The 57,671-nt window shown below is 48.5% G+C and carries 51 protein-coding genes, 1 pseudogene and 1 other annotated feature (1 of these 53 running past the window's edge); of the genes and pseudogenes, 6 read left to right on the forward strand and 46 right to left on the reverse strand.

All coding sequences use genetic code 11. The features are described 5' to 3' along the window. A pseudogene (locus tag FHS16_RS32835) lies at positions 1-124 on the forward strand (IS30 family transposase); the annotation flags it as partial. 74 nt (positions 125-198) lie between these two features. Here FHS16_RS32835 and FHS16_RS14620 read toward each other — a convergent pair. The 11 genes from FHS16_RS14620 to lspA all read right to left on the reverse strand — a co-directional run bounded on the left by FHS16_RS14620 (position 199) and on the right by lspA (position 13,965). After that, positions 199-1,926 carry a methyl-accepting chemotaxis protein gene (locus tag FHS16_RS14620; protein WP_183563553.1) on the reverse strand — a complete coding sequence of 576 codons (1,728 nt, stop codon included), beginning with the start codon at positions 1,924-1,926 and terminating at the stop codon, positions 199-201. Between the two features lie 166 nt (positions 1,927-2,092). Continuing rightward, positions 2,093-2,740: an orotate phosphoribosyltransferase gene (gene pyrE / locus FHS16_RS14625; protein WP_281379115.1), complete on the reverse strand. Its 648-nt coding sequence runs from the start codon at positions 2,738-2,740 to the stop codon at positions 2,093-2,095. Further along, a complete protein-coding gene (gene pyrF, locus FHS16_RS14630) occupies positions 2,733-3,470 on the reverse strand; it encodes an orotidine-5'-phosphate decarboxylase (RefSeq protein WP_183563556.1) in 738 nt (245 codons plus the stop codon). The genes pyrE and pyrF overlap by 8 nt, the downstream gene beginning before the upstream one ends. 140 nt (positions 3,471-3,610) lie before the next feature. Then, positions 3,611-6,835 (reverse strand): carbamoyl-phosphate synthase large subunit, encoded by a 3,225-nt coding sequence (gene carB / locus FHS16_RS14635; protein ID WP_183563559.1) that lies wholly within the window; start codon positions 6,833-6,835, stop codon positions 3,611-3,613. Continuing rightward, the gene (carA, locus tag FHS16_RS14640) at positions 6,822-7,967 is read right to left on the reverse strand and encodes a glutamine-hydrolyzing carbamoyl-phosphate synthase small subunit (protein ID WP_183563562.1); all 1,146 of its coding nucleotides are present in this window, start codon (positions 7,965-7,967) and stop codon (positions 6,822-6,824) included. Before carA ends, carB begins: the two co-directional genes overlap by 14 nt. 63 nt (positions 7,968-8,030) lie before the next feature. Then, positions 8,031-9,317 carry a dihydroorotase gene (pyrC, locus tag FHS16_RS14645; protein ID WP_183563565.1) on the reverse strand — a complete coding sequence of 429 codons (1,287 nt, stop codon included), beginning with the start codon at positions 9,315-9,317 and terminating at the stop codon, positions 8,031-8,033. Between the two features lie 43 nt (positions 9,318-9,360). Beyond that, positions 9,361-10,260, reverse strand: a complete 900-nt coding sequence (locus FHS16_RS14650; RefSeq protein ID WP_183563568.1) for an aspartate carbamoyltransferase catalytic subunit — start codon at positions 10,258-10,260, stop codon at positions 9,361-9,363. Further along, on the reverse strand, positions 10,257-10,832 hold the full coding sequence (pyrR, locus tag FHS16_RS14655) for a bifunctional pyr operon transcriptional regulator/uracil phosphoribosyltransferase PyrR (protein WP_183563571.1): 576 nt from the start codon (positions 10,830-10,832) through the stop codon (positions 10,257-10,259). The genes FHS16_RS14650 and pyrR overlap by 4 nt, the downstream gene beginning before the upstream one ends. A 337-nt stretch (positions 10,833-11,169) precedes the next feature. Beyond that, positions 11,170-12,405, reverse strand: coding sequence for an LL-diaminopimelate aminotransferase (locus FHS16_RS14660; protein ID WP_183563574.1), 1,236 nt, complete (start codon positions 12,403-12,405; stop codon positions 11,170-11,172). 119 nt (positions 12,406-12,524) lie between these two features. Further along, a complete protein-coding gene (locus FHS16_RS14665; protein WP_183563577.1) occupies positions 12,525-13,463 on the reverse strand; it encodes an RluA family pseudouridine synthase in 939 nt (312 codons plus the stop codon). Continuing rightward, entirely contained in the window at positions 13,444-13,965 is a 522-nt protein-coding gene (lspA, locus tag FHS16_RS14670; protein WP_183564198.1) for a signal peptidase II, read from the reverse strand. The genes FHS16_RS14665 and lspA overlap by 20 nt, the downstream gene beginning before the upstream one ends. 224 nt (positions 13,966-14,189) lie before the next feature. On the opposite strand from lspA, the gene FHS16_RS14675 reads away from it, so the two are divergent. Continuing rightward, positions 14,190-14,918 (forward strand): TraR/DksA C4-type zinc finger protein, encoded by a 729-nt coding sequence (locus FHS16_RS14675; RefSeq protein ID WP_183563580.1) that lies wholly within the window; start codon positions 14,190-14,192, stop codon positions 14,916-14,918. A 3-nt stretch (positions 14,919-14,921) separates the two neighbouring features. Here FHS16_RS14675 and FHS16_RS14680 read toward each other — a convergent pair whose 3' ends face one another. The 9 genes from FHS16_RS14680 to FHS16_RS14720 form a co-directional block, all read right to left on the reverse strand. Further along, positions 14,922-15,260, reverse strand: coding sequence for a DUF5665 domain-containing protein (locus FHS16_RS14680; protein WP_246431760.1), 339 nt, complete (start codon positions 15,258-15,260; stop codon positions 14,922-14,924). A gap of 143 nt (positions 15,261-15,403) precedes the next feature. Beyond that, positions 15,404-18,502 carry an isoleucine--tRNA ligase gene (gene ileS / locus FHS16_RS14685; protein ID WP_183563586.1) on the reverse strand — a complete coding sequence of 1,033 codons (3,099 nt, stop codon included), beginning with the start codon at positions 18,500-18,502 and terminating at the stop codon, positions 15,404-15,406. A 46-nt stretch (positions 18,503-18,548) separates the two neighbouring features. After that, positions 18,549-18,851: a binding site (T-box leader), on the reverse strand. A gap of 79 nt (positions 18,852-18,930) precedes the next feature. After that, a complete protein-coding gene (locus FHS16_RS14690) occupies positions 18,931-19,428 on the reverse strand; it encodes a DivIVA domain-containing protein (protein WP_183563590.1) in 498 nt (165 codons plus the stop codon). A gap of 97 nt (positions 19,429-19,525) precedes the next feature. Further along, entirely contained in the window at positions 19,526-20,308 is a 783-nt protein-coding gene (locus tag FHS16_RS14695) for a YlmH family RNA-binding protein (RefSeq protein ID WP_183563593.1), read from the reverse strand. A 128-nt stretch (positions 20,309-20,436) separates the two neighbouring features. Further along, on the reverse strand, positions 20,437-20,709 hold the full coding sequence (locus tag FHS16_RS14700) for a YggT family protein (protein WP_281379116.1): 273 nt from the start codon (positions 20,707-20,709) through the stop codon (positions 20,437-20,439). Between the two features lie 7 nt (positions 20,710-20,716). Then, complete coding sequence (locus FHS16_RS14705) at positions 20,717-21,166, reverse strand: cell division protein SepF (RefSeq protein ID WP_183563596.1); 450 nt, start codon at positions 21,164-21,166, stop codon at positions 20,717-20,719. A gap of 3 nt (positions 21,167-21,169) precedes the next feature. Beyond that, positions 21,170-21,889 carry a YggS family pyridoxal phosphate-dependent enzyme gene (locus tag FHS16_RS14710; protein ID WP_183563599.1) on the reverse strand — a complete coding sequence of 240 codons (720 nt, stop codon included), beginning with the start codon at positions 21,887-21,889 and terminating at the stop codon, positions 21,170-21,172. Positions 21,890-21,892: 3 nt separating this feature from the next. Beyond that, positions 21,893-22,744, reverse strand: coding sequence for a peptidoglycan editing factor PgeF (gene pgeF, locus FHS16_RS14715; RefSeq protein WP_183563602.1), 852 nt, complete (start codon positions 22,742-22,744; stop codon positions 21,893-21,895). A 59-nt stretch (positions 22,745-22,803) separates the two neighbouring features. Further along, positions 22,804-23,085, reverse strand: a complete 282-nt coding sequence (locus FHS16_RS14720; RefSeq protein ID WP_183563605.1) for a YlmC/YmxH family sporulation protein — start codon at positions 23,083-23,085, stop codon at positions 22,804-22,806. A gap of 210 nt (positions 23,086-23,295) precedes the next feature. Here FHS16_RS14720 and FHS16_RS14725 point away from each other — a divergent pair, with 210 nt between their 5' ends. Then, positions 23,296-23,856, forward strand: a complete 561-nt coding sequence (locus FHS16_RS14725) for a TetR/AcrR family transcriptional regulator (protein WP_183563608.1) — start codon at positions 23,296-23,298, stop codon at positions 23,854-23,856. Positions 23,857-23,875: 19 nt separating this feature from the next. Then, entirely contained in the window at positions 23,876-24,166 is a 291-nt protein-coding gene (locus tag FHS16_RS14730) for a DUF3995 domain-containing protein (protein ID WP_183563611.1), read from the forward strand. Between the two features lie 45 nt (positions 24,167-24,211). Here the strand turns inward: FHS16_RS14730 and sigG are convergent, their stop codons facing one another. From sigG to FHS16_RS14850, 24 genes are all read right to left on the reverse strand, one after another. After that, a complete protein-coding gene (gene sigG / locus FHS16_RS14735) occupies positions 24,212-24,994 on the reverse strand; it encodes an RNA polymerase sporulation sigma factor SigG (RefSeq protein WP_183563614.1) in 783 nt (260 codons plus the stop codon). Positions 24,995-25,097: 103 nt separating this feature from the next. Beyond that, positions 25,098-25,820, reverse strand: a complete 723-nt coding sequence (gene sigE / locus FHS16_RS14740) for an RNA polymerase sporulation sigma factor SigE (protein WP_054027973.1) — start codon at positions 25,818-25,820, stop codon at positions 25,098-25,100. 38 nt (positions 25,821-25,858) lie between these two features. Further along, the gene (spoIIGA, locus tag FHS16_RS14745) at positions 25,859-26,776 is read right to left on the reverse strand and encodes a sigma-E processing peptidase SpoIIGA (protein ID WP_183563617.1); all 918 of its coding nucleotides are present in this window, start codon (positions 26,774-26,776) and stop codon (positions 25,859-25,861) included. 1,117 nt (positions 26,777-27,893) lie between these two features. Next, positions 27,894-29,009, reverse strand: a complete 1,116-nt coding sequence (gene ftsZ, locus FHS16_RS14750; RefSeq protein ID WP_183563619.1) for a cell division protein FtsZ — start codon at positions 29,007-29,009, stop codon at positions 27,894-27,896. Positions 29,010-29,222: 213 nt separating this feature from the next. Further along, positions 29,223-30,464, reverse strand: coding sequence for a cell division protein FtsA (ftsA, locus tag FHS16_RS14755; protein ID WP_183563621.1), 1,242 nt, complete (start codon positions 30,462-30,464; stop codon positions 29,223-29,225). Between the two features lie 219 nt (positions 30,465-30,683). Beyond that, on the reverse strand, positions 30,684-31,454 hold the full coding sequence (locus FHS16_RS14760; RefSeq protein WP_183563624.1) for a cell division protein FtsQ/DivIB: 771 nt from the start codon (positions 31,452-31,454) through the stop codon (positions 30,684-30,686). 112 nt (positions 31,455-31,566) lie between these two features. Continuing rightward, entirely contained in the window at positions 31,567-32,835 is a 1,269-nt protein-coding gene (murA, locus tag FHS16_RS14765; RefSeq protein ID WP_183563627.1) for a UDP-N-acetylglucosamine 1-carboxyvinyltransferase, read from the reverse strand. Between the two features lie 15 nt (positions 32,836-32,850). Further along, positions 32,851-33,756: a UDP-N-acetylmuramate dehydrogenase gene (gene murB, locus FHS16_RS14770; protein WP_183563630.1), complete on the reverse strand. Its 906-nt coding sequence runs from the start codon at positions 33,754-33,756 to the stop codon at positions 32,851-32,853. Positions 33,757-34,459: 703 nt separating this feature from the next. Continuing rightward, entirely contained in the window at positions 34,460-35,557 is a 1,098-nt protein-coding gene (gene spoVE / locus FHS16_RS14775; RefSeq protein WP_183563642.1) for a stage V sporulation protein E, read from the reverse strand. Between the two features lie 46 nt (positions 35,558-35,603). Beyond that, positions 35,604-37,043: a UDP-N-acetylmuramoyl-L-alanine--D-glutamate ligase gene (gene murD, locus FHS16_RS14780; RefSeq protein ID WP_183563644.1), complete on the reverse strand. Its 1,440-nt coding sequence runs from the start codon at positions 37,041-37,043 to the stop codon at positions 35,604-35,606. Between the two features lie 78 nt (positions 37,044-37,121). Continuing rightward, positions 37,122-38,078, reverse strand: coding sequence for a phospho-N-acetylmuramoyl-pentapeptide-transferase (mraY, locus tag FHS16_RS14785; RefSeq protein WP_183564204.1), 957 nt, complete (start codon positions 38,076-38,078; stop codon positions 37,122-37,124). A gap of 4 nt (positions 38,079-38,082) precedes the next feature. After that, complete coding sequence (locus tag FHS16_RS14790; protein WP_183563646.1) at positions 38,083-39,498, reverse strand: UDP-N-acetylmuramoyl-tripeptide--D-alanyl-D-alanine ligase; 1,416 nt, start codon at positions 39,496-39,498, stop codon at positions 38,083-38,085. Further along, the gene (locus FHS16_RS14795; RefSeq protein ID WP_183563648.1) at positions 39,495-40,982 is read right to left on the reverse strand and encodes a UDP-N-acetylmuramoyl-L-alanyl-D-glutamate--2,6-diaminopimelate ligase; all 1,488 of its coding nucleotides are present in this window, start codon (positions 40,980-40,982) and stop codon (positions 39,495-39,497) included. The genes FHS16_RS14790 and FHS16_RS14795 overlap by 4 nt, the downstream gene beginning before the upstream one ends. A 75-nt stretch (positions 40,983-41,057) precedes the next feature. After that, positions 41,058-42,998 (reverse strand): stage V sporulation protein D, encoded by a 1,941-nt coding sequence (locus FHS16_RS14800; RefSeq protein ID WP_183563650.1) that lies wholly within the window; start codon positions 42,996-42,998, stop codon positions 41,058-41,060. A 153-nt stretch (positions 42,999-43,151) separates the two neighbouring features. Beyond that, positions 43,152-45,443, reverse strand: a complete 2,292-nt coding sequence (locus FHS16_RS14805; RefSeq protein WP_183563652.1) for a penicillin-binding transpeptidase domain-containing protein — start codon at positions 45,441-45,443, stop codon at positions 43,152-43,154. A gap of 11 nt (positions 45,444-45,454) precedes the next feature. Then, positions 45,455-45,847: a cell division protein FtsL gene (gene ftsL, locus FHS16_RS14810; RefSeq protein WP_312890931.1), complete on the reverse strand. Its 393-nt coding sequence runs from the start codon at positions 45,845-45,847 to the stop codon at positions 45,455-45,457. 23 nt (positions 45,848-45,870) lie between these two features. After that, positions 45,871-46,821 carry a 16S rRNA (cytosine(1402)-N(4))-methyltransferase RsmH gene (gene rsmH, locus FHS16_RS14815; protein WP_183563656.1) on the reverse strand — a complete coding sequence of 317 codons (951 nt, stop codon included), beginning with the start codon at positions 46,819-46,821 and terminating at the stop codon, positions 45,871-45,873. A 30-nt stretch (positions 46,822-46,851) separates the two neighbouring features. Beyond that, entirely contained in the window at positions 46,852-47,289 is a 438-nt protein-coding gene (gene mraZ, locus FHS16_RS14820) for a division/cell wall cluster transcriptional repressor MraZ (RefSeq protein ID WP_183563659.1), read from the reverse strand. A gap of 176 nt (positions 47,290-47,465) precedes the next feature. After that, a complete protein-coding gene (locus FHS16_RS14825; protein WP_183563662.1) occupies positions 47,466-48,449 on the reverse strand; it encodes a DUF4349 domain-containing protein in 984 nt (327 codons plus the stop codon). A 116-nt stretch (positions 48,450-48,565) separates the two neighbouring features. Then, complete coding sequence (locus FHS16_RS14830) at positions 48,566-49,831, reverse strand: adenosylhomocysteinase (RefSeq protein WP_183563666.1); 1,266 nt, start codon at positions 49,829-49,831, stop codon at positions 48,566-48,568. 21 nt (positions 49,832-49,852) lie between these two features. Further along, positions 49,853-51,493 carry a bacillithiol biosynthesis cysteine-adding enzyme BshC gene (gene bshC, locus FHS16_RS14835; RefSeq protein ID WP_183563669.1) on the reverse strand — a complete coding sequence of 547 codons (1,641 nt, stop codon included), beginning with the start codon at positions 51,491-51,493 and terminating at the stop codon, positions 49,853-49,855. A 146-nt stretch (positions 51,494-51,639) separates the two neighbouring features. Next, positions 51,640-52,035: a DUF3397 domain-containing protein gene (locus tag FHS16_RS14840; RefSeq protein ID WP_183563672.1), complete on the reverse strand. Its 396-nt coding sequence runs from the start codon at positions 52,033-52,035 to the stop codon at positions 51,640-51,642. 6 nt (positions 52,036-52,041) lie between these two features. Further along, positions 52,042-53,040, reverse strand: a complete 999-nt coding sequence (locus tag FHS16_RS14845) for a ketopantoate reductase family protein (RefSeq protein WP_183563675.1) — start codon at positions 53,038-53,040, stop codon at positions 52,042-52,044. A 137-nt stretch (positions 53,041-53,177) separates the two neighbouring features. Beyond that, entirely contained in the window at positions 53,178-53,828 is a 651-nt protein-coding gene (locus tag FHS16_RS14850) for an RsfA family transcriptional regulator (RefSeq protein WP_183563678.1), read from the reverse strand. A gap of 276 nt (positions 53,829-54,104) precedes the next feature. Between FHS16_RS14850 and FHS16_RS14855 the strand changes: the two genes are divergently transcribed. Continuing rightward, positions 54,105-54,341, forward strand: coding sequence for a DUF2626 domain-containing protein (locus FHS16_RS14855; protein WP_053375484.1), 237 nt, complete (start codon positions 54,105-54,107; stop codon positions 54,339-54,341). Between the two features lie 254 nt (positions 54,342-54,595). Here the strand turns inward: FHS16_RS14855 and FHS16_RS14860 are convergent, their stop codons facing one another. Further along, a complete protein-coding gene (locus FHS16_RS14860) occupies positions 54,596-55,744 on the reverse strand; it encodes a class I SAM-dependent methyltransferase (protein WP_183563681.1) in 1,149 nt (382 codons plus the stop codon). A gap of 76 nt (positions 55,745-55,820) precedes the next feature. Here FHS16_RS14860 and FHS16_RS14865 point away from each other — a divergent pair, with 76 nt between their 5' ends. Further along, positions 55,821-56,927 carry a coiled-coil domain-containing protein gene (locus FHS16_RS14865; RefSeq protein ID WP_183563684.1) on the forward strand — a complete coding sequence of 369 codons (1,107 nt, stop codon included), beginning with the start codon at positions 55,821-55,823 and terminating at the stop codon, positions 56,925-56,927. A 65-nt stretch (positions 56,928-56,992) separates the two neighbouring features. Here the strand turns inward: FHS16_RS14865 and FHS16_RS14870 are convergent, their stop codons facing one another. After that, positions 56,993-57,671: the 3' portion of an extracellular solute-binding protein gene (locus FHS16_RS14870; RefSeq protein ID WP_183563687.1), read on the reverse strand. It continues 614 nt past the right edge of the window; 679 of the gene's 1,293 nt are visible here — the last part of the coding sequence; the start codon falls outside the window, past its right edge; it ends in the stop codon at positions 56,993-56,995.

Below are 57,671 nucleotides of genomic sequence, written 5' to 3' on the forward strand. Positions count from 1 at the left end.
CGCTTCCGTTACCGATGACCAACTCGCTGATGCCATTCGTTTGATTAACAACCGGCCCCGTAAATGTCTAGGGTGGAGGTCGGCTCACGAAGCTTTCATGGACGAGGTGTCGCACTTAGCTTGACAATTCGTCATTTGAAAAAAGCTGTCTTCGGAAGATGCTTTCGCAACCTCCATCGACAGCTTTCCATGACATGTCTACTTCACTTTAAAATGAGAGATCGCCTGATCCAGCTCAATTACAATTTCGTTCAAATGGCTGGCGGATGACGAAATATTATCCATCAAGGCGAGCTGTTCTTCCGTTGCGGCTGCTACACTTTCCGTCTTCTCCAGGTTCGCTGCCGCAGTTGACGCTGTTTGCTCCATCGACGCGCTTACTTGCTCCGAGCTCGCTGACATCTGCTGCGTAATGGCGGAGTTCTCATGGATCTGCTCGCTCATCTGTGTAATAGAAGCAATAATGATATCAAGATTCTGGCGAACGTCGCGCACTCGTTCGCTTCCCCTATCTACTTCCTCAACCGTTTGGGCCATATAAGCGGACGCGCCTGTGATTTCAGTCCTCGTCTCATCCACCAGCTGATGGATCCCTTCTGCTGAAGCAAGCGAACCCGCTGCCAGCTTCCGAATTTCACCCGCAACAACTGCAAAGCCCCGCCCATGCTCGCCTGCTCGTGCTGCTTCAATAGAAGCATTGAGCGACAGGATGTTCGTTTGATTAGCAAAGGTTGTAATGTTGTCAGCTATCGCGCCTATTTCTTTGGACCGATGCTCCAGCGTACCAATGGTTGCGGAAAGCTTATTGATGACCGTTGACACTTCATCCATCTGCGTAATTAATCGCAATAGCGCATCGTGACCTTGGCTGGCTTGCTCTGAGGTTGAGGTTGATTTGTCGGCAATCGAAGCGGTATTCTCGGCAATGCGCTGGATACCGATTGTCATCTCCTCTATGGCACGGGAGGTTTCCTCTGCCCCTCTTGCCTGTACTTCAGAGCCATTTGCAACTTCATTAATATTATGGGCTACATGCTCAGCAGCAGCAGCCGACTCTTTCGAAGTAGTCGTCAGCTCGTTTGTTGATTTGGTCACTTCAGCTGCATTATCAGCGATGCCTTTAATCAGCTGGCTCATGGCCTCAATCATATGGTCCACGGACCTTGAAATACTGCCAAGCTCATCCTTGCTATACTTAACATCAGGAATGACAGTTAAGTCACCTTCAGCTACACGCTGGGTTTTGAAAACAACGCTTTTGATCGTTTTCATAATATGGCGAATCGTAAAAAACACAAAAATTCCAAGGACGACTGTCACTAATAAAATCGAAATAAACAACGTAAGCTGCGATTCGTCCAGATCCTTTGTAATGCTGGAAATGGTTAGATCTGTATGCGCAGCTATGCTTTGACCGATTTCGTCAATGCCGGAGCGGCTTTTTTGAAAACTGCTATCAATTTGACTGTTTTGGAATTTGCTTACGCCATCTGCTGCAGCCTTTACAGCGGCCTCCGTCCAGAAATTATAATTTGCACGGAATTCAATCAGTATCTGATCGATGCTGCGCTTCGACTCCCCTTCAGCCAGCGTTTGCATACCTTTTTCGAATAATATGGCCTGTGCTTCAGTTACTCGATCATCCACTTGTTTAATGTTCTGTGCGAGCTCTTCGCGTGCCGCATCAGCACTTGCCTGATCAAGCGTGCCTGACTCTATTTGCAAATAAGCTTGGTAGGCTTGGTACATATCCCGATCCGCATTCAGAATCAGAGAATCAACTCTGCTTGAGGTCTCATATATACCCTCTGTCATTTGATCCAATAAGGAACGCTCCTCACCAAGCAAATAAAGTCCCGTATACGCATAAAACGCAAGTGGAATAATTGAAAGCATAGCCAATCTAAATCGTAAAGACAATTTCATGTTTCACTCCGCCCCTTCTCATTATCTCTATAGTATTTATCGGAGGTAAGCGCCCACGCTTATAGTCATTTATTAAAATGTTTACATTTGTTTGTCGAATGAGCAGCAAAAAAGGCATGTTCTCCTAAACAAGAGAACATGCCTTTTGATAGCTGCAGCAAAGCTGCTATTTACCGAAGGATTGCGGGTCTTGTCTCCAAGCTTGAAGCGTTGCTACATCCCCGGCAGCAACCTTTCCAAGTTGAACAGCGGAATCAATGAGCGCACTGTAATTAGACAGCGTAGCGAGCGGCACTTGCTCCGCTTCGAAAGCTTGTTTCGCGCTTTCGAATTCATAGGTGAATATGGCAAGCACAGCTAGCACTTCTGCACCTGCTTCTCTAACAGCTAAAGCTGCTTTAATAGAACTGCCTCCAGTAGAAATCAAATCCTCGATTACAACCACTTTTTGACCGGGCAGCACCTTGCCTTCAATCTGATTCTGCTTGCCATGACCCTTTGCTTTATCACGAATGTAGGCCATTGGCAGGTTAAGCTTTTGTGCAACCCAAGCAGCATGCGGTATGCCTGCTGTCGATGTACCCGCAATAACATCAGCATCGGGATATTGCTCGCGGATAATGGTTGCGAAACCTTCTGCAATGAGATCGCGAATGGCAGGATAAGTCATCGTAAGACGATTATCGCAATAGATTGGAGATTTAATACCCGAGGTCCACGTGAATGGATCATTTGGCTGCAGCGCCACAGCCTCGATTTCAAGCAGGCTTTTGGCAATTTGATCAGGCAATTCCGTTAACGTTAATTTACTCATAGGAAATCAGCTCCTCAATGATTGATTCTAATGCGATTTTTGGATTCGCAGCAGCGGTGATCGGACGCCCAATTACCATATAGTCTGTCCCTTGTCGCAAAGCCTCGCCAGGCGTCATAATTCGTGATTGGTCATGAACAGCTGAGCCAGCCGGGCGTATGCCGGGCGTAACGGTTTTGAAAGCTGAGCCGCATGCCGCTTTAATGGCCTCAACCTCCGACGGTGATGCAACTACGCCAGCTAGTCCTGCTTTCTTGGCAAGTTCTGCATACCGAATGACTGCTGCCTCGACAGAACCACTTATGCCGATCTGTTCATTCAGCGTAGCTTGGCTTGTGCTAGTCAGCTGGGTGACCGCGATTACGGCTGGCCTATTCAAGCTGCTGCCTGACAACGCCATATCAACGCCCTCCAGCGCCGCTTCCATCATAGCGCTGCCGCCTGCAGCATGGACATTGAACATATCTACGCCGAGCTTCGTAATGCTGTTTGCGCCGCCTTTTACCGTATTCGGAATATCATGCATTTTCACATCGAGAAACACGTAGTAGCCACGGTCCTTCAAGCTGCTTACAAACGAAGGGCCTGCCGCATAAAACAACTGCATGCCTACTTTCAAATAACAAGGAATACCTTGAAGCTCTGTTATGAGCCGTTCAGCAGCTTCAGCAGCTGGATAATCCAACGCTACCATAATCCGTCCTGCTGCTTGTTCTTTCGTTATCTTCATTGATGTTCTCCCCATTTCTATGCTCATTTGCATAATAAACGGCCATACGTTTGCTTTCAGCTAAGCACCTGTCGGGCTTGCGGCCCTTGGATGCTTAGCCAAGCAATAAACGCTGGCCGTACTTTTAAGCTGGTGAGAGCTTATTTCTTTTGAAGCAGCACCGGCATGGAGCGCGAAGAGAAATTCAACGTCTCGAGCATGATAAGCAAGGCGCGAACCGTATCAAGCGATGTCATACACACTACGCCATTCTCAACTGCCTCACGGCGAATCCGGAAGCCGTCGCGTTCAGGAGCTTTGCCTTTTGTCAATGTGTTGACGACAAACTGCGCTTGACCTTCGCGTACGAGATCCAGGATGTTCGGTGAGCCTTCACTCAATTTATTGACGGTCGTTACGATAAGTCCCGCGTCTTCCAACGTTTTGGCGGTACCGCCCGTAGCGATGATTTTGTAGCCAAGATTGAAAAATCCGCGCAGCAATTCTGTCGCTTCTTCTTTGTCTTTGTCCGCAACCGTAGCAATAATGGCGCCGGAAGTCGGAATCTTCATGCCAGCACCGATAAGACCTTTATACAGGGCTTTCGCATATTGTACGTCGCGCCCCATTACTTCGCCTGTCGACTTCATCTCCGGCGTAAGCGTTGGATCAACGCGACGAAGCTTAGCGAAGGAGAATACCGGAACTTTAACAGATACATACTCGTCCTCTGGCCACAAGCCTTCTACGTAACCGAGATCGGCAAGCTTCGTTCCTAGAATGGCCTTGGTAGCCAAGTTAGCCATCGGAATGTTCGTCACTTTGCTTAAGAATGGAACCGTACGCGATGAACGCGGATTAACTTCGATTACATACACTTTATCTTGATGGATGACGAACTGGATATTGACAAGTCCGATTACATTCAATGCTTTCGTGATGCTGATCGTGATATCGACGATCTGCTGTTTAATATCTTCCGATAGCGATTGCGGAGGGTAAACCGCAATGGAATCGCCGGAGTGAACCCCTGCGCGTTCAACATGCTCCATGATCCCTGGAATAACAACCGTTTCACCGTCGCAGATCGCGTCTACCTCTGCCTCTTTGCCAAGCATGTAGCGGTCAATCAGTACCGGATGCTCCGGATTGATTTTAACTGCAACTTCCATGTAGCTAAGCAGTTCTTCATCGGAGTATACGATCTCCATAGCGCGGCCGCCAAGTACATACGATGGACGAACGAGTACGGGGTAACCAAGCGATTGCGCCGTAACGACTGCGTCATCGACCGAAATAACCGTTTTGCCGTCTGGCTGTGCGATGTTAAGGCTGCGAAGCAAAGCTTCGAACTTCTTGCGGTCCTCAGCGGCATCGATGCTTTCCAGACTTGAGCCTAGAATGCGCACGCCAGCTTTGGATAGAGGTGCTGCAAGGTTAATCGCGGTTTGACCGCCGAATTGTACGATTACGCCGATCGGATTTTCTTGCTCGATAACATTCATGACATCCTCGAAGAACAATGGCTCGAAATAAAGTCTGTCTGACGTGCTGAAATCTGTCGATACTGTTTCCGGGTTGTTGTTAATGATTACAGCTTCATAGCCGGCATTTTGAATCGCCCAAACCGCATGTACGGTCGAGTAGTCGAACTCGATGCCTTGACCGATCCTAATCGGACCTGAACCGAGTACAAGCACTTTCTGCTTATCCGTAATCGTAACTTCGTTCTCTACTTCATAAGTCGAGTAGTAGTAAGGCGTCGAAGCTTCAAATTCAGCTGCGCAAGTGTCAACCATTTTGTATACTGGCTTAAGGTTAAGCTGTACGCGCAATGCACGGATGTCATCCTCATGCGTGTGGCTGCCGTTCGGGAAGCCTTCTTTGCGAATCTCGGCAATGGAGCGGTCAGAGAAGCCTTTGCGCTTCGCTTCATAAAGCGTTTGCTCCGTCAAAGTCGCTTCGCTGCGCATACGATCCTCGAAAGCAACGATTTGCTGGATTTTATCGAGGAACCACCAGTCGATATTGGTAATATCTTGAATGTCTTGCAGCTTGTAGCCGCGGCGGAACGCTTCCGCTACGAGGAACATGCGCTCGTCATCGGGCTTTTCCAAGCGCGAGCGAAGTACGGCATCTTCAAGCGATGATGCTTCCTTCAAATGAATGCGGTGCGCGCCGATCTCCAATGAGCGGACTGCTTTGTGAATAGATTCCTCGAAGGTGCGGCCGATTGCCATAACCTCGCCTGTCGCTTTCATCTGCGTACCCAGCTTGCGGTTTGCATTGACGAATTTGTCGAAAGGCCAGCGTGGAATTTTCGAAACGATGTAGTCAAGCGTAGGCTCGAAGCATGCGTACGTTTGGCCCGTAACCGGATTGACCAGCTCATCAAGCGTGTAGCCGATAGCGATTTTCGCTGCCATCTTGGCAATCGGATAGCCCGTTGCTTTGGAAGCAAGCGCTGACGATCGGCTAACCCGCGGATTCACTTCAATTACATAATATTGATAGCTTTGCGGATCAAGCGCGAACTGTACGTTGCAGCCGCCTTCGATATTCAAAGCGCGAATGATTTTTAGAGATGCCGAACGAAGCATTTGATACTCGCGGTCGGACAACGTTTGGCTAGGCGCTACAACGATGCTATCGCCAGTATGTACGCCAACCGGGTCAAAGTTCTCCATGTTGCAGACAACGATACAGTTGTCGTTCGCATCACGCATAACCTCGTACTCAACTTCCTTCATGCCTGCGATTGATTTCTCAATCAAGCATTGGCTGATCGGGCTGTACCGAATACCGGAAGCTACCGTTTCCCGAAGTTCTTCTTCGTTCGCGCAAATACCGCCGCCTGTTCCGCCTAGAGTGTAAGCAGGACGAACGATGATTGGAAATCCAATCGTATTCGCGAAATTCACGGCATCCTCTACCGTTGTAACGATATCACTATCTGGTACAGGCTGTTCAAGCTCACGCATAAGGTCGCGGAACAAGTCGCGATCCTCTGCTTTTTCAATCGCAGTAAGCTGAGTTCCGAGCAGCTTCACGTTCTCGCGCTCCAAGACGCCTGCTCGAGCGAGCTCAACTGCCATATTAAGGCCTGTCTGACCGCCTAGTGTAGGAAGAAGTCCATCAGGGCGCTCTTGGCGAATAATCTGAGAAACGAAATCCAGCGTAATAGGCTCGATGTATACTTTATCAGCCATATTCGTATCGGTCATTATGGTTGCAGGGTTACTGTTTATAAGAACAACCTCGTACCCTTCTTCCTTCAGTGCTTGGCAAGCTTGAGTACCGGCATAGTCGAATTCTGCCGCTTGTCCGATGACAATAGGACCAGAACCGATCACGAGAATTTTTTTGAGTTCATTATTTTTGGGCATACTGAAGCTCTCCTTTCAACGTCTCCGATAACACAGCTTGACGAGGTTTTTGTGGGTTATTTTTCTTATGCGTACGGATCATTTCTAGGAACTCATCAAATAGGTAGCTGGAATCGTAAGGCCCTGGAGCTGCTTCCGGGTGATATTGAACCGAGAAAGCCGGGAATGTATTATGCTTCAGACCTTCGATGGTACGGTCATTGTTATTGATGTGCGTTACGGATAGCGGCGTGTTCTTAACCGAATCCTCAAGCACGGTATAACCATGGTTCTGTGATGTAATGTAACAACGGTTAGTTGCGAGTTCTTTCACCGGATGATTGCCGCCGCGGTGGCCGAATTTCAATTTGGTTGTTTCAGCGCCGCATGCTAAGGCAAACAGCTGGTGGCCTAAGCAAATGCCGAAGATCGGAAATTCACCCAGCAGATCGGATATCATTTTGACCGCGTAAGGCACGTCCTGCGGGTCCCCAGGGCCATTGGACAACTGGATACCGTCTGGCGCTAGTCGGCGAATCTCATCTGCCGTTGTGTTATGCGGAACGACGACGACATCGCAGCCGCGTTTTGTAAGCTCACGCAGAATGCCGCTTTTGGCACCGAAATCTACGAGCACGATACGTTCGCCTTGGCCTGGGCTAGAGAAAACATGAGATGTAGATGTGCGTGCAACTTGATCCGTCATCAACTTGGAAATGTCCAGACGCTCTGCAAGCTCTTCGACACGCTCGTTGCCGGTCGTGATAAGGCCTTTCATCGTACCGTAATTGCGCAGCTTGCGCGTAAGCATTCTGGTGTCGATGTCGCTAATGCCTGGGATACCGTATTCTTTCAAAAGCTGACCAAGCGAATATTGTGCACGCCAGTTGCTCGGAACCTCTTCGTGACGTCGAACAACGAACCCGTGAATGAATGGTCGCATGGATTCGAAATCGTCGCGCGTAATGCCGTAGTTCCCTATTAGCGGGTATGTCATCGTCACGATTTGTCCGCAGTAGGACGGATCGGACAGTACCTCTTGATATCCTGTAATTCCAGTGTTAAAAACAACCTCGCCCATCATTTGCGCTTCTGCGCCGAATGAAAGACCCGTGAACAACGTTCCGTCTTCCAACAATAATCTTGCTTGCATCCGTATCACTCCTCAGGTGTTGATTTACCCCATATATTGTATTAACTAGGCTAATAAACGTGTCTATTCTGACCAGACGATTGCGCCGTCTACGATGGTTGTTACTGGCCAGCCGCTAAGCTTCCAGCCGCCGAAAGGCGTATTGTTGCTTTTGGAAGCAAATGTGCTTGGGTCCACTGCTCGCTCGTTTGCAAGGTCGACGATTGTGATGTCAGCCGGCGCTCCTTGCTCGAGGCGACCGGTCGGAAGCCGGAAAACGCGAGCTGGGTCCGCTGTCATACGCTGCAAGAGGAAGCCAAGCGTCCACTTGCCGGTTCGTACAAATTTGGTGTACAAAAGCGGGAATGCTGTTTCAAAGCCAACGATGCCGAACGGAGCCAGCTGTACGCCGCGTGCTTTCTCTTCAGCGCTATGTGGCGCATGATCAGTAACGACCATGTCAATCGTGCCATCTTCAAGCGCCTCTATAACAGCTTGAACGTCGCGCGGCGTACGCAGCGGCGGGTTCATTTTCCAATTTGCATCGTCCAGCCCAGGAATATCCTCGTCAGAGAGAAGCAGGTGATGAGGACATACCTCAGCAGTTACGCGTACTCCGATTTGCTTGGCAAGGCGAATCAATCTTACCGATTGCTCTGTGCTTACATGGCAGACATGGTAGTGTACGCCTGTTGCTTCTGCGAGCAGGACATCTCTACCTACATGAATCGCTTCCGACTCATTCGGAATGCCTTTCAAGCCATGCTTGCGGGAGAATGCACCCTCCGACGCCCAAGCGCCTTCTACGAGTGTGTCATCCTCGCAATGCGCGATGATTGGCATGTCCATTGATTGTGCAAGTGCCATTGCGTTTTTCATCATTTGGGCATTTTGCACGCCAACCCCATCATCCGTAAAGCCAATTGCGCCGGCTTCTTTCAAGGATGCGAAATCCGTCAATTCGCGGCCTAGCTCATTTTTGGTAATGGATGCATAAGGCAATACCTTTACGACCCCGACCTGCTCCGCCTTGCTTTTAATGTAGCGGACGGTCTCGGCCGTATCCGTAACAGGGCGTGTGTTAGGCATGCAGGCAATCGTCGTAAAACCGCCTTTAGCTGCTGAACGTGTGCCCGTCGCGATATCTTCTTTATATTCAAAACCCGGATCACGCAGATGGACGTGCATATCAATAAAGCCAGGTGATACTAGCTTGCCCTGCGCATCAATAACTTCTGCACTGCCCGTGTCAGCCGTTTGCGAACCGTCCAGGACAGCCTCGATTACGCCATTTTCAATGCGGATATGTTTGCTCTCTAGGTTGCCGGAAGTTTCGTTCCATACGTTACCGTTAATAATCCATAATGACATAGTTGCTTCACCCTCCGGAAATAGTCAGTTTGTGTTGCCGTATTTAGCTTAGAGCCCGCTCCACGACAGCCATGCGAATAGGTACTCCATTTTCCATTTGAGGAAAAATTCTTGATTGCGGATGCTCAACCAGCTCATCGTCTATTTCAACGTTTCGGTTAATGGGAGCAGGGTGCATAATAATCGCATGCTTGGCAAGTTTGCTTGCCCTTTCCACCGTCAAGCCATAATGCTCGCGGTAGCTTTCGGCCGAGCTTAGCATGCCGCTTTCATGGCGCTCTAGTTGGACGCGAAGCATCATGACGACATCCGATTTCAAAGCTTCATCCATGCTGACGTAGGATACGTCGAGCTCAGAAGCTTGCATATTAGGCGGTGAGCAAAAGTTTACTTTGACTCCGAATTTTTGCAGCGCCCACAAGTTCGACCGCGCAACGCGGCTGTGCAGCACGTCACCGACAATCGAAACCGTCAAACCCTTTAGTTGTCCAAAATGCTTGCGCATCGTATACATATCGAGCAGCGCCTGTGTGGGATGCTCGTTATTGCCGTCGCCGGCATTAATTAGCGGGACTTTAATTTTGGTTGCCAGTTCGGCCAGCACGCCGATTGGCTTCAAGCGAATGATGCCGACGTCGATTCCCATCGATTCAAGCGTACGAACCGTATCATAAACCGATTCGCCCTTCTGAACGCTGGATACTGCCGCAGAGAAATTCAGAACCTCTGCGCCTAGCCGCTTCTCCGCAACCTCGAAAGAAAAGCGCGTTCGTGTGCTGTTCTCAAAAAACATATTTGCTGCGAACTTGCCTTGCAGCGTATGATGAACTTTCGTTTCATGATTTTCCCAATATGCGGCACGATCAAGAATCGATTCGATTTCTTCTTGGCTAAGCTCTTTTAGTCCGAGCAAACTCCGTTGTTTAAGCTGCGTCAAAGTCATCCGGCTTGCCCCCTCTGGTTGATAATGGTTACTTGATCCATGTGATCGATTTCGGAAAGAGCTACTTCAATTTGCTCTTGCTTGGAGGTCGGAACATTCTTCCCGACGAAATCTGGCCGGATCGGCAGCTCCCTGTGGCCCCGATCAACGAGCACCGCAAGTTGAATGCTCTGCGGTCGACCGCAGTCCATAAGCGCATCCATTGCGGCCCTAATCGTCCTGCCCGTATACAAGACATCATCGAACAATATGATTCGTTTGTCCTGCACGTTGAAGGGTACGCCGTCTGTGTCACCGATTGCTGCTGCGACTTCAACATCTGCGCCGATCACCGTTTTCCGGTCATCGCGATATTGCGTAATATCAAGCTCGCTTACAAGCACCGGTTTTCCTTCTATTTCACCGATACGCTCGGCGATCCGGCGAGCCAGGTAGATGCCCCTCGTTCGAATACCTACGATCACACAATTGTCGATACCTTTGTTCTTCTCCACAATTTCGTGAGCGATTCGCGTTAACGCACGTCGAATCGCTGTTTCGTCCATAATCACCAAATGCTCTTCTTCCGTCATTTCCGCTGACTCCTTCCATTCTAGTCCAAATGCCAGGTTGCGACAAAAAGCTCCTTGCAGAAATCGCAAGGAGCTTGTGAGAAGTCATGAAGAGTTAGGGTATGAGCCTTCGCTGCTTTCGTCACAGAAAGCAGCAGCCTAGGCTGTCCAATTCTTCTCTTCGATTGACTTGTTATTCACGCTACCTTGCCAGCCTCTCGGGACTGAGTTAAAGGTACTGCTGTTTATCATAAGAATTATCCCACGTCAGTCGAAAAATGTCAAGTGAAAACGAAGATTTCCGCTTGTACATAGTGTGGATGAATCCCGATGGGCTATGCAGAGATAGCGCTGGATACTAAAGACTAAGCTTACGGATTCTTTCAACTGCTTTTTCTGTGTTCTCGCGGCTGCCGAACGCAGTTAGACGGAAGTAGCCTTGACCGCTTTGGCCAAAACCTACGCCTGGCGTGCCTACGATGTTCGCTTCTGTTAGCAGCTTGTCGAAGAATGACCAGGAATCCATGCCATTTGGCGTTTTGAGCCAGATGTAAGGAGCATTGACGCCGCCGAATACTTCCAAGCCCAGCGAAGCAAGACCATCACGAATGATTGCTGCATTCGTCATGTAGTAGTCAACCAAGGACTTGATTTGTGCTTTTCCTTCTGGCGAGTAGATTGCAGCGGCACCGCGCTGAGTCACGTAGGAAACGCCATTGAATTTCGTCGTGTGACGGCGATTCCACAAATCGTTGATCAACACTTCATTGCCTGTAGCATCCAAACCTTTAAGCTCGCGCGGAACGACTGTGTAAGCACAGCGAACGCCTGTGAAGCCAGCTGTTTTGGAGAAGCTGCGGAATTCGATGGCAACCTCGCGTGCGCCTTCGATTTCATAAATGCTGTGAGGAACATCTTCTTCTTGGATGAACGCTTCATAAGCAGAATCATAAAGAATGATGCAGTTGTTCGCTTTTGCGTAATCAACCCAAACTTTAAGCTCTTCCTTCGTAAGCGTCATGCCCGTCGGATTGTTCGGATAGCATAGGTAAATGATGTCAACCTTACGGTCAGGAAGGCTAGGCTTGAAGTCATTCTCAGCCGTGCATTCCAAGTAAGCGATGTTCTCGTAACGTTTCGTTTCTTGATTATATTTGCCTGAACGGCCAGCCATAACATTCGTATCCACGTATACCGGATAAACGGGATCTTGAACGGCTACGATGCTGTTTTCACTGAAAATCTCTTGGATGTTGCCGACATCGCATTTCGAACCATCGCTGACGAAAACTTCGTTTGTAGCAATATCGATGCCGCGAGCCTTGTAGTCATTTTCGATAATTGCGTTAATTAGGAAGTCGTAGCCTTGTTCTGGACCGTAACCGCGGAATGAGCCTGGAGCGGCAAGCTCGTCTACCGCACTGTGCATGGCATGAAGAACGGCATCGGGCAAGCCGCGAGTTACGTCGCCGATTCCTAAGCTGATAATTTCAGCATTCGGGTTGTCCTGAATAAATTTCGTACGTCTTTTGGCAATTTCGGAAAATAAATAGCTGCCTTGCAGCTCCAAGTAATTTTGATTAATGGATGTCATTTCTTGTCACCTATCCTTATTTTTCATTTGCATCTGTACATATCCATTAGAATAACGTACTTCTCCGCTCTAAATAATGAATAAAGTGGTGAAAAGTTTGCACTTTTGCACGTTTCGAATTATCTCGAACGCAGGTTGCTAAGCACAAATTCAAAGTCAGCAGGCAGCGGCATTTCAAATTCCAAACGTTCCCCGCTTCGCGGATGCGTAAAGCCAAGCAGCGTCGCATGCAAAGCTTGTCCTTTTAGCGCTACCGTTTTATTCCGGCCATATACCGGATCCCCTGCCAACGGGTGACCGATATATTTCATGTGTACACGAATTTGATGCGTACGTCCCGTCTCAAGCTGAAGCTCTACAACCGTATAATCGCCAAGTCTCTCCAAAACATGGAAATGAGTGACGGCGTTTCGGCTATTCCGCTCTGTTACCGTAAACAGCTTCCTGTCATTGAGATCGCGTCCGATTGGCGCATCGATCGTACCTTGATCATGCGGCAAATTACCGTGGACCAGCGCGATATATTTTCTTGTAACGGTATGATCCTTCAATTGCTCAGCAAGTGAAATATGGGCTAGATCATTTTTGGCGGCCATAAGCAGGCCCGTTGTGTCCTTATCAATACGATGTACGATTCCCGGCCGAATCATGCCGTTAATGCCGGATAAATCCTTGCAGTGGTACATGAGCGCATTAACAAGCGTCCCTGATGAATGCCCTGGCGCTGGATGTACGACCATACCGCGTTTCTTGTTGATGACAATCAAATCGGAGTCTTCGTAAATAACCTCAAGAGGGATATTTTCCGGGACAATTGCGGCCTCTTCAGGCGCTGGTATATGAAGCACCACATGATTGCCTTCAATAATTTTAAAATTCGCTTTGGCCACTTTCCCGTCGATTTGAACGGCGCCTGCTTTAATCCATTCCTGCACTTGCGTCCGTGATACGGCTTGGTCATCTATGCTGTCTGTTACGAACTTATCTACGCGTTCGCCGGATTGCTCCGCCTCTGCGATCCATTCCAATGGTTCCTCGTTATACAGGTTGCTGCTCATGATTGTTTTGATCCTTGTCCTCTCCATTTTGCGAACGTTCCTTCTCATCTTTTGCAGATAACAAGGTGTCAATTAGTATTAGTGCTACACCGCAGACGATGCCCGAATCCGCCACGTTGAAAATCGGAAATGAATAGCTGCCGAAATTAAACTGCAGGAAATCGGTAACTTCACCAAACCGCAGACGGTCAAGAAAATTGCCAATCGCTCCGCCGAGTACGAGCCCTAGTCCGATTAGCAGCCAAGGCTTTGCAGTCTTCCTCATCGCCTGAATATACCAAATAAGGCCGCTTACAATCACGATTGTGATGATAATGAAGAAGACTCGCTGTTCTTGCAAAATGCCGAATGCAGCGCCTCGGTTTCGGTGAGATGTAATGAGAAAAAAATTACCGATAACGCTAATTTGCTCCATGATCTCAAGCTTTGTTTCAATTAGTCTTTTTGTTGCAAAATCAAGGATAAACACTAAAACCGCTATCCAGTAATAATAAAAACGCATCATATCACTCCTATTTTTTTGTAAAGCACGTTTTTAACGTATGACGATTCTTGTGCGGCTAAGCAAATCGTGTGCGTTATTATTTATTACCAGCCAATTGTAGCATACCGGACCAAATGAGAGCCAGTACCGCAACTGGATCTTCCATTGAAGCCCATACTGAAAATCCTTGTTTCGGCTAAAGCTAATACAGCAATCATGTTCCCTGCTAAGGAGGGTGCCATATGACAAGGCCAACAAATGCAAACATTAAACTGCTGCAAAGCAGATTGCTGGACGAACAGAGTGAAATCGAACAGCGCCTGGAAAACAATGATCACTACGGTCTTTCTGAATCGCTTCGAGATGATACCGGCGAGCTCACTTCCATTGACAACCATCCCGGCGATACAGCTACTGAGTTGTATGAACGGGAGAAGGATGTAGCTCTGCTTGAGCAAGAGGAGCTTCATCTCCAGCGTATTGACGCAGCACTGCAAGCCATTTCCAGCGGTACCTATGGGATTTGCGCAACCTGTAATGAACCGATACCGCTAGAGCGGCTTGATGCTGTACCCGATACGCTGCACTGCATTGAACATGCTCCTAGGCAGCATCTATCTCTTCGGAGACCCGTTGAAGAAATCGTGCTTGATCCGCCATTTGGACGAACCAGTATGGATGAGCAGGATTCTTACAACGGTTTCGACGGCGAAGATGCTTGGCAAATTGTCGAGCGATGGGGCAATGCGGATTCACCCGCCACGTCTGAGAATCGAGATGTTGCCGATTATGGTCATGTAGGCATCGATGCATATGAGAATGATGGCTATGTCGAGCCGCTCGAGAGCTTTCTCGCGACGGACATAACAGGCCGCCATGTCTCTGTCATTCGAAATCGAGAATATTTGCATTATTTGGATACAGGCGAAGGTGATCACGGTCTCGAAACAGATGAAGCCGAGGACAGGTGACGGTTAATACGTTTTACCTTCCAGCTGGATTTGAACGATGCGTACGATATCCGCGATATAATCGCCGATGATCGGCAGGTTTAACGCGCCAAGAATACGCAGCACATAAAGGATCGTCGCAGCAAAAAAGGTAAAGCCGATCGCGATGCCGACTCCTCTGGCAGTACCAGCAAGCAAATTTTTCCAAATTATGGTTCTCGGTCTGTTCAACAAATTAACGTATTCGGCTATTTGCGTATGTTCTAAGTCAGCGGCAATTTTCTGCAGCCTTTTGTCTAGGCTGCTTAACGAAATATCCTCTTTGTTGCCTTGTTTCGGTTGTTCCGGGTTGATTATTTTCATAAGAGGCATCCCCTTTGACCAACAATAAAACGAGGTCGGGCCTTCCAGCCATTGCATGCAAGTGACTTTAGAGTCGCTTGCTGCAGCAGCCGGTAGGCGACGGCCTCGTTTTTTTGCGAGTAATTATCCTCTATACTATATCCTTAACCTCGGATGAAAATCCCTATTTCTTTCTCGCCAAGCACAACTCTTTCCATTTCAGGAAGCGATTCAAAGACTACCGATTGAACGAGCACATTTTCTTGAAGCACCTGTCCGAATGCATCCAGCGCTTCTTTAAGCACGGCGTCTACATCAAGTACGAGGTCAATCCGTTTCTCAATCGGCAAATCGAGCTTCTTACGCGTATCCTGTACGGCACGAATCACTTCACGCACCCAGCCCTCTTGCTCCAGCTCAGGTGTAATATCCGTGTTCAGAGCAACGGTTACACCGCCAGCTGAAGCCGATGCAAAGCCGGATTTGGCTTGTTTCTCTACGAGAAGCTCCTCGATTGAGATGGAGAGCTGCTCGCCTTCCGTAGTCGAAAATTCAAACGCTCCGCCATTAACAATTCCACGCGTTTGATCTGCCTGCAAGCCTTTAAGCTGCGCTTGAATTGGACCAACGTTCTTGCCGTATTTTTTGCCGGCAATCTTCAGATTCAGCTTCAATGTGAAATCGACGAAGCCGCTGTCCGAATGCTGTACCGTTATCGCTTTAACGTTAATTTCATCCTTTATAATATCCTCATAATCAGTCACGTTGAAATCGCGGTCTAGCGACACGATAAGCTCAGACAGTGGTTGACGCGTCTTAATTCCCGTTTCGTTGCGCACGTTGCGGGCCAGCTCTACAACCTGCTTCGCGCTTTCCATGTCACGCTCGAGCGTCTCGTCAATAGCGGCTTCATCCGCTTTCGGATAATCGGCCAAATGCACGCTGCCTTCTCCGCCAAGATTTCCGTACACATCCTCAGCCAGCAGTGGAGCATAAGGAGCGATCACACGGGATAGAGTAATCAGCACGCTGCGAAGCGTTTGGTAAGCTGCCAATTTATCAGCCGATAGCCCGCTTCCCCAGAAACGGTCACGTGAACGCCTAATATACCAGTTGCTCAGCTCATCAACGAATACTTCAATCGATTTGGCTGGATTAAGGAAATCATTCACTTCGAGTCCTTTATTCACCGTGCTGATCAAGCTGTTCAAGCGTGAGATAATCCAACGGTCAAGCTTATTGTCCGACTTCTTCTCCTCATGCTTCGTGTAATCGAAGCCGTCAATCGACGCATACAAAGCGTAAAAGGCGTGTGTATTCACAATCGTATCAATAACCTTAGATTTCGCCTCGCCAACGATGCCTCTGGAGAAACGCTTGCTGTTCCATGGCGCGCTGTCAGCTAGCAAAGCCCAGCGGAACGCGTCTGTTCCATATTCGTTGATGATCTCCCAAGGATCGATAACATTGCCTTTCGACTTGGACATTTTTTGACCATTCTCGTCCAAAATATGACCCGTAGAAATGACGGCCTTATATGGCGCCTTGCCATTGTATAGCGTTGATACCGCCAATAAGCTGTAGAACCAGCCGCGCGTTTGATCGATACCTTCACAAATGATGTCTGCCGGATACTGCTCGCCGAACGACTCTTCATTCTCGAACGGATGATGATGCTGAGCGAAAGGCATTGAACCGCTGTCGAACCATACATCGATCACTTCAGGCGTTCGGACCATCTCCGCGCCTTCCGCGAATGGCGATTTCAATTTAATTCCGTCAACGTATGGTTTATGAAGCTCGATGTCCTCAGGCACATCGCCGATTGCCATCGCCCTAAGATCAGCTATACTGCTCGGCGAATACTCCTTGCCCGTCACTTCACATACCCATACATTCAAAGGCGTACCCCAGTAACGATTGCGGCTGATATTCCAATCGACCAAATCCTCTAGAAACTTGCCAAAGCGGCCCTCGCGAATATGCCCCGGATACCAATCCACGCTGTTGTTGTTTGCGATCAGTTGATCTTTAACCGCAGTCGTCTTGATGAACCAGCTCTCCATCGCGTAATAAATCAACGGAGACTTGCAGCGCCAGCAGAACGGATAGCTATGCTCGTAACGTTCTTTCGAGTAGAGCAGACCGCGTTCGCTCAAGTTTTTGACAATATCAATATCCAGTTCTGCATCCTTCACAAAACGTCCGGCAAAGTCGGTTACTTCAGCAACATAACGGCCTGCCAAATCTACTACGCTCAGCATGCTGATTCCATTGTCGCGAGATACTCGGTAATCGTCCTCACCGTGTGCCGGCGCAATATGGACGATCCCTGTACCGCTGGTGTCGCTGACGAAATCGCCTGCAATCACGATATGTCCCTTTTCGACTGCCACGTATTGAAATGGCGGCTCGTAGCTAAGACCAATGAGCTCCGCGCCTTTGACAACTGATAAAAGTTCGTATCCATCCTTCAGCACGCTCTCTGCCAAATTCTGAGCTACGATGTACACCTCGCCGTTTTTGGATGCACGTACGTAATCAAGCTCGGGGTTTACCGCAAGAGCAACGTTTGCAGGAAGCGTCCACGGCGTTGTCGTCCAAGCAAGAATATATTCGCCTGTTCCGATAAGCTTGAACTTAGCCGTTGCGCTTAGGTCCTTCACATCCTCGTAACCCTGCGCGACTTCATGCGAGCTGAGTGTCGTCTGACAGTCCGGACAATAAGGGCTAACCCGATGTCCGCGGTACAGCAAGCCTTTTCCGTGAATCGTTGACAAAATATGCCATACGCTTTCGATGTACTCGTTTTTCAGCGTAATGTACGGGTTATCTAAATCCGTCCAATAAGCGATTGCCTCTGTCAGCTCACGCCACTGCTTTTCATACTCGAATACGCTGGCTTTGCATTTCTTCACAAATTTCTCCACGCCGTATTCTTCGATCTCTTGCTTGCCCGAAATGCCAAGCTGCTTCTCAACACCAAGCTCAACCGGCAAGCCGTGCGTATCCCAACCAGCTTTACGGATGACACGGTACCCGGCCATCGTTTTGTAACGGCAAATAAAGTCTTTGATTACCCGGCCAAGCACATGACCGATATGTGGTGCTCCGTTAGCGGTAGGCGGTCCCTCATAAAACACAAAATTAGGCTTGCCTTCCCGGTTTGAGATCGATTTTTTAAAGGTTTCATTCGTTTTCCATTGCTCCAGCACTCGCATCTCACGAGTGCGGGCACGTTCTTTGACATCAACGCGTTGCATCTCTCCAGCCTCCTGTTATAAACAAAAATAAAGCCTCATCCCTATGAGAAGGGACGAGGCTTAGTCGCGTTACCACCCTTGTTCCGCGCAAGCATTATCGTACGATAAGCAAGCATATGAAGAAATCAGCAGACAGCTGCTGCCTTCATGCGGCACCTTAGTCACGAACAAGAATTGTTCGCGTTCCCTGTAACGGGGGACAGCCGTCAGCACTTACTGCCGCATTCGCAGGTTCGGCGCTGCTTCTCAAAGAGGATATTCCGCGATAGCTCACACGCCGGTCTTTCAGCTGCTGCCGGCTCTCTGGGGAGTGATGCTAAAACGTACTTGTTCTTATCAACGAAGTTTAGATCATCGATTTATTACTATTAGTTATAGCGTAACAGCCGGTCAAATGTCAAATGGGATTCGCCCAATTGTACATTTCATTAGCCTCGAGTAAGCTCATGCTCCGATTGTCTGGATTGCGGCTCAAGCGTATCCCAGCCATCTACGGTGAGTAGCTCGAGCTGTGCCTCAACCAGCGTGCGGAAACGCGCGCGATATACGGAGGCTTGCTTCTTAAGCTCTTCCACCTCTAGCGAGACCTTGCGGGACTTCGCCAGGGAATCATTGATAATGCGATCTGCGTTCTTCTCTGATTCCTTAATAATCAGCTGCGCTTCCTTCTTCGCGTTGCTTCTTACCTCATCAGCCGCTTCCTGCGCAACAATAATGGTTTTGCTAAGCGTTTCTTCAATGTTTGTGAAATGATTCAATCTCTCTTGCAAACCGAGCACTTGGTTTTGCATCTCTTTATTTTCACGAATCAACGATTCGTAGTCTTTGATGACCTGATCAAGAAATTCGTTAACTTCATCCTCATCATAGCCCCGCAGTCTCCGGCCAAACTCTTTGTTATGTATGTCCAATGGCGATAACGGCATTGGCGCACCTCCTCAAGATATTTATGACTCTTGCAACCGAGTAATACAATTCGAATGAGAACAAATTCGACAACCAAAGTTAGAATCCTGCATTGGATTAAATAAATTTGCCAATCCTGACTCGAATCCTGCCTTTTTTTGTCACGCCGTCGACCTCTAACACCTTAAATCGACCGAGTCCTTTGAATGACACGACATCTCCAGCCCGCAGCTGCCCAGAAGGATCTTCCTCCGACTTCCAGTTCACGCGGCATCTTCCTGCTCGGATTGGATCGACGATTTTGGAACGGCTGATGCGATAGACATCGCTTGCAATGCCGTCCAGTCTCATAGAAGCAACCGATAGGCTCATTTCCTCCAGCTTCGGAACGACTGCCTGCAGACCGGATAAAGGGAGTAAGTCGGTTAGAACGCTAATGCGATGAACCTGTCTCAAATGTATGTTTAAATAATCGGCTATTTCATCCATAACGACAATATGGCAAAATTGCTCATGCACATGGATATCGCCGATTCGATCGCGTTTAATGCCGAGTCCGAGTAAGGCACCCAAAAAATCACCGTGATCCAAATCGAGTTGTGCCTGGCCAGGCCCGTTGACTTCGAGAACAGAAATGCCTACGCTCTCATCGTCCAAATTGCGATAATCCGGCCCAATAATGGCGCGCTTGCGTTCTGCTTGCTCGTATCCGCCGTCCATCCGTACACTGACATCCGGGTTGCGATTAGCCAGTATTGTAAGGATTTGTGCTTGTCTAGGGTCTAAAAAATCGGTCCGCTTCAGCTCATGCTGCTGTGCGGACCGCTCTATCCATTCCTCCGCCCGATCTACGAAAGGTTTCTCATCGGGATGGAAATGATCGTATATTCCTTGTTTCATGCAAAATCATTCCTTTAAGTAAGGTGAAACGGCTATCGCCGTCCTTTGGCGACGCGACGCGTTTCATTCTGAGAAATATAGAGAATGTATAGCCTAAGGACATACTTTCCTATCTTTTAAAAATCCGATTACGGAATCAAAAATTCAATGACCGCAACCAAGCCCATCGCAACGAAACGCAATGCGAAAAGCGCAATAATCGGCGATAAATCAAGCATGCCGCCAATTGGCGGGATGAATCTTCTGAAGATTCCCAGATAGGGCTCAACTAATTTAGCTAGAAAAACGCCAATAAAGCTTTCTCTCGCATTCGGCAGCCATGAAAGCAGCACATAACCGATAATCATAAAGCTGTAGATACTTTGAAGAGTACCTATTACATCTCCCACACTATTAAACAACTCAAGGTCACCTCATTTTGTTGTAGTCGTTCTCCTCCGCCAGCATTTCCGTTATAGCACCTTGAATTTCCACCGAATCCGGCGTGCAAAGAAAAATGTTGGGGCCAAGCTTAGAGATGCTTCCGCTTAAAGCGTACACTGTACCGCTTAGGAAATCAACAATCCGAACAGCAAGATCGCTGCGGACTCTTTGCAGATTCACAATGACAGCACGGCGCGAACGAAGATGATCGGCAATTTCTTGCGCTTCGTCATACGAACGGGGCTCGCTAAGCACCACGCGGACATTTTTCTGCGAGTGAATGCTGACGACATTATTGCTCTTTGTGTTTTTACGTGCCTCGAAGGGAGAAGTTTCAGCTTCTTGTTCCTCCGGCTGAACAATGCGTTCTCTCTCTACGACCTCTTCCTCATCCTGCAAGCCGAGAAAGCTCATAAAACGGTTCATTACGCTCATATCTTATTCCTCCTCTTTCCCTACCAGTATCGTGCCCAGACGAATCCATGTCGCTCCTTCTTCAATCGCAACGTCGAAATCATTCGACATGCCCATTGATAAGTGCGTGATCGTTTTCCCGTGCGCAGAACTGCTCTGGATGACATCGCGAAGCTCTCGCAATGCTTTGAATACAGGCCTGGTCTGCTCTGGCTCAGCTTCATATGGAGCCATTGTCATAAGGCCAATTGGCGAGATAGACTTGAATGAAGCAAGCTGCTCCACAAATCCTTTTAACTCGTTAGGGGCAAGCCCCTGCTTCGTGCCTTCGCCTGAAACATTGACTTGAATGAAGCAGGGAACGACAATACCAAGCTGCGAAGCTCGTTTATCCATCGCTTCTGCAAGCGACAGCCTGTCCAATGAATGCATGTATGTAAATTTCCCAATGACGTCCTTCACCTTATTCGATTGCAGCGAACCGATAAAATGCCAGATCGGCTGTTCGTCTATTCCATTGGCTGTTTCCCCGCTTATCGCTTCCCATTTCTCCTGTGCGTCCTGCCATCTGTTTTCGCCTAAATGACGAAACCCATGCGATAACGCGGTTTTTGCTGTGTCCAAAGACACATATTTGGTGACGGCAATAACCTGCACGTCTTCTCTGCTGCGACCCGAACGCTCGCAAGCCTTGCTGATTCGTTCTTCAACCAGCTGCACTCTATCTTCAAACGTTAACGACATGCTTCACCTCTCCTGAATGCCGATCCAACTGGCCATTCGGCCGGTCAAGCCACCCTCTTTGCGGTGGGAGAAAAACAAATCCCGCCTGCATCCGGTGCACCACTCTGTTAATTCGATATGGATCGGCAAAATTCCTGCTTTTATCATAATCTGTCGGTTTATTTCTTTCAAGTCCAAGTTCGCCTTGCCATCTATAGAGCGTTGAAGCATCTTCTGACTCGATTCTCCCTCAACCCCTAACTGCTCCAATAGCTGCTGTACTTGCTGTATAACGGGACCATCAACCTCATAGCAGCAGCTGCCAATGGAGGGTCCAATCGCGGCTTTTAAATGCTCAGGTTTTGTGCCGTAAGCATCCGTCATCACTTGTACGGTTTCCGCAGCAATTTGCTGTACGGTCCCCTTCCAGCCTGCATGCGCTAGCGCAACCGCATGATGCTGGGGATCATAGAAATAAAGCGGCACGCAATCGGCATAGAAAGACGCAAGCAGCACGCCAGGCACGTCCGTTATGATTGCATCGCAATCTTTAATTACATCATCCATCGAATCTCTTCCGCGTCCTCGCTCAGCGAGCGTAACCTGTGACACGCGATTGCCGTGAACTTGCTCGGCGCAGGTCCAAGATTCAAAGCTCCATCCAATCGCATCCGTCAACCGTTTGCGGTTCGCAATAACATCATGTTGTGAATCGCCCACGTGCAAACCTAGATTTAAAGAAGACCAGGGTGCGCCGCTTGCGCCTCCATCCCGACCAGTAAACCCGGCTGTCATTCCCGTATAAAGGTCATTCCATTCGGACAATAAAAAAAGCGAAGGACCCTTCGCTGATTGGAAATGTTCAAATGCTTCCATAATGTTTTCACCTCTATTATAGGCTTGTTTCGCTAACTAGCTAAAGCCAGTTTATCGTGTTACGAGCGAGCGTGCAAATCCTCTTCCTCCGCGCGCAGCTGTTTCGTATCATCCATCCGAACGAGCACGACATCTGCACCGATTTTCACAATATTGCGCCATGGGATAACGACCTCTGTACCTCCGCCGCCAAACATCCCCAAAAACTTAGTAAACTGTGGAACAACGATTGAATCAATGCGACCTTGACGCAAATCGAGCTCCAAATCACTAATTTGCCCAAGTTTTTTCCCATCTACGATATTAATAACATCCTTAGTCTGAAAATCAGATATTTTCATTTTCGTTCACCGCTTTTCATGTAGGATGATCATCCGTTTACCTCTCCTATAACTATATGAGCAATTCGGCTAAAATGTCCTTCTACTCAAAAAAACAGTTAGCCTCGCTTGATTTTATGTACGATTTCGCACAATACTTTTATTTCCAGTTTTTCATGTTACCCTTAATGTACGATGCCGTACAAATGAACTTTTCAGAAAGGAGGATATATGCCCAAAATCATTGCTACAGAAGACTGGATCAAGCTCGGCTTAAAGCTCTTTGCTGAAGGTGGACCTGAAGCTTTAGTAGTTGAAAAGCTCGCCAAGCAGCTTGGCAGCAGCAAAACAAGCTTTTACTGGTACTTCAAAACCCGTGCAGCATTTATTAAACGCATCATCGCGTCTTGGCAAGAGCTCGCAACCGCTTCAATTATTGCGCATTTGCAAGAACAGGAATCAGTATCCCCCCGCGAGAAGATCTACTATCTTCTGAGGGTTATGTTCAGCACCGTCGAGGGCCATGATTTTATTTACCATCTTCGCAATCTTGGCGTTTCAGAACCCGAATACGCCGACATTCTTCAGACAATCGAGAAACAAAGATTGGATTATTTGACTAGCTTGCTTATGAACTACGGACAAAGCTATGAAAATGCGGCAAGCAAGTCGGAGCTAGTGTACAGCTATTACTTAGGCTGGCATGAGCGTCATAAGCACAAGCCGCCTAGCGATGGAGAAGCAGAAAAACAAATCGCTCTTTTGAAGCCCTTTCTGGAGTCGTCAATTTAATTTAAATGGAGGGATTCGGATGCAGGTAATATTAGCGGGAATTATGAGCGGCGTGCTGTTTATTGTGGGAGGCATTCATTTCAATTGGCTTTTCGGCGGGCGCAGCGGTTTCGCTATCGCAGTTCCTACGAAGAGCGAAAACAAACAGCCCTTGTTTAAGCCAGGCCCCATGGAAATAGCTGCGGTTATCCTCCTCTTTTGGGCTGCAGCGATCCTGCTGCTCATGCACGTAGTGATCATCCCGCCGATCGGTCCTGCCTGGCTGCCCGCTTTTTCCGGAGTAACCTTCTGGATGATGGCCATTTCATAATGTCCTGTGTTACGCAAAAAAACGGTGCCGCGAGGCACCGTTTTTTTATGTTTTGACATGCTTTTGCATTTGCTGAATAGCAGACTTCTCGAGCCGTGACACCTGCGCCTGCGAGATGCCGATCTCATCAGCAACCTCCATTTGCGTCTTTCCTTCAAAAAAGCGCATCGATAAAATCATTTTTTCCCGGTCGTTCAGCTTGTGCATCGCTTCGCGAAGCGCAATTTCCTCGATCCAAGAAACATCCTTATTGCGTTCATCGCTAATTTGATCCATCACATAGATCGGGTCTCCCCCATCATGATAAATCGGCTCAAAGAGTGAGACCGGATCCTGGATCGCATCCAGTGCAAACACGACATCTTCCTTCGGCACATTCAATGCCTCCGAAATTTCAAAAATCGTAGGCTCGCGCGAGTTCTTGTTCGTCAAGCTGTCCCGGACCTGAAGCGCTTTGTAGGCAATATCCCTCAGACTCCGCGATACGCGTATCGGATTATTGTCTCGCAAGTAACGGCGTATTTCACCGATGATCATCGGCACGGCATAGGTGGAAAATTTGACATTTTGGCCAAGATCGAAATTATCTATCGCCTTCATAAGTCCAATGCAGCCGACCTGGAACAAGTCGTCTACAAATTCTCCCCTATTGTTAAACCTCTGTATAACGCTAAGAACTAGCCGCAGGTTGCCGTTTACTAATTTCTCTCTTGCTGCCCACTCATTGCGGGTTTGCAATGCCGTAAACAATTCTCTCATTTCGACATTATTTAGGACGGGCAGTTTCGAAGTATCCACTCCACAGATCTCGACTTTATTTCGGGTCAACGTGATTACCTCCCAAGGAGAAACATTACTGTACATTATCTCCTCAGGTGGTCTTTTTATTCCTCTTGCGACATCATTCGACATCTGCAAGCGGGGTGCGGCTTTACACCATTTTGTTAAATTCCTTGCGCAGTCTTTTTATGATCCGCTTCTCCAAGCGGGAAATGTACGATTGCGAGATGCCGAGAAGATCGGCAACGTCCTTCTGCGTTTTTTCTTCTCCATCTGCCAGTCCGAAGCGAAGCTCCATAATAATCCGTTCACGCTCAGACAGCTTATCGAGCGCTTTGTGGAGCAGCTTGCGATCAACCTGTTCTTCGATATTCCGGTAAATCGTATCATTCTCCGTGCCCAGCACATCGGACAGCAGCAGCTCATTCCCATCCCAATCAATGTTGAGCGGTTCATCAAAAGAAACCTCTGTCCGTGTTTTGCTATTGCGGCGCAAATACATCAATATTTCATTTTCAATACAGCGCGAGGCGTAGGTAGCAAGCTTAATCTTTTTCTCAGGATCAAACGTGTTTACCGCCTTGATAAGTCCAATTGCGCCGATTGATACGAGATCTTCAATATGAATGCCGGTATTTTCAAACTTACGGGCAATATACACGACTAATCTTAAATTCCGTTCGATCAGCATAGCACGAATAGCCGTATCGCCAGTAGGCAGCTTTTCCAGCAAATATTCTTCCTCTTCGCGTGTAAGGGGTGGCGGGAGCGCTTCGCTTCCACCGATATAATAAATTTCTTCGCTTTTTAATCCGAATAAAAACATCACACGATAATAATATAACTGAAGGATCAATTTATACTTGACGAGCATCTGGCCCATCCCTCCTCGTTTGTATGAGCATACGTTCTTTACTGTTGTACCATAGACGGATGGATTATGGCTCGGTATGCCCCATCAGCCGTCAGCTTTCCGCCGTCCAGCCCGATCAGCACCTTCCGCGTTTCAAAAACTTGTCCTTCCCTAGTGATTTCGACCGCATCCGGCTTTATCGCTAGCATGAACTGCGAACCTCGGTTGACACCTCTGAACGGGACTAGGCGGAGCCGATCTTGCCATACAAAGGCTTGTTCATCCATTCCCGCTACAAGACGATCTACTTGTGCATCTCGTATGCTATTCAACCACGATTCGGGTAAATCATCTTGCCATAGGGATGCTTCCATTACCATGACTGGCGTCCTCGTAAGAGGATCATAAAGCTGGTTGCCAGTATCAATTAGACCAATACACACATGTATCCGTTCACCGATTGTAACTTTGACCTCAGCTAAATGAGTGTGCACCAACTCCCGTTCTCTTTTTTGCGTCAAGACGGTACGGTATATATACAGTCCGATACAGAACGCAGCAACCAAATAAAACAGTCCCATCTTGAGCTCGACACGCATGCTGCCATTTACGAACGTAATCGTTCTCCATACTTCGCCGGATCCTTGCATAAACAAATAATACAGACCAAGGACAGCTCCAGCAGCGACAAAATTGACTGCATAGAAAGCCGCGACATTTCTCAAATAATGCTGAATGGACGCAAAACCGAATGCAATCCACACCATAAGCAGTGAAATCCCGACCTTAACTGCGAGAGTAAACAAAAAAGACAATTGCGGGAAAAGCATTAAAACGACATAACAAGCTCCGACAGCAGAAGCTAATAACACCCGCCAAGTTGATGGTTTTAGATGACGGGCCCATGCGGAAGTTAATAGAATTGCACCATCCACGAGCAGCTCTCGCAAAAACATAACATCCACATATACAGCCACTTCGGTCACCTTCCTGCAACTGGCGATAAACGGGCCTGCAGCCGGCACCCGGGAGAACGATTGACACTAGTATATTAAAATCCTATTTCAAAGTCTGTCTATTCATGACAGCATGACATATCTTTTTTTGTCGAGTAGGAGTATAAAAACCGCCTAGTCAGAGATCGTGACGGAGAGATTGTATGCATCCACTTATCAGCTGCTGATTAAAATGTTGGTGAAGGGATTCGCATCTACCACTTGCTCCTTGATGAAAGATATATAATGTTTCTCCATATATGAAGCCGTGAAGAACACCGCTTGCTCGGGGATGGATTGCTCCCGCAGTATGCGGTGTTATTTTATTCTGAGGGGGTCAAAAGAATGTCGTTTCATGCCATTCATGAACGTTGGCTTGATGTGCATCTAACTGAACGCGAGGGTTAAAGCAAACGAAGATTATTACAGGGACAAGGACATGCCGAGAAGTTTTTTCTTGATGCCTTATGGTTTCCGGCTTTTTTTGTGCTAGACGGTTGAGCTCCTGAGTACGAAATCGCAAACTTTCGTGACGGCATTCGTTTTCTAGACTTTGCTTATATAAAAGACGGACTGCGGTTGGCTATCGAAATCGATGGTTATCCTTCTCATGCCGCTGAAACTTCGCGCTGGCAATTCTCTGACTATCTAATGCGCCAGAACATTTCTTGCTTGATGGCTGGAGGCTGCTGGGCTTCTCCTATGATGACATCAAAGAGAAGCCGCGCATATGCCCAGCAGCTTCTTCAACAGACGATATAAGTGCGTGCGGCGGCTCTGTAATGCCTATAGCTTCTTACAAGCGTTTAAGATGGTTACTTTAGCGGCTGTAAGCACCTATTTGCGCTTACAGCTGCTTATTGTGAGGAGTGAGCAAGCGAGGCGACTTTATAAACATGTCAGTGCTTACAGGAGTTCAGGCTGGTTACCTTGGCTGCTCTGTAAGCAGTTACCTGCATTTACATCGTTCAACCTCATCTGCTTCTACCTCTAGACTCATACCTCCGCTCAGCCATAGCTAATCTAATCACGCGCATCCTCAGCTAATCACAAAAAAACCGCCTCGCCAATTGCTGGCGAAGCGGTTAAAAAGATAGCATTAGCGATCGTTGCGAGGGCGATTGCGCAGGAACGCTGGAATTTCCAGCTGATCGCTTGATGTGTTGTTAGCACCGAAAGGCTTAACTCCGCTTGTGCTTCCCGTTTGTCTTGTATCAACCGCTTCCGGTTGTTGCTGAGGCACTCGGCGAGCTGCAGCTGACTTGTGCTCAAAGCCCGTTGCAATTACGGTTACTTTAATTTCGTCCTTCAGATCTTCATCAATAATTGCACCGAAGATCATATTCACGTCAGGATCTGACGCTGAAATTACGATCTCTGCTGCTTCATTCACTTCATACAGGGATAAATTGCTGCCACCTGTTATGTTCATAATGACACCGCGTGCGCCATCAATCGATGTTTCCAGCAATGGGCTCATAATCGCTTTTCTTGCCGCTTCCGCCGCACGGTTCTCACCAGTAGCGATACCGATACCCATTAGTGCTGATCCGCGCTCTGTCATGATTGTTTTGACGTCTGCAAAGTCGAGGTTGATAAGACCAGGTACCGCAATTAGATCTGATATACCTTGAACCGCTTGACGAAGCACATTATCCGCTTCGCGGAATGCCTCAAGCATTGGCGTCTTCTTGTCAACAATCTCAAGCAGTCGGTCATTAGGAATGACAATAAGCGTGTCTACTTTTTCCTTCAGTGCCTCAATACCAAGCTCAGCTTGTCCGGAACGCTTGCGTCCTTCGAATGTGAACGGTCTTGTAACAACTCCTACTGTCAAAGCACCGCATTCACGCGCGATCTCAGCGATTACCGGCGCAGCGCCAGTACCCGTACCTCCGCCCATTCCTGCGGTAACAAACACCATGTCCGAGCCTTTCAGCTGATTCATAATAATTTCACGGGATTCCTCAGCAGCCTTGCTGCCAACATCTGGATTAGCACCGGCACCCAAACCGCGTGTCAGCTTATCGCCGATTTGCAGCTTATGCTCCGATTTCGCCAAATGAAGTGCTTGAGCATCCGTGTTCACCGTTATGAACTCTACACCTTTAACACCATTTTCTATCATACGGTTTACAGCATTACTGCCGCCCCCGCCTACACCAATTACTTTTATTTGAGCCAGCGACTCAAGCTCAAAGTCGAATTCCAACATCTTTCATTTTCCCCCAGTCAAGCGTAAACTGCTGATAGCATCCAAGTGATACGGTACAGCAACGTTTCGCGGTAAAATATAAGCATCGTACAAGGCGAAACGGCTGTCGCAATCCTCTGGCGGCGCGTTTCAATCCTAGAAATATAGAGAAAGGATGGCGAAACCATATGCTTTCCTATATTTTAAAAGTCAAACTTATATTATCTTATATTTTCAAATAAATTCATTAAACATACTCTTAATCCGCTCGAACATACCGGGTTTAGTAGAAGGTGCTGGACTTGCTTTGCGGCTTGCCGTTTTCTTCACAGCTCCAGTTCCACGAGCTCCCATATATTTCGATACATATTGAATCATGCCAACGCCGCTGCTGAATGCCGGGTCTCTTACTCCAATATAGTCCGGGAGTGCGATTCTTACGGAAGACTCTAGCTCTGTCTGGGCCAAAGCAAGCGTTCCTGGCATCGACACAGAGCCGCCGGTCAGCACATAACCGTTAACCTTATCCCCATAGCCAAGTCTTCGAACCTCTTGTCTAATCAGATGAAAGATTTCTTGCATGCGTGGCTCAATAATGCTGGCAAGGTCAACCTGTGAAAATTCCTTCTCCACATTGCTGCCCATTCGCACCACTTTGAATTTCACGTCTTCAGCTGCATCCAACACATTTGCACAGCCGTATTTCAATTTAATTTTCTCAGCTTGATCGCTTTGCGTGCGCAAACCATACGCTACATCATTCGTAACGTATTCGCCGCCAATAGGAAGCGTGGATGTTGCAGCCAGCCCGCCTTGATCGTATATGGCGATCGTACAGGAGCCAGCTCCGATGTCCGTAAGCACGGTTCCCATCGATTTCTCATCCTTTGTTAACGATACAACGCCAGAGGCTAGCGATAATAAAATTACGCCAGAAATACGAAGTCCCGCTTTCTCTACACAACGCATCAGGTTGTGTATGGCAGTCTTCGTTCCCGTTACGATCGTCGCTTCAACCTCCAGCCTTACGCCAATCATACCGCGCGGATCAGAAATGCCTTCCAAACCGTCTACCAAATATTGCTTTGGAACCAAATTGATGATTTCACGCTCCGGTGGAAGCGCAACTACTTTTGCTGCTTGCAAAACACGTTCAATATCTTCCTCGCCAATCTCACGATCCTCGTTGGATACTGCAACGACGCCACGATTGGTTTGAAGCGCAATATGATTGCCCTGTATGCCAACGTATACGTCTGATATTTGAATGCCTACCATGCGTTCCGCATGCTCTACTGCGTTGCGGATCGATTGCACAGTTTGGTCAATATCTACTATTGCTCCTTTGCGAATACCCTCTGAGTCGGCTGATCCAACTCCAATAATATTAATGGCTCCATTATTCACTTCACCAATAATAGCACGAACTTTGGATGTACCGATGTCCAAACTGACGATGATGTCGTTGCTGCTCATCTTGCGGCACCTCCGTTTCAAATAAATATTTATAATCACACATGTTAAGGTCTTTCTACATATTCAACGCCTTTAATATTTTCCCTCTTTTTTCAACAAATTTTTCGTTGTTTTTCGCTTTATGTCGAGCTCCGCCCCTTGCGGAACCCTATATTTCCTAATGTTATCCAGCCCCATCGAGTATAAATGCCATAAATAAAATTCTACCATTCTTTCAAGCTATTGAGTAGTCTCTTTTTGGTCAGCATCTATATTTTCTGGACTTTCCTCTTTAAAAGGGACATATGTATCTGCGAGCAGCATTGTAATTTTTCCCGGCTCCTGCGTCTCGATGACTGCATTCAAAGCTTCGATTTTCTCGGGGAGCACTGAAACGGCAGTTACGACTTCGAATTTCGTTCGCGTATACATGATTACCCTGTCAGGATAAGCCGCTGAAGGATATGGAATAATCTCCGACAGATCAGACAGCTGCTTCGATGAAATCTTGCCGAGCTGCTTTGTCAGCTCCGCTTTTATGGGATCTTTCTCCGTCCAGCCTGAAAGCACGGGCTTGTCCACCAGCTGCATTTCGTCATTTTGAGCTTCTACTGTGGTGCCATTCGATAAAAGAGCGGTCAGCTCGCCTTGCTTCGAGAGCTCAAATGCTACAACCGGGTACTCTACAATTTCGATTTTTATTAGTCCAGGAAACACTTTGGTTACTGTTGCTTTGCTAATTTGAGGCAGAGCAAGTACTCTTTGTTCTATTGTATTAGACGAGGTGCGGAAGAAAGCATCCCCGACCAGAATGGCCGCTTTTTTGTTTATATCCTCTTTGGATACGAATCTCGTACCTTCAATTTGAATCTCTGATATCTTGCTTATTGAAGAATTAAAAAACAGAACCGCTAGAAGAGCCAGGAATAACAGAATAAGAATGTAAAGAAGCTTTTTGCTGCCCATCCTCTTTTTTAAAGGCTCCTTCAGCACAGGCATCTGCGCGCTCATAACTTGTCCCTTCTTTCCCCAAAAAACATCCGGTTATCCTCTTAGCTTCAGCCTACGCTTTGCTTGAAAAGGGGTACCGGCTGTTTCTATCTTGCATCTCACGCGCATAGTATTAATTATTAGGAACTGGCGAGTACCGTGATATCCGGGCACCGAGCCTCGCAAGCATCGTTTCGATTTTCTCATAGCCCCGATCGATGTGGTGAATCTGCTCAACTACCGTCTTACCTTGCGCCGCTAAACCGGCAATGACAAGAGCAGCTCCCGCCCGAAGATCGGTTGCCTCAACAGTCGCGCCATATAGCCTAGGCACCCCGCGTATGAAGGCTGCATTCAGATCTACCCGAATGTCTGCGCCCATGCGTGAAAGCTCATCCACATGTTTCAATCTGCCTTCAAAAATCGTTTCTTTCAACACGCTCACACCATCAGCAAGCGCAAGCAGCACCATGACCTGAGACTGCAAATCGGTAGGAAAAGCCGGGTACGGTGAGGTTACGATTCTTTCAACTGCCCTAGGTCTAGTTGCACTGCCAACTTTAATTATATCACCGTCGACAACGATTTGAACACCTGCGCGTCGAAGAACATGGATTAAGGAAGATAAATGGGCAGGCTGTGTGTTCTGAAGCGTTACTTGCCCGCGCGTTGCCGCAGCAGCCACCATAACCGTACCCGCAACAATGCGATCTGGAATAACCTTATAACGACATGGTGTTAGCGACTGTACCCCATCAATCGTTATCGTGTCCGTTCCGGCTCCCATAATTTTTGCACCCATTGCATTTAAGAAGCCTTGTAAATCTTGAATCTCTGGCTCTCTAGCAGCGTTGCTAATCGTCGTGCGGCCTTCAGCCAAAGCAGCAGCCATCATGATGTTCTCCGTCGCACCTACGCTCGGAAAGCTCAAATGGATGTCCGCTCCGCGAAGCTTATCGGCACGGCATATGATTCGATTACCCAGTTCTTCTATTTCTGCACCAAGAGCCTGCAATCCTTCTAAATGTAGATCAATCTTTCGTTCACCTATCGCACAACCGCCTGGCTGGTAGACCTGCGTTTCACCAAACCGGGCAAGCAAGGGGCCCATTAAAAAAATGGAAGAACGCATCTGCCTCATTAACGATTCCGGCACATGGGAAATATGTGCCGTTTCAGTATCCAGCACAACAGTTCCTCCCGTGTGCTCGGCCCGGCATCCTAGTTCGCGTAAAATATTCAGCATTACATCGATGTCTAGCAAATCTGGCACATGATCTAGCGTTGTTGTGCCATCGGCCAATAAACTGGCAGCCAGAATCGGCAAAGCGGCATTTTTCGCTCCTTGGATAACGATGGTTCCTGAGAGTGGTTTCCCGCCTTCAATCACCAATTTGTCCAATGTATCACCTCCGAATTACCGCTCACCCACCACCAATACCTCCGGCACCAGCAGGATATCATAGCGTTCCTGGACGATGCTTTGAATACGAGTCATGAGGGCGAGAACGTCTTCAGCTGTTGCTTGCCCGGTATTTACAATGAAATTGGCATGCTGCTCCGATACTTGCGCTCCTCCGAGCCTTTCACCCTTTAAACCAGCCTCTTGAATGAGTCTAGCTGCAAAGTCGCCCGGCGGGTTGCGGAATACGCTTCCTGCGCATGCGAGCTGCAGCGGCTGTGTTCTCAATCTTCTCTCTTTGTAAGAGGCCATCATGGAAAGGACTTCCTTCTTGTCTCCCTCTGCAAGCTCGAAGACCGCCTCTACGACGACCCCTTTTTGCTCGTGAAGAATAGAATGTCGGTATGAGAAGTGCATATCCTCGCGATTGAAACGAACCAATTCTCCTGTATCCAGTACAATGTCAGCTGATTTAAAAATACGTGACACATCCGAACCATGCGCGCCAGCATTCATATAAACGGCTCCGCCTACCGTGCCTGGAATTCCCCCTGCGAACTCAAGCCCGGTAAGCCCTGCTTTACCCGTCATGACTGATAGCTTTATTAACGAATATGAAGCGCCAGCCGTTACTAGCGGTCCTTCAAAACGCACGTAATCTAACCCTCTGTGCGGTTTTATTACAACACCGCGAATCCCTTTATCGCTCACCAGCATGTTGGAGCCTCTGCCCAAATTAGTCCACGGCATTTGGTGCTTTTGCACCAGCTGCACGGCTGCCACTAATTCTTCTTTGCTTCGAGGGAGGATTAATATATCGGCAGGTCCGCCGATTTTCCACGTTGTATAGTTCGAGAGCGGTTCATCATACAAAACTTCGCCAAGATTGGCTTGTTCCAATTCCGCTTTAAATGCTTCCATTAGTTGTACCTCCTAAGGTTTTGTGAAGCAAAACCAGCATCGTAAGCATTCGCTTTGGTTTTGTGAAGCAAAACCAGCATCGTAAGCATCTGCTTAGGTTTTGTGAAGCAAAACCAGCATCGTAAGCATTCGCTTTGGCCCTGTGATGCAAGCAAGAAATGAAAATAAAATGATTCGCTGCCCTGTCAGCATGCCCTTGCGGCACGTAACAGGCGATTTGCTGCAACAACCGCTCCAATTGGGCGACGGTCACGAATATAGTGTATCTTATGCCCTTATAGGCTCTTGTGTGACAGCAGCCCATACGGCGCTCTTTTGCTTGATAACAACGCTTTGCTTCACTTCAATATAAATCTTCTACTGCTGCTTATTTATTTCTAAATTGAATCATTCACGGCTTCGCTGCAGGTTTTAATCACAGTCACTATAAATAAATGAGTCAGATGCTACAAATAAATCGCTAGCCCGCTTCTTAAAATGTCTTCTTCCACTTTTGGAATAAATGTACATTCTGGCCTTAAAACAGCATAATCCGGCAAGAATGCGCTTCTGCGCATGGCAGGATGCGACTCATTCTTAGCCGGACGATAACGACTTCCTTGCAGCTATCCAATAATGGCTTTGCAAGTAAGGTTCGACTTTCGGGAAAGCATGCTGAGACGCAATCGCCGCTGCAGCCATTCTCCGTTCCAGTCATGGAGCCTCACCTCGAATAACGGGATACGTTCAACAAGATGCCCAGCGCGGTCAACAGCAGAGTCAGGGAAGAGCCTCCATAGCTCACAAGCGGCAAGGTGATGCCAGTAACGGGCATCATGCCAATAACGACACCAATATTGATAAGCACTTGGACGCCGATAATGCCGGTGATCCCGACGGCAAGCAAGCTTCCGAACGTATCCGGTGCTGCAATCGCCGCACGTATACCTCGCCAGATTACGATTAAAAACAATAGAATTAATGTAGCGCCGCCAATAAAGCCAAGCTCTTCGGCCAATATGGAAAATATGAAATCCGTCTGCGGCTCCGGCAAGTAACTAAACTTCTGCCGGCTCATGCCAAGCCCTAGGCCCACTAGACCTCCAGGTCCAATTGCATACAAGGATTGGATAATTTGATACCCGCCGCCCAGAGGATCTGCCCATGGATCAAGAAAAGAGGTAATCCTCTTGAGCCGGTAAGGGGCAGCCAATATCAGGCCGATGAATCCCGCGACACCGATCAGCGCCAGCCCGCCCAAGTGCGCCATTCTCGCGCCGGCAGTAAAGATAAGAATAAGAGAGGCGCCCACCATTACTGCTCCGGTACCCAAATCAGGCTGAAGCATGATGAGGCCGAAGGCTAGTCCAACCAAGCCGAGCGGCGGCATAAGCCCTTTGGTGAAAAGCGTGATTGTCTGCTGCTTCTCCGACAACCATTTGGACAAGAATAAAATCATGGCCAGCTTCATGAATTCAGAAGGCTGAATGCCGAATGAGCTAATGCCCAGCCAGCTCCGCGCTCCGCCGCGAACGACTCCAACACCCGGTATTAGAACAAGCAACAGCAAGCCGAAGCAAACAATCAATGCCATAGGCGCCCACTTTTTCCAGACGGTATAATGCGTATTCATCGTGAATAGCAACGCACCGACACCGAGTCCGGCAAACAAGAGCTGCCGTTTCACGAAATAAAAACGGTCGCCAAACTCATGAAAGGCAAGCACTGCGCTTGCGCTGTAAACCATAATTAATCCAATTGCTAGAATAAGCCCGATTGCAGTCAGCATCCAAATATCCGGGGCAGAACGTGCCTTGGCCATAGCGAACACACCTCTTAGCATGGGAAAGTAGGGACATGCCCCCTACTTACAAGGTATGCGCTGAATCTTTAAAAATGCGCCCTCTTTGCTCATATGACTTAAACATATCCCAGCTCGCGCATGCCGGCGACAAGAGTACGATATCGCCTGGCTCTGCTATAGCCGCTGCTTGCATCACTGCTTGTCTGAGGACGGATTCAACGTCATCACTAGGTTCGACGATTTCCACCCTCGCTAAACCTGCAAGTTCCGCGACGCGGGACAGCTTCTCTCGCGTTTGTCCGAAAGTGACGAGCGCCTTCAGCTTCTCGCGGAACAACGGCTCAAGCTCCATGTAATCCGAGCCTCGGTCAAGACCGCCAGCCAGCAATATAACCTTGGAGCTAAAGGATTGCACGGCTATCGTCGTAGCGACAGCATTCGTTGCTTTGGAGTCGTTGTAATATTTGACGCCGTTCACTTCCCTTACGAACTCAAGGCGATGCTCAACTGCATTAAACCCCCTCAGCGGCGGTCTAAGCTGCTCGAGTGCGACTCCCGCTGCAATGCTTGCCCCTATCGCTGCAAGAGCGTTAGCGGCGTTGTGAACGCCAGGAATGCCAAGCTCAGCCACAGGCAGAATGATCGTCTCTAATCCATCCGCTTGCTTAAATATAATTTTCCTGCTGAGCGCTTCGACTTCCTCTTCAGTAATGCCACCGTCGCGTTCAAATGGCGGATCAATATAAATCCCTGACCCGAGCTTCTCATAGACAGAGAACGGAATGACTTCTGCAGCTAAAAATTCGGAAAGCGCCCGGCATTCAGGGTCATCCCAGTTCACAATCGCAATATCATCTTCTGTTTGATTATCAAACAGCTTCGCTTTGGAATTCACATAGTCATCCATGTCGCCGTGGTAATCCAGATGCGTTTCTGCAATGTTCAACAACAGCGCGATGTGCGGACGGAACGCGCTTGTTCCTTTGAGCTGGAAGCTGCTGAGCTCAGCCACGATCCACTGATCCTGTTCCGCTTCCAACGCCGCCTCGCATAGCGGACGTCCGATATTACCTGCCACAATCGGTTTCAGTCCTGCATAATCCAATATTTCGCCAATCCAAGTAGTTGTCGTCGTCTTGCCATTTGATCCTGTGATCCCGATGATCGGTGCAGGAGAGAGCCAGTATGCGGCTTCTACCTCCGTAATAATCTCTACGCCCAGCTCCTCAGCACGCTTCACCGGAGGCGACGTATAAGGAATCCCGGGATTTTTGACAAGCAGTGCGGTTTCCTCCGTAACGAGATCCTCTGGATGATAACCGCATATCACAGAAATGCCCAAAGCAGTTAATTCATCCGCTTCGGGACATAGATCACGAGATTTCATATCATTCACTATGACTTCAGCGCCGAGCTCATGGAATACCTTTGCAACGCTAACTCCGCTTCTAGCCAAGCCAATTACGACAACACGGCGGCCCTTATACGATGCCGGATGGTTCATATGTGACATTCCCTCCTATGGATACATGAAGCGGCTCCAAATAAACTTGGAAGCCGCTTTCCGTTACGTTTCTATTCATTATATTACAAAGAGCAGACCGATTGCAGCAAACACTAATCCGACTAGCCAGAATACGGTGACAACTTTCCATTCCGACCAGCCCACCAGTTCGAAATGATGATGGATTGGACTCATCTTGAATATCCGCTTGCCTCTGAGCTTAAAGGACCCTACTTGCAAAATAACAGACAGCATCTCAAGCACGAATACGCCGCCTATGATAATAAGCAATAGTTCCGTTTTGGTCAGAATAGCAACCGCTGCAATCCCGCCGCCTATACCAAGCGAGCCCATGTCTCCCATGAACACCTTCGCCGGGTGAGCATTGAATATAAGAAAGCCGAGCACCGCACCAATCATGGCAGCCGAGAAAACAGCCGACTCATGCGCTGACGTTTGCAGCGCCACAACCGTAAAGGCTCCGAATGCAATCGCGCTCGTTCCTGCGAGCAGACCGTCTAATCCATCTGTAAAATTCACGGAATTGCTTGATGCGAACATGATAATAACGACAAGCGGATAATAAAACCAGCCGAGATCAAAGCCCCAGCCTGTACCAGGCACCGTAATTTCCGTGCTGTGGCCCATATTGTATAGCATCGCGCATACGATAACGGAGAAGAGGAGCTGACCGAGCAGCTTCTGCCTCGCCGTTAGTCCGAGCGACCTTTTGAATACGATTTTAATATAGTCATCCAAGAAGCCCACAAGTCCAAAACCAAGCGATGCCGTCAGCAGCACCCAAAACTCAGGTGTCTTGTCTGAGAACTTCAGAAATGCAATCATAAGCGCAATCATGATTATGATGCCGCCCATGGTTGGAGTACCGCTTTTTTTGAGATGGCTCTGCGGTCCTTCGGTGCGGATCTGCTGTCCAAACTTTAAACGTCGAAGCAGCGGTATGAACAATGGTCCGAGCAATATCGCTAGCAAAAAGGAGGCGCCAATCGAAAATAAAATGACCATCATGTCCATATCCTCACCCCACTTCCAAAGCTTGAACAATTTGTTCCATCCGCATGCCGCGCGACCCTTTGATCAACACGAGGTCAGATGACTGAAGCTGGTCGCGAAGCCAATCAGAAAGCTCTTCTTTCGAAGCAAAATGTTTGATCGCTTCTTGTGCATCAGCCTCAGTAAATTGAGACCTGGCACCCTCCGCAATATGAACGGCCAGCGGGCCAAACGTCAAGACCGCATCCGCCTTGCTCGGCGTAATATAGGCACCCGCTTCGAAGTGCAGCACCTGTTCGTCCGGGCCAAGCTCAAGCATATCGCCAAGCACAATCCATTTGCGTGTATAGCCATCCAACTGTTCCACAAGATCGATCGCGGCGCGTACAGCTGTTGGGTTCGCATTATAAGCATCATTGAGGATCATTGCGCCATTGAAGGCTCGCACTGGCTGTATGCGCATGCCCGTCAGCTTCAGATCTCGCAAGCCATCAGCGATCTTAGCTGCCGGAACGCCAAAAAAGCGGCCGATCGCGATAGCGGCAAGCGCATTGCTGACATTGTGCTGCCCGGGTACCGGAATGCGGACCAAGCCAAGGCCGCTGGGAGAGCCCTGATAAATCGCCGTAAAAGTCGCAGCCTCCGATTCGACTGCGATATCGGCTGCTGACCATTCGTTCTTTTCGGATAATCCGAACGTCCGGCGCACGATGCCCGCAGGCAGCACAGCACGCTCAAGCTCCTCCTCGAGCAGCGGCTCGTCGCCGTTATACAACAGCAGCCCGTCTTCGCTCAAGCCAAGTGCGATTTCCAGCTTAGCTTTTGCAATGCCAGCCCGCGAGCCCAGATGCAGCAAATGCGCATCCCCAATGTTCGTAATGATTGCCGCGTCAGGCTGAGCGATTTTGGTAAGCAGCTCAATTTCTCCAAAGCCGCTCATCCCCATCTCCAGCACCGCTACCTCAGTGTCCTCTTCGAGCTGCAGGACGGTTAGCGGAAGGCCGATGTGATTGTTTAAATTGCCTTCTGTTTTGCGGACCTTATAAGAGGTTCCAAGAATGGAAGCCGTCATATCCTTCGTCGTTGTTTTCCCGTTGCTGCCCGTGATGCCTACCACTCGAACGAAAAGCTCGCTCCTATATGCAGTAGCTAACCTTTGCAGGGCTAACAGCGTATCTCCCACGATGAGCAGCGGTACCGCTTCGAGACCCTCGGGCACCTCGCGCCCCTTCTGCCAGAGCGCGGCAACCGCTCCGTTGTCTACAGCCTGCTTCAAATAAGCATGCCCGTCGAACTGCTCGCCGACAAGCGGAACGAACAACTGGCCCGCGGCAGCTTGCCGCGAGTCAGTCGTTACTCCCTCTATTTTAAGGTCTGTTTGAATGCCATTCCATCTAGCGCCGCTCATTTCGGCTATTTGCTTGATCGTACGTTTAATCAATGTATGATTCCCCTTATCGCTTCTTTCGCCACTATCCGATCATCAAACGGATGCTTGACGCCGTTAATGTCCTGGTAGGTCTCATGACCTTTCCCCGCAATCAATACTACATCGCCTTGGCTTGCCATTTCAACCGCTTTTTGTATCGCAGCCTTGCGATCCTTAATTAACACATAAGTCGAAGGGTCGACTCCTGTGCGAATTAACCCGGTTTCAATGTCCTTTAAAATGAGTTCAGGCTGCTCCGTACGCGGGTTATCCGACGTAATTAATACATAATCCGCATACTTTACGGCGATTTCCCCCATCAGCGGACGTTTTGTTTTGTCACGATCCCCGCCGCATCCAAATACGCAAATGATTCGCTTCTCTGCGAACTGTTCGATGGCTCGCAGTACATTCTCGAGTCCGTCCGGCGTATGGGCGTAATCTACGATAACAGCAAAATCCTGCCCGGCGTTGACAGCCTCCACGCGTCCCGGTACGCCGGGAATGGCGCTCAAGCTTGACGTAATAGCCGAGAGCTCTATCCCTTCAATCAGTACGGCACTAATGGCTGCAAGCGAATTGTATACATTAAATTTGCCCGCCATTTGCAGGGTGACGTCCGCTTCCCCTCGGAAGGTTTGAACATGAAAAGTCGTTCCTTGGGCTGTAATTTTGATGTTCGTCGCACGTACATCCGCAGCTTTGTCGATGCCATACGTAACGACTTCGGCAGCCGTTAATTCCGCGTACTCGTTAGCCAAAGCGTCGTCCGCATTCAACACCGCATACGTTCGTTCCGATTCTTCTGAAGCATACATATTGCCGAGTCTGGCGAAAAACAATCCTTTGACCGCAGCATAACGATCCATCGTTTCATGGTAATCCAAATGATCCTGCGATAGATTCGTAAATACGGCTGCACGGAAACGGCAGCCCTTTACCCGACCTTGCTCGAGCGCATGAGAAGACACCTCGATTGCGCAGTAGCCGATGCCTGCATCGCGCATTTCGGCTAAGTATCGCTGCAGCTGGAGCGTTTGCGGCGTCGTGCTCGTCATCGCATAGGATTGCCCTGCAAAACGGCGTTCAATGGTGCCGATTACGCCTGTCGCGCGCTTCTGATCGTTCAGGATTTGCTCAATCAAATAGGTCGTAGTGGTTTTGCCGTTCGTTCCAGTCACCCCAATAAGCTTCAGCTCATTGCTCGGATAGCCGTAAAAATGATTAGCAATAATAGCCATAGCCAGACGGCAATCCTTGACAACAAGCTGAGGAATGGCCAGATTGAGCTCGCGCTCGACGATTAGCGCCGCCGCTCCCGCTTCTGCCGCTTGAGGGGCAAAGGCATGACCATCAACGGTGTGTCCCCTCAAGCATATAAACAACTGACCGGCGGCGATGCTTCGCGAATCCGTTTCGACTCCCGACAACTCCGTCTCCCCGTCACCAATGAGCCGCGAGGTAATTAGCAGCTCCGCAACATCCTTTAAACGCATCTGCCCCACTCCTCCCCGAAGCGCCGCCAACTCCCCAGCTTCGACCTGCAGCGCCCTCGTTAACTACCATTATAGTCAATGGGAGTGGGATATATTATCGTCTTCGCCCAAATAGATGCGAATCGTCGATCCCCGGTCTACCCGGGTACCAGCTGCGGGAGCTTGGCGTATGACCGTTTTGCCTGAACCAGCCGTCGTCAGCATGAAATCCATATTCAAATCCTCGTACAAATCCGAGACGGTTTTGCCGATCAAGTTCGGTACCGTAACGATTGGCGTTTCACCGTATTTGTAGACGCGGTCGATTTGCTTCTCGCGTGCCGGCACTTCAAGGATGGCAAGTGCATCCTCCATCATATTGCGTACGATAGGGGCCGCAACAACACCCCCGAACTGTATTCCCTGCGGATTGTCCACGGCTACGTAAATCACGATTTGCGGGTCATCCGCAGGTGCAAATCCAATAAAAGATACAATATGCTCATTCGGCGAATAACGTCCGTTTATTACCTTCTGAGCAGTCCCTGTTTTGCCGCCGACTCGGTAACCGTCGATGAACGCATTTCGACCTGTTCCTTTCGCTACGACGCTCTCCAGCGCTTCGCGGACCTGCTTTGAGGTCTCCTCAGAAATAACCTTTCGTACGGCCTCTGATTTTACAGTCTCAACCGTTTCGCCCGTTTCTGGATTTATCCATGCTTTAGCTACATGGGGCTTATATAGCGTTCCGCCGTTAATCGCTGCGGAAACTGCCGTGATTTGCTGGATCGGGGTTACCGATACCCCTTGCCCGAATGCCGTTGTCGCAAGCTCTACAGGCCCGACCTGACTCAGCTTGAATAGGATGCCGTTTTCTTCGCCGCCAATATCGATGCCAGTCTTCGTTCCAAATCCGAAATTTTTAATATACTCGAATAGTTTCTCTTTCCCGAGCCGCTGGCCTAATGTAACGAAGCCTGGATTGCATGAGTTTTCCACGACCTCCAGAAACGTTTGACTGCCATGACCGCCTTTTTTCCAGCAGCGCAGCCTCGCGCCGCCTACCTCAATTGCACCAGGATCAAAAAAACGCTCATTGTTCAAATCGACCTTTTTCTCTTCCAAAGCTGCGGCAAGCGTAATGATTTTAAAGGTTGAGCCCGGCTCGTAAGTCATCCATATCGGAAGATTGCGGTTGTAGACCTCGGTAGGAACTTCGCGATATTTGTCAGGCTCGTATGTAGGACGGCTAGCCATGCCTAATATCTCTCCGTTGTTCGGATCCATCGCAATCGCGATGATGCCGTTCGGCTGAAGCTTTGTCATAGCCTGGTCAAGCTCGCGCTCCATTACGGTTTGAATTTGCTTATCAATCGTAAGCTGCATGGTTAGCCCGTCCTTCGGCTCCACGTACGTGTCCGACGAATTCGGCATTTGCCTGCCCGCAGCATCCGACAGAAAAGAAACACTGCCTCCGATGCCGCTTAGCTCCGTATTATACTTGGCTTCTATGCCGGTCAAGCCTTGATTGTCAATGCCGGTAAAGCCAAGCACATGTGCGGCAAGACTGCCGAATGGATAGAATCGCTTGTTATCTTCTGCCACAACAACGCCTGGGAGCGCAAGCTCGCGAATTTGATCAGCCTTGTCTATCGTAATTTTACGGCCGCCGGGTCCAAGCTTTACAATCATTTTTTTCGTTTTTATTTTTTCAAATAAAGATTCCTGCGACATGTCCAGGAGCGGTGCCAGCGCAGCAGCAGCTGCCTGCTTGTCTTTGATTTGAACCGGAATCGCATACACCGTAGGCGAGCTCACGTTATAAGCGAGCTGAATGCCGTTGCGATCAACGATTTCTCCACGTTTGGCGACGTATGGAATATCGCGCCTCCAGGAATTTTCCGCTTTGTCAGCCAGCTCCTCGCCTTGCCAAAGCTGCACATAGCTCAATCTCAAACATAAAGCAAGGAAAGACACCCCTGCCAATATAAGCACGATAAACAAACGTCGTCTAACCGTTACGTTGGATACCTTCACAACTCGTTCCCCCTCCGCTTGACTGTGTGCAAAGGAGCGCGAAATCTGCGCTCATTCCAAACTATTCGGGACAAGCGGAGGATAGAACAAGCTATGCGAAATGGGATTTTAACATGTGCATTTTAAAGCGTAAGGCATTTCATAGCTTCTCCATTATTCTGGAGCATTCGTATTAGAAGCTTCGGTACTGTCGGAACTCCCCGTATCATCGCCTTGATTCGATGCTGCGTTACCGTCACTCTCGGTCTCGCCTGTTTTATCTTCATCAGCCGTTGAATCGTCTGCGTTCTGCTCTGCTTGGGTCTCATCGCCCGTTGGCGGAGCGAGCTTCACATTCAACACCCTAACATTGTTAAGCGTCTCTTGCTTCTGTGAGACGACAAAGCCCTGGCCTTCAGGAATGAGTCGGATGCCAATTAAAGATGTAATCTCCAATGCGTCCCGCAGGGACACGCCGGTCAGGTCTGGCACAGCGAGCTTTTCCTTTTGCTCCGTAATCAAATAAATGCGCTGCGTCGGATGGACAGAAGATCCGGCAGCTGGAATTTGCTGCAGCACCGTCTTCCCGTTTCCGACAAGCTCGAACGTTATCGCTTTAGCCTTCAGCTCCGCTTTGGCTTGTGCCACCGATAGATCCGTTACAGCCGGAACCGTCATCGTTACTTCTTTCACCGCATTATCGGAATCAGGAGCATAATTCGGTGCAACGCCCATTTTACGCAAGCTTTTCAGAACAATTTGCTTGAATGCTGGAGCAGCAACTCTACCTCCGCCAACAAGCGGGTCATTCGGCTCATCAACTACGATATATACAACGATTTTCGGATTATCAACGGGAGCATAGCCGATAAAGGAAACAACGAATTTGTTCGTTGAATAAATGCCATTCTCAACCTTTTGGGCCGTTCCTGTCTTGCCGGCCACGCGATAGCCTTCGATATAAGCGTTTTTACCTGTACCCTTTTCCTGATCCGACACGACCTGCTCCAAATACTCACCGACCTTGCGGGAGGTTTCTTCCGAGATAACCTGACGCACGACCTTCGGCTCAATCTTCGTAGTCGTCTTCGTGGAAGGGTCTGTTATACTTTTCACGATTTGCGGTTGAAGCAGCTTGCCGCCATTCGCTACGGCTGCTACAGCCGCTACCTGCTGGATAGGAGTTACCGTTACGACACCTTGGCCAAAAGTGGCTCTCGCAATATCACTCTGCCAGCGAAAGTTGATCGTACCTGTTTGCTCACTGCCAAGCTGTATGCCTGTTTTTTGTCCGAAGCCGAAGTTCTTATAGTATTCTCGCAGCTTCTCTTCTCCCACTCTCTCATAGCCAAGCTTAACAAAAGCAACGTTACTGGAATACTTCAAGCCGTCGAGGAAAGAGATCGTCCCCCAGCCACCGCGTTTAATATCCCGAATAGGCGTAGGAACGCCTTTCAGCGTGATCTGACCGGATTTATACATTTCATCTGGATTGAACACACCTTCTTCTACGGCAGCGGCCAGTGTAGCAATCTTGAAAGTAGAGCCTGGCTCATACAGAGATTTAATTGCATGATTATAGGAGTTCGCATTGTTTTTCCAGTATATGTTCGGATCATATTGCGGCATATTCGCCATCGCGAGAATTTCCATCGTATTCGGATCTGCCGCAATTGCCGTCGCGCTTTTCGGAGCGTAATTTCTTACGATTTCCTGCAGCGCTTCCTCCACGTAATGCTGAATCTCGCCATCGATCGTCAATTGAATATTTTGGCCGTCCTTCGCTTGCTTCAGCTCGACCTCGCCTTCCGAAAGCTGAACACGTTTGCCGTCCTTCTCATACTTAATATAGCCGTCCTCACCGCTTAATTGTTCATTGAAGGTTGCTTCGATTCCTGTCATTGCCGCGCCTTCCCGATCCAAGTAGCCGACAACCTGCGCAGCCAGCGACTTTCTCGGGTAATAACGCTTCAAGTTTTCAGCAAGGTCAATCCCTACAGAATAAACCTTTTTTTCTTTAGCAAGCTCTTCGCGGAACTCCCTGATTTTATCAGCTGTCGCTTTATCGATTTGCCAGCCGCCGTTGCGGAGCTCCCGATTAACAACATAGCTTCCATCCTCTTTTTTGGCGTTTACGTTTTTCTCGAGCTCTTCCTTCGAAATGCCCAAAATATCATGCAAGCCATTAATGACATCGTCTGCAAGCTCTTCATCGTTAATTGTTTTTGGGTCTACGGAAACGTTGTATGCTATCGTATCCATGGCCAGTACATTGCCATCGCGGTCGGCAATTGTACCTCGTTTGGCTGTCAGCACCTCGGCGGTTGACCATCTCTTTTTGGCAAGATTATACCATTCGGCTCCTTCTACAACCTGAACCACATAGATTCTGCTTATTAAAACAAGAAAAAGGAGGGTCATGACCCCTCCAAACAGCAGCGTACGTACTCTAATTCTCTTTTTCATTATCGATCACCCTACTCGCTCAATGCCGATTTTATTTCATCGTCGCCTGTGTTTACCGTTATGCCGCCTTCAGTAGCGCTGACCATTCCTTGCGACTCCGCAAGCTCGCGGATACGTTCAGGGTCGCTTAGCATCTCTACCTGCTTCTTCAAATCTTCCATTTCTACATTCATCGTCTGGTATTCGCTGTTCAGCTTTTTGATATCCAGGTTCATGTCATAGATTTGAGCGTATCTAAAGATAATGACACCAGCAACTACAACACACATGAGAACGGTAAACAAGTACAGCAGCTTCTCTTGAACGGGTAAGGACTTGCGAGTCTTAACAAGTCGTTTTGTTTCTTTTATCGCAGGTTGTTGATTCTGCTTTCGCTTGGGTTGCAGCGCTAGATTGCCATTCACGTACGCCAATTTAAATCCCCCTCTTACAATTTTTCTGCTACTCTAAGCTTTGCCGATCTTGCTCGCGGATTTAATTCAAGCTCTCTCTCCGAAGGAAGTATTGGCTTACGATTGATCAATTTCACTGAGCCTTTGTTTCCGCATACGCATAGAGGGAAATCAGTCGGGCAAGTGCACTTCTCTACAAATTTGGCAAACATCTGCTTGCAAATGCGATCCTCCAATGAATGAAACGTGATGACGGATGCGCGTCCGCCAGGCTTCAAGCAGCGAATCGTTTGTTCCAGCGCTTCTTCCTCTGCTCCAAGCTCATCATTGACTGCAATGCGAAGAGCTTGGAAAGACCGTTTGGCTGGATGTCCGCCGGTCCGCCGTGTAGCGGCCGGAATGGATATTTTGATAAGCTCGGCGAGCTCGCCGGTATTCTCGATCGGCGATTTTTCACGAGCCTTAATAATATTTCTGGCAATGGAGCGAGCGAACTTCTCTTCGCCGTACCGATCCAGAATGCGTGAAATATCACGTTCATCCCACGTATTTACAATTTCATGAGCAGTTAAGTCGCCCTCGCGGTCCATTCGCATGTCAAGCGGTGCGTCATGATTGTAGCTGAAGCCTCGATCGGCTTCATCGAGCTGAGGACTTGAGACGCCTAAGTCGAATAAAATGCCGTCAACCTGCGGTATGCCGTCTGCCATCGGAACGTCGCAGCCCCTTAGCTCCTGCTCCAAATCGCGGAAATTGCTTCTAACTAATGTCACTTTATCCATATAAGCCGCTAGTCTAATTCGAGCATTATCCAGCGCTGAATCGTCCTGATCGAATGCGATCAACCGTCCTCCTTCGCCTAAACGCGATGCGATGAGCTCGCTATGTCCCGCACCTCCAAGCGTACAATCGACGTAGATGCCATCTGGCTTAATAGCCAAACCGTCAACCGCTTCCTCCAATAGCACCGTAATATGCTGAAACACGCCTCAGCCCTCCTGTTCTTGTTGTCCATTCTAGAAGTTGAAATCGAAATCGACGAGCTTCTCGGCAATTTCGTTAAAGGTTTGCTCTGATTGTTCGTAATAGCCATCCCAAGTCTGCTTGCTCCAAATCTCCACACGACTGGAGACGCCAAGAACCATGCAATCTTTGTCCAGCTTTGCATATTCACGCAGATGCCCAGGTATATTTACCCTTCCCTGTTTGTCCAGCTCGCATTCGGTCGCGCCGGAGAAGAAAAACCGGGTGAACGCGCGCGCATCCGATTTCATTAGGGGCAGTGTTTTAAGCTTTTGTTCTAATACACTCCACTCACTCATGGGATATACGAATAAGCAATTATCCAAACCGCGGGTTGCGATAAACGAGGCGCCAAGCGATTCCCGAAACTTCGAAGGGATGATGATTCGGCCTTTCTCATCAATGCTATGTTGATATTCACCCATAAACATGACTTTGAACCACCCCTTCCCCCAAGTTCACCACTTTGCCCCACTTTTCCCCACTAAGATACAATAGTTCGCCACCTAAAATAAAAATCCTGCTCAATGAGCAGGATTTTTCAGAAATCTTTCATAGTATTAATGATTATTAATATTTAAAGGATCCTTTTACGGTCATCCTAACCTTAATCAACCGTTTTATTGGATGAATCGCGTTTTCTCTTGCGGTGTATCCAATATAAAGGAATGCCAATCAACGCTATTACGATCAGTACGGGAACAGCGCCTGCTGCCACGACCAGCAGTAGATTAATGGCATCCCATACGACCTTCGTGCTGCTTGCCAGCGCATCTGACATCCTTCCGCCCAGACCCTTAGCTTCCTCGCGCTCCACGTTTAAATTTTGATTCGTTTGGTACATTCTCAGCTCAATGGTTGAGAAGGCTACATTCGTATCGAGATAACGGATCCGGCCCTTTATACGCTCGATCTCCTGCTGAACGACCGAAAGCTGATCTGAGAATTTAAGCAGATCGTCCGCTTTAACTGCTTTATCCATCATGGCAAGAAGCCTGGTCTCCACTAATTGCCTTGCTTTAAGCCTGGATTCGAGGTCTACGTATTCCTCCGAAACGTCCTTGCCGCCGATATTCCGCTCAAAGCTGCTATGCTTAATTTGCTCAATCCGATCAATAAACGACATAAATCCGGACGCTGGCACTTTGATGGTATAGCTTGAGCCTATTTCCCCCTCATGCTTCGTGTCCTGGAATTGCAGAATATAACCGCCGCTTTGATGAATAGCATTTCGAAGCGAGGTTGCAGCTGCATCCAAAGCTTCCACTTGCATATTTAATGTGGCTGTATAAATGATCTTTTGGTTTAAGCCGTTCAATTCCGCAGAAGAAGTATCCGAAGACAATCCCCCGCCCACCGCTATTGCCTCATCTGTCCCGTTAGCCGAAGGTGCAGAATCCGCCTTAGCATCATTCGTTAGGCTTTCTGCTTCGCTTGCTGCTTCGCTGTCCGCTAAGCTTTGACTACTCGTCATGCCATTGCCATCGCTTTTAGCCATATTCCCGTTTGCGCTTGAGCACCCCGCAAGCAAACCTAATGCGAGCATAAGCACGAGCAAGATTGTAAAAAGTCTGTTATTTTTTCTATTCATATTGAACCCCCTTTTCTTTATTAACCTCCTAACGAATATTGGTAATAAAAGGTTTCATTTCTAGTTTGATGAACGCAAAAAAAAAGCCGCGATTGCTCGCGGCTTCTCTCATCGATTTATTCGGTTTCCTTCCAGCTGTCCAAGTAAGACCGCTGTTCTTCCGTCAGCTTATCAATGCCGAACCCAAGCGATTGCAGCTTCAATCTCGCTACCTGCTCATCCAGTTCGTAAGGAACATTGACGACCCGGCTTCCAATTTCCTTATATTGCTCATTCACATATTTCAGTGCAACAGCTTGCAGCGCGAATGTCATATCCATAATTTCCGCCGGATGACCATCTCCCGCTGCCAGATTAACGAGACGCCCTTCGGCCAGCAGGTAAATGCTTCTGCCGTCCTTTAGCTTATATTCTTCAATATTGCGGCGAACGGTTCGTACGCTTGAGGACAAAGCCGTCAGCTCAGGCTTATTCGCCTCAACATCGAAATGGCCGGCATTGGAAATAATCGCGCCATCCCTCATGACTTCGTAATGCTCTCCGCGAATAACGTCGCGATTTCCGGTAACCGTCACGAAAAACTCGCCAACCTTAGCCGCTTCAAGCATTGGCATGACAGCAAAGCCGTCCATGTAGGCTTCCACTGCTTTAATCGCATCAATTTCCGTCACAACGACATTAGCGCCTAGACCTTTGGCACGCATGGCAACGCCCTTTCCGCACCAGCCATAACCGACAACAACGACCGTTTTGCCTGCTACCATCAGGTTTGTTGTACGGTTTATGCCATCCCATACCGATTGCCCCGTACCGTAGCGGTTATCAAACAGATGCTTGCAATAAGCGTCGTTGACAGCGACCATCGGGAATTTCAAGGAGCCGTCCTTTTCCATCGCTTTCAGCCTAATAATACCTGTCGTCGTTTCTTCCGCTCCGCCGCGTAGGTTCTCGCCGTACTCCGGATGCTCGGAATTCAGAATCGTTGCAAGATCGCCGCCATCGTCAATAATCAAATCGGGCTTCCACTCCAACGCTTTCACATTCAAAGCTTTAAATTCCTCGGCGCTCGGATTGTATTTCGCGTATACCGTAATGCCGTCCTCGACAAGCGCTGCGCATACATCGTCCTGTGTGGAGAGCGGATTGCTGCCCGTAATCGTAACGTCTGCGCCGCCTGCTTTGACAACCTTAGCCAAATAAGCAGTCTTCGCTTCCAAGTGAAGAGCGATGGTCACTTTTAGCCCTTTAAAAGGCTGCTCCTTCTCGAATTGTGCGCGAATCGTATTTAATACCGGCATATGTGCCGCCACCCAGTCGATTTTCAAACGCCCTTCGGGCGCCAATGACAGGTCTGCAACAATGCTGTTTGTAGCTGTTGTCATCATTAGTCCTCCTTGTTATTTCTATAAATATACGATTTCATGCCCGCCTGTCCGGCTGTATGGCGCATCAAGAAGCTTATCCAGCCAACCAAGACTGTAACGGTTCCAATAGGCTGTCATATTCAGGACACGTTCCTGCGGTTTACCTAAAGGCTTGACGGATAGATGGATACGATCAAGCTGCCTGGTTGAAGCTTCAAACTGCTTATTGAACGCATCGACCGTCTTGGAAGACATATAATTGATTTGCTCGACTATTTTCTGCAGGTTCGTATCGCCAAGCTTGGCAAGTGAAGGCTGGACTCCCGTCGCAAGCGCAAGCAGCGGCTTATACAGCTCCTCAAACGTCTGCCTTGCGTCCGTGAACTGCTCCTCGATGGACAGACCATCCTGCTCCTTCAGCCATTGTCCTTTTCGTTCCTCAAAACGGGACATGACATCATCGAATGAAAGCTCGTATTTATCCATATGCTTGGCGACCGTTCCTTCGATCAATGAATAGGACATCCGCGGAACAATGATCGGCATTTCCATCCCAAGCGTTCGGAATGCACCTGCTGTAAGCGCCCAATAGGCGATCTCGCCGTGACCTAATACGGTTGCCAGAACCGGGAATAAATAATCCTGCATAAGCGGCCTTGTTAATACATTATTGCTTAATTGCTCCGGTTGCTCTTCTGCAATCGTCAGCAGTTCGGCCAGCGTTAAGGAAAGTTGACCTTTCCGATCTTGAAAGACGCCTTCTTTTTTGTGAAGAAGTGTTCTTTCCTGGCCATTTGCCTCGTTGAAGATGAACAGGTTCGCACTGCCAGGCGCAACATCGGCCTGCAGTGCATAACCAAGCTCCTTCACCTGTCCCGCTGAAGACAGATATGCCTTTTCCAGCTCGTCATTTCGTTCAATGATTTCCTTGAACATCGGCGCTTCCAGCCGCCTCATATCCGCATCATCCGCATCGAGCAGAACCAAGCCGTATTTCCCAAACAAATGGCTCAAAATCATCGCAAAAAGATCAGATAATGATTTTGCTCTTTGCGACATTTGACGCAGCTCATCCAGCATGACAGGCTTGAATTCCGAGGAAGGCAGCGCCTGCTCCAGCTCTTCCAGAAGCTGCGACCACTTTTCTTCATTTATAGCCGTGCGGCTGACCGAAGTGCGTCCGCCTTCAGGCCGGGCAACAGAAAGCTTGCGCAGCTCTTGCTCGGCAGTAACGACATAAGCGTGGTTAGCTTCATCCCAGTCGTGATCTTCTCCCGCAATCCAGAAAACAGGCACGACCTCTTGCCCAAGCTGCTCGGTTGCAGATTTAGCTGCTCCAATAATAGATACGGCTTTATGTATCACGAGCAAAGGCCCCGTCCACAGGCCGGCTTGCTGCCCACCTATAACGACCGGTGCCCCGTTTGCAATCGCTGAAATAGATGCAAACACTTCAGGCGCAGCATGCGCTGCTTCGTTATAAGCACGAAGCACGCGAGCCAATTCATGAGCATCCGCTCTCTTTGAGCCGCTCTGATCCAAATGTTTCAGACGTCTTTCCCAATCCTCTTCCGCTCCCGCATGGTAGCCGTATAAGGCTGCAACGCGTTCATCTTCCCGATGTATATAAGCCTCTGTCAAAGGCTGAGCGCTTGGCAATGAATACGATTCTTTTCTCATAGCGCAGCCCGTAACCTCCCGCATACTTGTTGTCAAATCGACGATATATGAATCATGCAACGCTATAATTGTACACAAAGGAGAACCCGTCCGTCAAAACAAAAACGCCACTTCGTGGAAGAGGCGCTCGCGACATCCTATTTCATTTAAGCGGTAAACATTAATTTGCCGATTCCGAAACACATAAACAGTATGTACAGCAAGCTCATCGTAAAAAAACTCAATCGCCAAATCGTTCGAAAAATTTTCTTTCCGTCGATTTTCCCTCGTTTGCGATATTGCGCATTGCCGAGCAAGCCTCCGCCAAGAAGCATAAACAATAAAATGCCGTATAAGCCGAACTGGCTGCCGAACAGTCTGTCAAACAACACGGCAACGCAGCCGATCAATAAGGCCGTAGTAATGTCCATAGCCATGCGGAATCCTTTTTTGCGATCTTGGACGTAAGCCCCATAACCAAATAATATGATTGCGAAAGGTATGATTGGAATGACTGCCAAATAAGCATAAAGGTGCTTAACGCTGTCCCAGATCATCTCCATCGTGCTTCACTCCTCCGTATCCGGCTTCGGATGCAGCGCTTTTACAAGTTCGATCACTGCTTCGTTTAGCGGCGCCTGCTGCCCATACTGCCTGGCAAGCATGAGTACGCCTCCATTGATGGTATCAATTTCAGTCGCTCTTCCTTCTCGAATATCGCTTAGCATAGAGGATACGTTACGGCTCGTATTCCTGCACACATCCATAACCGTTTGCCAGCCGTCCCTCGGTGCTTGCATGCCAGCTTGTACCAAGACACGCTCCGTTTCGGTGTACAAAGCACGCATTAACTGCAAGCGTGACGCATGCATCGGCAGTTGGCCATTCTGCACGTCAAATATAGCCGTTAATGGATTAATGACCGCATTAATGAGCAGCTTATTGTAAATCCGATTCTCCAACTCATTCGACAGAAACGAGGCAAATCCTGCCGATTGAAGCATAGAAACGAACATTTCTAGCGAGTTATCTTCTGAAATGTCTCGTTTTCGTCCGTTTGCTGTCCATTCGCCCATCCACAGCTCGCCTTTGCCTGTATGCTCCACCGAATGTCCATCTATCCGTCTGGCACCTTCTGTCACAACTGCAGCAAAAAGCGGAATGCTCGGCAGCTTAGCCTTTATTTTTTCCATGTGTCCCAATCCGTTTTGCAAGCAAACAAGCGCTACATCGGATTCGCCTGAATCGGAAACAAGACGATCCAGAAACGCCAGAAGCTGGTCATTCACGCTTGTTTGCTTGACCGCCAGCAGTATCCAGCGCTTGCCGCCCCCATTTTTTCTAGCTGTCAGCGTACTGAAAAAGTTGCGGTCTTGCACCCATGCTCCTTGTACGGCTATGTATTGTTCACTGCTCCCGCCAAGTTCACGAACCAGCACGCCGCGTTCTGACACCAGAGCCGCCTGCTCCTTGCTGCGCGTCCAGATGACTACATCCGCGCCGGCTTCAGCCAGCCTCGCTCCAAAGAGCAGACCAATCGAACCTCCGCCCACTACATCAATTTGCACCTTTTGCTCCCTCCGAACCTGACTGTCTGCCGCTTTTAGCCCCTATCGTATCAAAACCGTGGAAAATATTGCAACCCCGCTGCGCAAAAAGAGACTAGCCCTTTTGCTGGGCCAGCCTCTCTTCGTTTCAATATAACTTATTCAATACGTTCCAAGTTTCCGTTTGCATCCATCTTGAATCTCGGCTTAGCTTCATCGTCATTCGTCAGAACGGTAAGTCTTCTGGCTCGATCCATAATTTGAATCAATGTCTTGTAATCATCGTTGACTGTACGGTAATCGGTTTGCGCGCTATTGACCTCTTTGGACAATCTCTCATTCTGATCGCGCAATCGGTATAGCTCTTCTTCTTTTTCCTTAAGCTCTTTCTCATACCATTTCGTCTGACGCGTTAAGTCTTGATAGGTCGTCTTCCATCCACGAAGAAAACGAATAACAGCGTCTACAGACAAACCTTCTTCAATCGAACCGCCTTCTTGCCTCAAGCCGCGCTCGTCTGTTTCGAATACGGCTATCGAAGAAACATGCGGCGTTGCGACAACCGTTTGTTTTTTCAGATAATTGCGTTTCTGGCGTTGCTGCTTGGCGATTTGAATAGCATCCTCATACCGTTTGCGGACACAGCTGTTCCAACGGAACCCGCAGGCAGCCGAAGTGCGTCCGATTCGTTCGCCTACCTCTTCAAATGCCGCAAGCTGGGTACTTCCTTCGCGAATATGGCGTAGTGTGACCTCGGCGAGTATTAAATCGTCGTCCGGACTCCACGCATCTTGTCTAATTGCTGTCATGCAACAAAAACCTCCTAACGTAAAGGCGCTTACTTTATCTCTATGCCCTTGGTAGAGTTCATAGAATCTATTGGATACTAATTTGTATAACCATTTTTTATCGTACTCATACATGTTTGTCCTTATATTTGAGCAAACTAAGGGTGACTAAGTGGGAGTTACCCTTGTGCAAACAAAAAGTTTGCGATTTCGTCACTGATTTTGGTTTACACTTTTTTCGCCAAACGTTATAATGATCATTAGAAAATCGGGTCGCAGCGAGAGGGGGATATTATCATGGCACGCATGTATCGGGTACTTGGCTTTTGGACCCTGGTAATCGGACTAATGGCTTTCGCAGGCCATATGACGGAATTTGCGCTATTGTTTTTCGCGCAAGCCGTTGCTTTCGTATTTCTAGGCTACTTGAATTTCTCCGAAAGAACTTACATCGTTATGTTCTGGGGATATATGATCATTTCATTCGTGGGTTTCACGTATTGGTCGGTCTTCAAGATGGACTTGCCGTTCTAACCAAAGCACAAGCGCATTGGCTTCAGGCAGGTCGTTCCCAAACTTTCAAGATGTACGGAGTATAAGTAAAGTAGCAGCAGTCGCTGTACATACTTGTATGGACAAGGTGAAACGGCTGCCGCCGTCCTTGGCGACACGGCGTGTTTCATTCCGAGAAATATAGGGAATGCATAGCCTAAGGATATACATTCCTATATTTTGAGAAAAGGTGCCAGTCCTTCGGACTGGCACCTTTTTCATTGGATGAGCAGCAGCTATGGTTTATCCAGAATCATTACCTTAAACGATTCGCTCATCTGATCGCTAAGCAGGAGTTGCCTTATCGCGCGATTCTTACGCGCTTCCTCGCTGAACGGATCTGGATTATGGTGATTTTGCAGCAGCTCCAGCACCCCATTCTCCAGCAGGAACTGCTTTTGCGTCATGTAGCCTTTCGTTTTCCAGCCATTTTCTTCAGCTTCGTTGCGAATAAACGAAAAGGGAACATGCGAAGTAATATCCTGCTCCCCCGCTCTTATATAGGGATTATCGCCCACCGTGTGCCTCCAATAACAAAGCAATGTTCCATCCATCCGATGCTCAGCTGTATATTCTGCAGCTTCATGGCCGTAATCAATAATAATCAGCCTTGACCGCGCAAGCACATGACTTAGCTTCGTTAAAAACTCGGCAGCATCCGCATGGATCTCCGTGCGCTGCCCTTCCTTAAGGACAATGCCGTCCCTCACCAGCCAGTTGATGATCCTATGGTCCTGGATGGGCATCTGCACCTCAAAGAAGCCGGATTCCGCGTCACCAGCCACTCCTAATTCAATTAGTCGTCCATTCATTCTGGCCACGCGACGAACAGGGAAAGCATCTAGAAGCTCATTAGCGACCACCAATGCCGGCTCTCTAAGCCAGCTTGCTTCCCATGCGTCATCGGAAGCTCCAATGATCGGGTCCAAGTCCGTCAAGTTCATCTCGGCGAATGCCAATCTTGCCGCTTCCCTATGTGTAGGATGATTCTCAATAAGGATCGGACGAAAGTTTCCTGTTTCCATGCTGTCTTTCCGGTAAGCTGCAGCCATTTGTACCGACAACCTGCCTGTACCCGCTCCCCATTCAATGAGGTTGATTGGCTCGTTCAATGTTTTTGAATAAGCATGCGCATAACTCACTAATACTTCAGCCAGGATTGTCCCAATGCCTGAGCTCGTATAGAAATCGCCTTGCTTTCCCACTCTTGCTTGTCCTGAGCGATAATAACCGAATTCGGGATCGTACAAGCAAGCACGCATATAATCAAGGAAAGAAATACACGGTACTCGGAGCAGGCAGCCCTGCGAATCGACATAGGTTCCGAATTGGCTGGATGCCGCAATGCTTGCCTCGATTACAGCCGAAAGCTCTTTTTCGCGCATGATATGGTTCATCCTTTTCCAATTGTAAGATATAATAGTATGGATTGCCGCATAAAATGAATGCTGAGGAGGGACGATGCCGTTGACTTTGCCAGCCAAGCGTAATCGTATTTCCATAGCAACTACGGCGATGTTGCTTGTCACTTGGCTCCTGTTTCCATTTACCGCATGGGCAGAGCCCTTATCGGTTGATGAGGCGGATTTGCATGCCCTGCTTGAAAAAAGCTTATCCGTCGTTGAGATCGATAAAGAGATAACCCGAATTGGGGAACAGAAGCAGCAGCTCTTGCTGACCATGACGGAAACGGAGAAGCAGCTTATGCTGCAGGAGCAGCAAATATCGGACAAGCAAGATGAAGCAGGCAGTGTGCTGCGCGCTTATTATATGGGTGAAAGAGACTTTCTGCTTAGCGCTCTGCTTTCGTTCAATTCGTTATCCGAGCTGTTCCAAATGCTCGATTATGCCGAAATTATTCTTACTCATGATAAGGATACCTTGAATACATATGTGGATCAATACAAGAAGGTTAAGGTTGGCTACCGGGCTCTTGAAACAAGAAAAGAAGAATTAGTCGCTGTAGAGAACCAGCTACGCGAGCAAAAAGAACGCGTGCTTGCGCTTGAGAAGCAGCTGGATCAGGAACTGGCCGGACGTTCCGATGCTGAAAGAATTCGAATACTAATGAATGAACTTACCTCCTACTGGGAGTCGGCAGGCATCGATGAGGTCAAGCAGTATTTCCGTGCGCTATCCAAAGCGATGCAGAAGCTGCCAGGCTGGGTTCAGGACAATAAGGATTTGTTGGAGATTAAAGGCTTCCAGTATACCATCCGGGTGCCTGAAGATGAACTGAACTCATTTTTGCGCGAGCAGAATCCCATCTTTGACAACTTTTCATTTGAGTTTATTGACGGAAAAGTAATTGCTCAAGGCAAACGAGAGAACATGGCTATCAAAATCACTGGTCATTACACCGTTGAGAATGATCCGAAGAATGCGATCCTGTTCCACGTCGATGAGCTGCTGTTTAATGGGTTCTCTTTGCCCGATACGACAAGGAGCGCGCTGGAGAAGGAATTTGATCTTGGCTTCTACCCGGATCTGATTGTTTCCTTCCTCAAAGCGAATTCTGTTGATATGAAAGACGGAGAGCTCACCATCAAGCTTAGCTTGAAGCTATAGGCTGCGTTTATCATTGTCCGCGTTAAAAAGAGCCTGTTCTCTATTTCAATGGAGAACGGCTCTTTTTATTGGGCAAGCTGCTGCAAAGCATCAAGATAGGCAAGTAAATCCAATCCATCTTTAGAATATGTTGTCCACAGCTGCTCACGCTGCTGCCATTTGTCAGGCCAATACGGATCTGGCAGCGGCAGCGGCTTATTTGATTTTTTTGCTTCAAGAACCGAGGTCCACCAGCTCGGCGGGATGCGCACTTGCTCGCTTTGCAGGGAGCTGTTGAACGCATATAGGGAAGCTCTCACTGGTAATTGCCCGGACTGGTCATAGCTGAGCTGCTGGTTATTCACATCCGTCATTTCCTGAATCCAAAGGATTGCTTCATCTTCGTGCCGGCTGCTCGAAGAGATGGCAAAGCTGCGCCCATTCAACCACGGATCTTGAATCTGCTCGCGGTTAACCCTTAGTTTGCTTTGGATGGCCTCATCTAATTTCTCGTAGTCATTCCAAGTAAGAATCGCTGCGAGAAGTTGATCCTGATCGAATGCTTCCTCCAATGATGATGTATCCCCGCCGTCAAGGCCGCTGACTTTTGACTGAAGCTCCTGGTACCAGCTTAGCTGAGACATCTGACTCTCATTTAAAGGCAGCACTTGGAGGCTGTTGTTTTGCCCGTTTTGAAACGCAGATAGCCATGCCATTTGTTGATACAAATCGCCTGGGCTCCAATTGACAATGCTTGCTCCGGCA

The organism is Paenibacillus endophyticus, from assembly GCF_014192395.1.
GTDB lineage: Bacteria > Bacillota > Bacilli > Paenibacillales > Paenibacillaceae > Pristimantibacillus > Pristimantibacillus endophyticus.

Bases quoted from the DNA above. Each gene is read 5' to 3' on its own strand.
- pyrR (WP_183563571.1), bottom strand. From the start codon at position 10,832: ATGACGGAAGAAGAGCATTTGGTGATTATGGACGAAACAGCGATTCGA.
- FHS16_RS14855 (WP_053375484.1), top strand. From the start codon at position 54,105: ATGGCACGCATGTATCGGGTACTTGGCTTTTGGACCCTGGTAATCGGA.
- FHS16_RS14665 (WP_183563577.1), bottom strand. From the start codon at position 13,463: ATGAGCAGCAACCTGTATAACGAGGAACCATTGGAATGGATCGCAGAG.
- FHS16_RS14730 (WP_183563611.1), top strand. From the start codon at position 23,876: ATGCAGGTAATATTAGCGGGAATTATGAGCGGCGTGCTGTTTATTGTG.
- lspA (WP_183564198.1), bottom strand. From the start codon at position 13,965: ATGCGTTTTTATTATTACTGGATAGCGGTTTTAGTGTTTATCCTTGAT.
- pyrC (WP_183563565.1), bottom strand. From the start codon at position 9,317: ATGTCATTATGGATTATTAACGGTAACGTATGGAACGAAACTTCCGGC.
- ftsZ (WP_183563619.1), bottom strand. From the start codon at position 29,009: ATGTTGGAATTCGACTTTGAGCTTGAGTCGCTGGCTCAAATAAAAGTA.
- sigE (WP_054027973.1), bottom strand. From the start codon at position 25,820: ATGCTCGTCAAGTATAAATTGATCCTTCAGTTATATTATTATCGTGTG.
- pgeF (WP_183563602.1), bottom strand. From the start codon at position 22,744: ATGGAAGCATTTGAACATTTCCAATCAGCGAAGGGTCCTTCGCTTTTT.
- ileS (WP_183563586.1), bottom strand. From the start codon at position 18,502: ATGCAACGCGTTGATGTCAAAGAACGTGCCCGCACTCGTGAGATGCGA.
- murD (WP_183563644.1), bottom strand. From the start codon at position 37,043: ATGAACCATCCGGCATCGTATAAGGGCCGCCGTGTTGTCGTAATTGGC.
- pyrE (WP_281379115.1), bottom strand. From the start codon at position 2,740: ATGAGTAAATTAACGTTAACGGAATTGCCTGATCAAATTGCCAAAAGC.
- FHS16_RS14760 (WP_183563624.1), bottom strand. From the start codon at position 31,454: ATGAGCGCGCAGATGCCTGTGCTGAAGGAGCCTTTAAAAAAGAGGATG.
- FHS16_RS14825 (WP_183563662.1), bottom strand. From the start codon at position 48,449: ATGAATAGAAAAAATAACAGACTTTTTACAATCTTGCTCGTGCTTATG.
- murB (WP_183563630.1), bottom strand. From the start codon at position 33,756: ATGGAAGCATTTAAAGCGGAATTGGAACAAGCCAATCTTGGCGAAGTT.
- carB (WP_183563559.1), bottom strand. From the start codon at position 6,835: ATGCCCAAAAATAATGAACTCAAAAAAATTCTCGTGATCGGTTCTGGT.
- FHS16_RS14705 (WP_183563596.1), bottom strand. From the start codon at position 21,166: ATGAGCGTAATGAACCGTTTTATGAGCTTTCTCGGCTTGCAGGATGAG.
- ftsA (WP_183563621.1), bottom strand. From the start codon at position 30,464: ATGAGCAGCAACGACATCATCGTCAGTTTGGACATCGGTACATCCAAA.
- FHS16_RS14850 (WP_183563678.1), bottom strand. From the start codon at position 53,828: ATGACAGCAATTAGACAAGATGCGTGGAGTCCGGACGACGATTTAATA.
- FHS16_RS14690 (WP_183563590.1), bottom strand. From the start codon at position 19,428: ATGCCGTTATCGCCATTGGACATACATAACAAAGAGTTTGGCCGGAGA.
- FHS16_RS14660 (WP_183563574.1), bottom strand. From the start codon at position 12,405: ATGACATCCATTAATCAAAATTACTTGGAGCTGCAAGGCAGCTATTTA.
- FHS16_RS14865 (WP_183563684.1), top strand. From the start codon at position 55,821: ATGCCGTTGACTTTGCCAGCCAAGCGTAATCGTATTTCCATAGCAACT.
- bshC (WP_183563669.1), bottom strand. From the start codon at position 51,493: ATGAGAAAAGAATCGTATTCATTGCCAAGCGCTCAGCCTTTGACAGAG.
- FHS16_RS14805 (WP_183563652.1), bottom strand. From the start codon at position 45,443: ATGAAAAAGAGAATTAGAGTACGTACGCTGCTGTTTGGAGGGGTCATG.
- FHS16_RS14620 (WP_183563553.1), bottom strand. From the start codon at position 1,926: ATGAAATTGTCTTTACGATTTAGATTGGCTATGCTTTCAATTATTCCA.
- pyrF (WP_183563556.1), bottom strand. From the start codon at position 3,470: ATGAAGATAACGAAAGAACAAGCAGCAGGACGGATTATGGTAGCGTTG.
- FHS16_RS14795 (WP_183563648.1), bottom strand. From the start codon at position 40,982: ATGCGTTTAAAGGATGTTGCGGAGCTGCTAATTACCTCGCGGCTCATT.
- FHS16_RS14710 (WP_183563599.1), bottom strand. From the start codon at position 21,889: ATGTCGTTAACGTTTGAAGATAGAGTGCAGCTGGTTGAAGAACGAATC.
- FHS16_RS14680 (WP_246431760.1), bottom strand. From the start codon at position 15,260: ATGAAAATAATCAACCCGGAACAACCGAAACAAGGCAACAAAGAGGAT.
- FHS16_RS14830 (WP_183563666.1), bottom strand. From the start codon at position 49,831: ATGACAACAGCTACAAACAGCATTGTTGCAGACCTGTCATTGGCGCCC.
- FHS16_RS14720 (WP_183563605.1), bottom strand. From the start codon at position 23,085: ATGAAAATATCTGATTTTCAGACTAAGGATGTTATTAATATCGTAGAT.
- FHS16_RS14650 (WP_183563568.1), bottom strand. From the start codon at position 10,260: ATGACTTTGACGCAGCTTAAACAACGGAGTTTGCTCGGACTAAAAGAG.
- carA (WP_183563562.1), bottom strand. From the start codon at position 7,967: ATGCAAGCAAGATTATTGTTGGAAGACGGAACGTTGTTCACGGGTCTT.
- FHS16_RS14695 (WP_183563593.1), bottom strand. From the start codon at position 20,308: ATGAAACAAGGAATATACGATCATTTCCATCCCGATGAGAAACCTTTC.
- FHS16_RS14725 (WP_183563608.1), top strand. From the start codon at position 23,296: ATGCCCAAAATCATTGCTACAGAAGACTGGATCAAGCTCGGCTTAAAG.
- FHS16_RS14860 (WP_183563681.1), bottom strand. From the start codon at position 55,744: ATGCGCGAAAAAGAGCTTTCGGCTGTAATCGAGGCAAGCATTGCGGCA.
- FHS16_RS14675 (WP_183563580.1), top strand. From the start codon at position 14,190: ATGACAAGGCCAACAAATGCAAACATTAAACTGCTGCAAAGCAGATTG.
- spoVE (WP_183563642.1), bottom strand. From the start codon at position 35,557: ATGGCCAAGGCACGTTCTGCCCCGGATATTTGGATGCTGACTGCAATC.
- mraZ (WP_183563659.1), bottom strand. From the start codon at position 47,289: ATGTTTATGGGTGAATATCAACATAGCATTGATGAGAAAGGCCGAATC.
- mraY (WP_183564204.1), bottom strand. From the start codon at position 38,078: ATGGACATGATGGTCATTTTATTTTCGATTGGCGCCTCCTTTTTGCTA.
- FHS16_RS14840 (WP_183563672.1), bottom strand. From the start codon at position 52,035: ATGGAGATGATCTGGGACAGCGTTAAGCACCTTTATGCTTATTTGGCA.